Annotated in this window: 44 protein-coding genes, 1 pseudogene and 1 riboswitch (1 of these 46 running past the window's edge); of the genes and pseudogenes, 3 read left to right on the top strand and 42 right to left on the bottom strand. The window is 28.8% G+C overall.

Annotated elements, in window-relative coordinates:
* Positions 1–188: 188 nt before the first annotated feature.
* Positions 189–1,166: an AIR synthase family protein gene (locus CLPUN_RS10775; protein WP_077847285.1), complete on the bottom strand. Its 978-nt coding sequence runs from the start codon at positions 1,164–1,166 to the stop codon at positions 189–191.
* 96 nt (positions 1,167–1,262) lie between these two features.
* On the opposite strand from CLPUN_RS10775, the gene CLPUN_RS10780 reads away from it, so the two are divergent.
* Positions 1,263–2,981, top strand: a complete 1,719-nt coding sequence (locus CLPUN_RS10780) for a hypothetical protein (RefSeq protein ID WP_077847286.1) — start codon at positions 1,263–1,265, stop codon at positions 2,979–2,981.
* Positions 2,982–3,040: 59 nt separating this feature from the next.
* Here CLPUN_RS10780 and CLPUN_RS10785 read toward each other — a convergent pair whose 3' ends face one another.
* The 10 genes from CLPUN_RS10785 to CLPUN_RS10830 form a co-directional block, all read right to left on the bottom strand.
* Positions 3,041–4,537 (bottom strand): ABC transporter substrate-binding protein, encoded by a 1,497-nt coding sequence (locus CLPUN_RS10785; RefSeq protein ID WP_077847287.1) that lies wholly within the window; start codon positions 4,535–4,537, stop codon positions 3,041–3,043.
* 200 nt (positions 4,538–4,737) lie between these two features.
* Positions 4,738–5,010 carry a hypothetical protein gene (locus CLPUN_RS10790; RefSeq protein WP_077847288.1) on the bottom strand — a complete coding sequence of 91 codons (273 nt, stop codon included), beginning with the start codon at positions 5,008–5,010 and terminating at the stop codon, positions 4,738–4,740.
* A gap of 3 nt (positions 5,011–5,013) precedes the next feature.
* Positions 5,014–7,005, bottom strand: coding sequence for an NAD-dependent DNA ligase LigA (gene ligA / locus CLPUN_RS10795; protein ID WP_077847289.1), 1,992 nt, complete (start codon positions 7,003–7,005; stop codon positions 5,014–5,016).
* A gap of 145 nt (positions 7,006–7,150) precedes the next feature.
* A complete protein-coding gene (pcrA, locus tag CLPUN_RS10800; RefSeq protein WP_077847290.1) occupies positions 7,151–9,418 on the bottom strand; it encodes a DNA helicase PcrA in 2,268 nt (755 codons plus the stop codon).
* A gap of 456 nt (positions 9,419–9,874) precedes the next feature.
* Entirely contained in the window at positions 9,875–10,591 is a 717-nt protein-coding gene (locus CLPUN_RS10805) for a pseudouridine synthase (protein ID WP_077847291.1), read from the bottom strand.
* 104 nt (positions 10,592–10,695) lie between these two features.
* Positions 10,696–11,514, bottom strand: coding sequence for a lytic transglycosylase domain-containing protein (locus CLPUN_RS10810; RefSeq protein ID WP_077847292.1), 819 nt, complete (start codon positions 11,512–11,514; stop codon positions 10,696–10,698).
* A gap of 54 nt (positions 11,515–11,568) precedes the next feature.
* The gene (locus tag CLPUN_RS10815) at positions 11,569–13,959 is read right to left on the bottom strand and encodes a triple tyrosine motif-containing protein (protein WP_077847293.1); all 2,391 of its coding nucleotides are present in this window, start codon (positions 13,957–13,959) and stop codon (positions 11,569–11,571) included.
* Between the two features lie 465 nt (positions 13,960–14,424).
* Positions 14,425–14,856, bottom strand: coding sequence for a YaiI/YqxD family protein (locus CLPUN_RS10820; protein ID WP_077847294.1), 432 nt, complete (start codon positions 14,854–14,856; stop codon positions 14,425–14,427).
* A 7-nt stretch (positions 14,857–14,863) separates the two neighbouring features.
* Positions 14,864–16,213: a glucose-6-phosphate isomerase gene (locus CLPUN_RS10825; RefSeq protein ID WP_077847295.1), complete on the bottom strand. Its 1,350-nt coding sequence runs from the start codon at positions 16,211–16,213 to the stop codon at positions 14,864–14,866.
* Positions 16,214–16,428: 215 nt separating this feature from the next.
* Positions 16,429–16,722 carry a FliH/SctL family protein gene (locus CLPUN_RS10830; RefSeq protein WP_077847296.1) on the bottom strand — a complete coding sequence of 98 codons (294 nt, stop codon included), beginning with the start codon at positions 16,720–16,722 and terminating at the stop codon, positions 16,429–16,431.
* Between the two features lie 721 nt (positions 16,723–17,443).
* Between CLPUN_RS10830 and CLPUN_RS10835 the strand changes: the two genes are divergently transcribed.
* Positions 17,444–19,159 (top strand): methyl-accepting chemotaxis protein, encoded by a 1,716-nt coding sequence (locus tag CLPUN_RS10835; RefSeq protein WP_077847297.1) that lies wholly within the window; start codon positions 17,444–17,446, stop codon positions 19,157–19,159.
* A 519-nt stretch (positions 19,160–19,678) separates the two neighbouring features.
* Here CLPUN_RS10835 and CLPUN_RS10840 read toward each other — a convergent pair.
* The 26 genes from CLPUN_RS10840 to ulaG all read right to left on the bottom strand — a co-directional run bounded on the left by CLPUN_RS10840 (position 19,679) and on the right by ulaG (position 47,955).
* The gene (locus tag CLPUN_RS10840; protein WP_077847298.1) at positions 19,679–19,909 is read right to left on the bottom strand and encodes a hypothetical protein; all 231 of its coding nucleotides are present in this window, start codon (positions 19,907–19,909) and stop codon (positions 19,679–19,681) included.
* Between the two features lie 200 nt (positions 19,910–20,109).
* Positions 20,110–21,642 carry a glutamine-hydrolyzing GMP synthase gene (guaA, locus tag CLPUN_RS10845; protein WP_077847299.1) on the bottom strand — a complete coding sequence of 511 codons (1,533 nt, stop codon included), beginning with the start codon at positions 21,640–21,642 and terminating at the stop codon, positions 20,110–20,112.
* Positions 21,643–21,828: 186 nt separating this feature from the next.
* The gene (gene guaB, locus CLPUN_RS10850) at positions 21,829–23,286 is read right to left on the bottom strand and encodes an IMP dehydrogenase (protein WP_077847300.1); all 1,458 of its coding nucleotides are present in this window, start codon (positions 23,284–23,286) and stop codon (positions 21,829–21,831) included.
* Between the two features lie 149 nt (positions 23,287–23,435).
* Positions 23,436–23,533: riboswitch (purine riboswitch) on the bottom strand.
* Between the two features lie 149 nt (positions 23,534–23,682).
* Positions 23,683–24,147 carry a prepilin-type N-terminal cleavage/methylation domain-containing protein gene (locus CLPUN_RS10855; RefSeq protein ID WP_077847301.1) on the bottom strand — a complete coding sequence of 155 codons (465 nt, stop codon included), beginning with the start codon at positions 24,145–24,147 and terminating at the stop codon, positions 23,683–23,685.
* Between the two features lie 192 nt (positions 24,148–24,339).
* Positions 24,340–25,965: a chaperonin GroEL gene (gene groL / locus CLPUN_RS10860; protein ID WP_077847302.1), complete on the bottom strand. Its 1,626-nt coding sequence runs from the start codon at positions 25,963–25,965 to the stop codon at positions 24,340–24,342.
* Positions 25,966–26,059: 94 nt separating this feature from the next.
* Positions 26,060–26,344 (bottom strand): co-chaperone GroES, encoded by a 285-nt coding sequence (gene groES, locus CLPUN_RS10865; RefSeq protein WP_077847303.1) that lies wholly within the window; start codon positions 26,342–26,344, stop codon positions 26,060–26,062.
* A 365-nt stretch (positions 26,345–26,709) separates the two neighbouring features.
* The gene (locus tag CLPUN_RS10870; RefSeq protein ID WP_077847304.1) at positions 26,710–28,197 is read right to left on the bottom strand and encodes a 4Fe-4S dicluster domain-containing protein; all 1,488 of its coding nucleotides are present in this window, start codon (positions 28,195–28,197) and stop codon (positions 26,710–26,712) included.
* Positions 28,198–28,384: 187 nt separating this feature from the next.
* Positions 28,385–29,308 (bottom strand): DNA-3-methyladenine glycosylase family protein, encoded by a 924-nt coding sequence (locus CLPUN_RS10875; protein ID WP_077847305.1) that lies wholly within the window; start codon positions 29,306–29,308, stop codon positions 28,385–28,387.
* 684 nt (positions 29,309–29,992) lie between these two features.
* A complete protein-coding gene (locus tag CLPUN_RS10885) occupies positions 29,993–31,159 on the bottom strand; it encodes an NADPH-dependent butanol dehydrogenase (protein WP_077847306.1) in 1,167 nt (388 codons plus the stop codon).
* Positions 31,160–31,341: 182 nt separating this feature from the next.
* Positions 31,342–32,190 (bottom strand): 3-hydroxybutyryl-CoA dehydrogenase, encoded by an 849-nt coding sequence (locus CLPUN_RS10890; protein WP_077847307.1) that lies wholly within the window; start codon positions 32,188–32,190, stop codon positions 31,342–31,344.
* A 153-nt stretch (positions 32,191–32,343) separates the two neighbouring features.
* Positions 32,344–33,351 (bottom strand): electron transfer flavoprotein subunit alpha/FixB family protein, encoded by a 1,008-nt coding sequence (locus CLPUN_RS10895; protein ID WP_077847308.1) that lies wholly within the window; start codon positions 33,349–33,351, stop codon positions 32,344–32,346.
* Between the two features lie 22 nt (positions 33,352–33,373).
* The gene (locus CLPUN_RS10900; protein ID WP_077847309.1) at positions 33,374–34,153 is read right to left on the bottom strand and encodes an electron transfer flavoprotein subunit beta/FixA family protein; all 780 of its coding nucleotides are present in this window, start codon (positions 34,151–34,153) and stop codon (positions 33,374–33,376) included.
* Positions 34,154–34,166: 13 nt separating this feature from the next.
* Positions 34,167–35,306, bottom strand: coding sequence for an acyl-CoA dehydrogenase (locus CLPUN_RS10905; RefSeq protein ID WP_077847310.1), 1,140 nt, complete (start codon positions 35,304–35,306; stop codon positions 34,167–34,169).
* 104 nt (positions 35,307–35,410) lie between these two features.
* Positions 35,411–36,196 (bottom strand): short-chain-enoyl-CoA hydratase, encoded by a 786-nt coding sequence (locus CLPUN_RS10910; protein ID WP_077847311.1) that lies wholly within the window; start codon positions 36,194–36,196, stop codon positions 35,411–35,413.
* A gap of 335 nt (positions 36,197–36,531) precedes the next feature.
* On the bottom strand, positions 36,532–37,167 hold the full coding sequence (locus CLPUN_RS10915; RefSeq protein WP_077847312.1) for a redox-sensing transcriptional repressor Rex: 636 nt from the start codon (positions 37,165–37,167) through the stop codon (positions 36,532–36,534).
* A 355-nt stretch (positions 37,168–37,522) separates the two neighbouring features.
* A complete protein-coding gene (locus tag CLPUN_RS10920; RefSeq protein ID WP_077847313.1) occupies positions 37,523–38,104 on the bottom strand; it encodes a zinc dependent phospholipase C family protein in 582 nt (193 codons plus the stop codon).
* Positions 38,105–38,444: 340 nt separating this feature from the next.
* Positions 38,445–39,089 (bottom strand): fructose-6-phosphate aldolase, encoded by a 645-nt coding sequence (gene fsa, locus CLPUN_RS10925; RefSeq protein WP_077847314.1) that lies wholly within the window; start codon positions 39,087–39,089, stop codon positions 38,445–38,447.
* A gap of 111 nt (positions 39,090–39,200) precedes the next feature.
* A complete protein-coding gene (locus tag CLPUN_RS10930; RefSeq protein ID WP_077847315.1) occupies positions 39,201–40,127 on the bottom strand; it encodes a transketolase family protein in 927 nt (308 codons plus the stop codon).
* Between the two features lie 212 nt (positions 40,128–40,339).
* Complete coding sequence (locus CLPUN_RS10935; protein ID WP_077847316.1) at positions 40,340–41,158, bottom strand: transketolase; 819 nt, start codon at positions 41,156–41,158, stop codon at positions 40,340–40,342.
* 158 nt (positions 41,159–41,316) lie between these two features.
* Positions 41,317–42,162 (bottom strand): L-ribulose-5-phosphate 3-epimerase, encoded by an 846-nt coding sequence (locus CLPUN_RS10940; RefSeq protein ID WP_077847317.1) that lies wholly within the window; start codon positions 42,160–42,162, stop codon positions 41,317–41,319.
* 27 nt (positions 42,163–42,189) lie between these two features.
* Positions 42,190–42,879 carry an L-ribulose-5-phosphate 4-epimerase gene (araD, locus tag CLPUN_RS10945; protein ID WP_077847318.1) on the bottom strand — a complete coding sequence of 230 codons (690 nt, stop codon included), beginning with the start codon at positions 42,877–42,879 and terminating at the stop codon, positions 42,190–42,192.
* Positions 42,880–43,013: 134 nt separating this feature from the next.
* Complete coding sequence (locus tag CLPUN_RS10950) at positions 43,014–44,042, bottom strand: hypothetical protein (RefSeq protein WP_077847319.1); 1,029 nt, start codon at positions 44,040–44,042, stop codon at positions 43,014–43,016.
* Positions 44,043–44,219: 177 nt separating this feature from the next.
* Positions 44,220–44,513 carry a PTS sugar transporter subunit IIB gene (locus CLPUN_RS10955; RefSeq protein ID WP_077847320.1) on the bottom strand — a complete coding sequence of 98 codons (294 nt, stop codon included), beginning with the start codon at positions 44,511–44,513 and terminating at the stop codon, positions 44,220–44,222.
* A 201-nt stretch (positions 44,514–44,714) separates the two neighbouring features.
* Entirely contained in the window at positions 44,715–46,172 is a 1,458-nt protein-coding gene (locus tag CLPUN_RS10960; protein ID WP_077847321.1) for a PTS ascorbate transporter subunit IIC, read from the bottom strand.
* A 197-nt stretch (positions 46,173–46,369) separates the two neighbouring features.
* The gene (locus tag CLPUN_RS10965; protein ID WP_077847322.1) at positions 46,370–46,831 is read right to left on the bottom strand and encodes a PTS sugar transporter subunit IIA; all 462 of its coding nucleotides are present in this window, start codon (positions 46,829–46,831) and stop codon (positions 46,370–46,372) included.
* 59 nt (positions 46,832–46,890) lie between these two features.
* On the bottom strand, positions 46,891–47,955 hold the full coding sequence (gene ulaG / locus CLPUN_RS10970; protein ID WP_077847323.1) for an L-ascorbate 6-phosphate lactonase: 1,065 nt from the start codon (positions 47,953–47,955) through the stop codon (positions 46,891–46,893).
* Between the two features lie 383 nt (positions 47,956–48,338).
* Here ulaG and CLPUN_RS10975 point away from each other — a divergent pair, with 383 nt between their 5' ends.
* Positions 48,339–49,133: a DeoR/GlpR family DNA-binding transcription regulator gene (locus tag CLPUN_RS10975; RefSeq protein ID WP_077847324.1), complete on the top strand. Its 795-nt coding sequence runs from the start codon at positions 48,339–48,341 to the stop codon at positions 49,131–49,133.
* A 138-nt stretch (positions 49,134–49,271) separates the two neighbouring features.
* On the opposite strand, the pseudogene CLPUN_RS10980 reads toward CLPUN_RS10975, so the two are convergent.
* The 5 genes and pseudogenes from CLPUN_RS10980 to CLPUN_RS10995 form a co-directional block, all read right to left on the bottom strand.
* A pseudogene (locus CLPUN_RS10980) lies at positions 49,272–50,084 on the bottom strand (mannose-1-phosphate guanylyltransferase); the annotation flags it as partial.
* 327 nt (positions 50,085–50,411) lie between these two features.
* On the bottom strand, positions 50,412–51,968 hold the full coding sequence (locus CLPUN_RS10985) for a recombinase family protein (RefSeq protein WP_077847325.1): 1,557 nt from the start codon (positions 51,966–51,968) through the stop codon (positions 50,412–50,414).
* A complete protein-coding gene (locus tag CLPUN_RS28030) occupies positions 51,961–52,137 on the bottom strand; it encodes a hypothetical protein (RefSeq protein WP_198944317.1) in 177 nt (58 codons plus the stop codon). Before CLPUN_RS28030 ends, CLPUN_RS10985 begins: the two co-directional genes overlap by 8 nt.
* A 398-nt stretch (positions 52,138–52,535) precedes the next feature.
* Entirely contained in the window at positions 52,536–56,960 is a 4,425-nt protein-coding gene (locus tag CLPUN_RS10990) for a hypothetical protein (RefSeq protein WP_077847326.1), read from the bottom strand.
* A protein-coding gene (locus CLPUN_RS10995) for a cache domain-containing protein (RefSeq protein ID WP_077847327.1) crosses the window boundary here: on the bottom strand, positions 56,938–57,671 show its 3' portion. Its footprint extends 367 nt past the window's final position; 734 of the gene's 1,101 nt are visible here — the last part of the coding sequence; the start codon falls outside the window, past its right edge — the gene reads right to left on this strand; its stop codon occupies positions 56,938–56,940. Before CLPUN_RS10995 ends, CLPUN_RS10990 begins: the two co-directional genes overlap by 23 nt.

Genomic DNA, 57,671 nt, shown 5'->3' on the forward strand with positions numbered 1-57,671 from the left:
AATCTTTGGTGATATAATCATATTTAAGTCATTCCTTATGTGATGTATTTGGATTTTTAGCGAAATTATTATACCACAAAGGAATGGCTTATTTATTTTTTACAAATTTTGTTTACTCAACAACCTAGTATATTAAATAAACATATGTAGTTTATTTATCGAGCATATATATTATTTTAAGTACTATCTTATTTTATATTAAATAATTCATCTCTTTTAGGTGGTTTAACCTTAATTTCCTTATTATCCTCAACTAAGATTCCATCTTTTTCACATATTGTTCCTATTATGCTACCATCAATTCCTTTATAATTAAGTTTTTTAATTAATTCTTCTCCGTTTTTAGTAATAATAAGCATACTTCCAGATGATATAAGTCTAAGAGGATCTATTTGAAATTCCTCACAAACTTTTTTAGTTATATCAAATATAGGTATCTTATCTTTAAATATTTTAAACCCTTTATCTGATGCCATAGCAACCTCAAATAGGCCTCCTAAGAGTCCGCCTTCTGTTATGTCATGCATTGAATTAACACCAAATTCTCCGCCTATTTTTCCCTCTTCTAAAACACTTATTTTATCTATCAAGCTTTTACCAAAGTCTATTTCTTCTTTTGATAATACATTTTTAAGTCTTTCTTCATAATCATTTATCAAAATATGAGTACCTTCCAAACCCATGGCTTTCGTTACAATTATGTCATCACCTAATTGCGCTCCTGCCGTCTTTATAGATTTGCCTTTTTTATTTTTTCCTATTACAGTAACAGATATAACCATCCTATTCACTGCACTTGTGACTTCTGTATGTCCGCCTATTATTTCAACCCCAATTTTTGCTGCTTCTTCATCAATTTCATGCATAATTGTATTTATTTCTTCTATACTTGAAGATGTAGGTGCCAATATTGTAATTAAAATCCCTATAGGTTCTCCACCTGAGGATGCAATATCATTACAATTAACATGTACTGCTAGTTTTCCAACATTCTGATTTGCGCCTGTTATTGGATCTGTAGAAAATATTCCTTCACAATCTCCAAAATCAATTATAGAACAATCTTCTCCAACATCATTTCTAACTTTTACTTCATTTCTTTTTATAGTTTTATTATTTAATATAATATTTTTCAAATCATCAAAATCTAATTTTCCTTCCTTCATTTATAAAAAATCTCCTTTTATTTATATTTTATGCACTTTTCATTTATTAACTTCATATTAATGAATAAGATGAGAATTTTATGAGAGGTGTATATTTTGAGATATATAGGACCATTTTTTAGGATGAATAGCCTTTCCCAAAAAGAGATTAGTGGTCAACTTTTTCATTTAGCAAAAGAATCAATAAAAACTTTAGTATTAAGCTCTAAATGTGGTCTTCTGGCACAAGTTAGAGTACCAAAAAAATCTTCTATAAATGATATTAGCATATTAAATAATTTTTCTCCACTATTATGCTTATATAGGAAAGCATCACCTATGTTTATCCATAACAAAACCAGTCATGGATTTGATGAATCAAGCTTTAAAAAGGAAATAAACCCTTCTACAAATGCGCTTATGACTTTGTGTTTGCTTGAACTAGGCGAATATTATTCTCATTATGAGGAAGGAAACAGAAATGTATTATCTCTTGAAAAACCATTTAAATATCTTGCAAAAGAGCAATTACAATTTTATTCTGAAAATTTAAGAAATAATGAAGGTTTATTCATTGATAAAAAAAATATTTCTGATGGTAATTCTAAAGGCTTTTCTTTAATGGAAAAGGACAGCAACTTTAAATTTTCTGATCAAGCTTTTATGATGGCTGCTTATTTAATGTATTCATATTATAATAGCGATGATGAAATTAGTAATGATTATATTAATTTTTCATATGAGATTTTGGATATGTTAAGAGATTATAAATCAGCCTTATATGATTTATCCTTTGGAGAAATCACTCAAATATTTCTCGCACTAAATGTATTCTATAAATACTCTGATAACAAAGATGCAAAGAAACTCATTTTAGATTTAGGTGATTTTTTAATTACTAAGTTTCAAGAAAAAGATTACTATTTAGATTCAATTGATGATTGTTCACTATTTTATATTTGTTTAATGGAAGCTTATAAACATACAGAAATTATTTCTTTTAAAGAAATGGCTAAAGAAATAATAGAAAAATTAACTAACCTATATGATTCTGATAAAAATATGTTTATTAAATTAAATGATAAAAAAGAAAGTAAATATTCATGTCTAGAGATTAATTTTTATCTTCTTGCGTTAATTATCAGCTCTCTTGAAGAAGACAACAATATGGAATTAAAGCCTCTTATTTCTGGTATTTATAGAAAATTCTTTATAAATGGTGGTCTTTTAACTAGCTGGCCTGAAGCACCTACTTTAGATGAAGTTGAAAGGTATAAAAAATTAAGTTTGCGCTCTGATGATATGTTAGATGAAACCTATTTTAGAATGCCTATATGTCCTACTCCAAAAAGTACAGGATTAGCCCCTATATTTGTTAAAAGTTTGAATTATTCAAAGAAAAAAGATTCCTTAAGCATCAATAAAAATTCCTTCGATAGTAATAAAAATATGCTTAATTTCTTTTTAATTATTTACCTCCTTAAAGATGTAGTTAAAGACTTTATGGAATTTAGATCTTATTCTAATTTTGAAATTCCAATAAGCGTAAGAAACGTTGATTCAGAAATTGATAACACTACTTCTAACATTACTAACAATGATTCATCTACACAAAATTCTTCTGAAATTATTAATTCAACCATTGCTTTAAATTCTTCAATTATTAAAAATTCTAATTCCTTAGAAGAATCTGAAAAAAATAAAATTATACTTAAAAATCCTTCTAATAATCTTTTATCAAATAAAAATAATTTTCCTAAAATAAACTCTTCATTAAAAAATAAGAAATATAAAAAAAATAAAACTAAAAATCGTCATAATGCTAAAAAAGCTTAAATTTATAGATACCCAAAGAAAACTATACTTATGGGTATCTATAAAATTCTTTTTATTATTTATTTAAGTGTGGCAAAATCTACGTTCCCATTTCCATCTAATTTTAGTTCGGATATTTTATTAGAAATAGCTATATTTTCATTATAAAATACTAATGGAACAATATTGTAATTATCAAATAAACTTTCTTCTAAACTTGAATAATCATACTTTTTTTCATTAGTTTTTATCTTTTCTAAAATACTTTTCTGTCCCTCCGTCAAATATTCCTGAAAATTTGAATAGAAACTTTGTTTATTATTTATATTTGCCTCATTATTAATCAAAATCATATCATATCTATTTTTCAATTCTTCATCTTCAAATTCTTCTTTTACTAGGCTGTATTTTACAGTTATGTTTGTATTCTCTCTAAACCATTCCTGAATATTTCTACACAAAATTTTATTTTCATTATTATCCTTACACAATAAAGTCAACACTTCAGGCTTATTCCAACTTCCTTCCTTATTACTAAAAACTTTTCTAGCTTGTAATTTGGTTAAGTCTTTTTTATCTTCCCTAAAGAAACTTCCCTCAGCAAGATCAAATTCATTATTATTCAAATTTTTATAAGCTTCAATAGCTTTACATATATTGTTATAAATCTCTCTTCTACCTTGAATTGGAATAGAATTTTCCTTACTATTGATAAATAAATATGTTCCTTTCGACTCTGGAATTGTTATTAACTTTTTTCCTTCAGCCAGCTTATTAAGTTCACTTTCAGGTGGATTTATCACAAGATCTCTTTCTGAAACCTCGTATGATGCCATGGACACTTCAACACTATCATCATTTACTATATTAATATTAGATATATTTACATCATTGCTTATTACACTTCTTTTCAATGTAATCTTATTTTTATTAATAGAATTAATTTTATAATCTCCAGAATAAACTAAGGTATCGTAATTCTCCCTTATATTTCTCCACATTATTAAATATTTTCTTAATCTATATTGAGGTTTAGTTAATTCACTTAAAAAGTTATCTTCTTTTTTATTTAACCTGATAATAACAGAATTATCAGTTCCCTTTATAGCAACTCCATTTTCAAATACTACTTTTCCTTCTTTGAATTTCTTTGCTCCATAAACTTGCAGTAATGCTTGTATGTTTTGTTCATCTTCTTCTTTTAATAGTTCTTTAAAAAATACAACTATATCCTCAGTAGTTATTTTGCTGCCATCACTCCAAAAAATATCATCTCTAATTTTAAACTCATACTGAATACCCTCTGAGTCTTTTATAACTTCACTTGCTAAAGAAGGTATTATTTTATTATCTTGATCCTCTGAAACTAATCCTTTACTCACAGCACATATAATATCCTCATGACGCTTAGATAAATTAGTCACCTTTTCTAAATCTTCTGGAATTTGATCTATGCCATAACTTAATGTTTCATCTAAATTGTTACTAGTCATATTGTCACTTTCTTTATTTATAAATCCTAAGCAAAATACAATTATATATAATAGAATGATTACATAAAAAAAATATTTTTTCATAGCTTACACCCTTTACTTTCATTTATACATTGTATTATTGCCAAAACTATTTCTTCTAATCAAAAAGCTGACTCCAAATAAAATCATTTTGAAGTCAGCATATGAATTACATATTATTTTAACAAATAAGTGAGTATATTTATTTTATTTCTAAGCTAATAATTTCTCCAATTACTATCAAAGAATATTATAAACTACTATTATTTAACAAAATTCAACATAAAGAAAATCAAAGAGATTGCTATTACAAAACTAAGTGTAGCATATAATATTCTCTTTTTCCCAGTTTCATTAAGAAGAAATCTAACACCTAAAATTGTCATAGTAACACAAACTCCAAGTTGCATTGGCAAGTATGAATTAAAAATTTGACCAACATAATAAAATTGATATGTTGTTGTAAAAGTACAAATTATTAAAATGCTTGTTATAAAAGCTGCTATAAATCCAAGCAAATTCACTAACCTTTTCATACTTTACCTCCTTAATATTTCCTCAAATTCTTCCTCAGAAATAACTTTAACTCCTAATTCTTGCGCTTTAGTTAATTTTGAGCCAGCAGCTTCTCCTGCTATTACATAGTCTGTTTTCTTACTAACACTACCAGCAACTTTAGCACCTAAACCTTCTAGTTTATCTTTTATTTCAGTTCTAGAATAATTTTTAAGCGAGCCGGTTGCCACAACAGTTTTTCCTTCAAAATGGTTTTCCACAACTTCTTTTTCATTAAATTTAGGATTAACACCTAAATCTAATAATTCTTGTATTGTTTCCATTAATTTCTCTTCACTAAAAAATTCCATAACATCTTTTGCAACTATATCTCCAACATCTTGAACGCTTACTAATTCTTCAAAAGTGGCATTCTTCAATCCTTCTATAGATTTAAACCTATTAACTAAATCCTTCGCAGTCTTTACCCCTACATTAGGAATACCTAAAGCGTATATAAATGAATACAATTCACATTCTTTACTTTTTTCAATAGCATCCAAAAGATTTTGTGCTTTTTTAGGTCCGAATTTTTCTAAATCTATTAATTCTTCTTCTTTTAACTTATATAAATCAGAAATAGATTTGATATTAAGCTTTTCAAATAATTGTTCCGCTGTTTTTTCTGAAAAACCTTCTATATTCATCGCTTCCCTGCAAGCATAGTGAACTATACTTTTAACCAATTGCGGTTTACATGATAAAGTATTTTCGCAGAAATAATGTGCTCCATTTAAAATCAAATGGCTTCCACATGCAGGACATACGTCTGGTACTTTAATTTCCTCTGATTCCTCTAATGATTCTGGTACAATTCCCATTATCTCAGGAATAACATCATTACTTCTACGCACAAATACTTGTGCACCAATTCTAACGCCTTTTCTTGCAATATCATCCATGTTATTTAAAGTTGCTCTTTTAACTGTAACTCCTGCAAGTTCTACTGGCTCTAATATAGCTGTTGGTCCAACTCTTCCACTTCTTCCAACATTCCATTCAACATCTATAAGTTTAGTTATTGCTTCCTGTGCTTCAAATTTATATGCAATTGCCCATTTAGGAAATTTAACAGTGTATCCCATTAATTCTCTTATTCTAATATTATCAATTGCAATTACTAAACCATCTATATCATAATCTAAACCAAATCTAATATCTTCTATTTTTTCTATTTCTCTTTCAATTTCATCTATAGATGTACATACTTCAAGATAATTATCAACAGGGAGTCCTTGTTCTTTTATAAATTTCATCATTTCTAAATAAGTCTTAAACTGGGTTCCTTCTTTATACCCTACATCATAAAAAAATGCTGAAAGGTTTCTTTTCGCAGTTTCTTTCACATTAAGATTTCGGAGTGCTCCAGCTGCACCATTTCTTAAATTCTTCAATGGGGTTTCTGAAGTCTCATTATATTTCTTAAAAGCTTCTTGAGTCATTACAGCTTCTCCATGAACTTCTAACACATCCTGGTTAGTAATTTTAAGTGGAATTGATTTTATTGTTTTCACTTGTGCTGTTACATCTTCTCCAATACTTCCTGTTCCTCTAGTTGCTCCAATTTCAAGTATACCTTCATTATTATATGTCAAATTAATTGTCAGTCCATCGAATTTCTTTGTAAGTACATATCTTAAATCTGGTAAGTCTTCACCTTTATTTCTTGCCTCTTCAATAAACTTAATATTCCTATTATGCCAATCCTTAATCTCCTGTAAACTTTGAGCCTTATCTAAACTCCAAAGCCTTGCTTTATGGGTATACTTTGTAAATCCATCTAAAACTACATCTCCAACCCTTAGCGTGGGTGAATAAGGAAGTATATATCCAGTTTCTCTTTCTAGCTCTTGAAGTTCATAATATTTTTCATCATAATCCTTATCACTTACAGAAGGATTATCTAAAGAATAATATTCATATGAATATCTATTTAATTTTTCCACAAGTTCCTTTATTCTTTCAACTTTATCCACAACTACCTCCAAATTAATCAGTTGAAATCTAAAATGAAGATTTCTAAACTACTATATATTTTTAAACCAATGCTTTTTTATTTATTACCGTAAGATTTTCAAAATATTATAGTTACTTCTGATTTGCAAATCAGTATTAAATTTATTAGATCATTTTTAGTTTTGCAAATGATAATAACAATGATTTAATACCTTGCTTATCAAAAGCAACAGTTAGCTTTTTATCATTTCCTGAATCTTGAACCGCCACAATTGTTCCTACTCCAAACTTATCATGTACAACTTTTCTGCCAAGAGTAGCTTCACTGGCTGTTATAAATTCTGCTGCAGTTGCTGTCATAGAACTTTTTTCAATTATATTATTAATTCCACCATTATTCAGAGTATATGCTTTATTAGCAATAATGCTATTTCTTAAACTATGTGGATTAGTATAAGAATTACTCTGAATCACTCTATCTCTACTTTTAATATTTGCCTTTTCTACACCAACATATTCCTTAAGCTCTGACTTTATTTCGTTAATAAAATCAGATTGAGAATATGCTACAGTTTTACCAAATACTCTTCTAACCTCAGCTGAAGTCATAAATAGCGTTTCTTTTGCTCTGGTTATTCCAACGTAACACAATCTTCTTGACTCTTCCATCTCAGAATCTTTTTCAAAGGATGCCATCCCTGGGAAAATTCCATTTTCCATACCAACCATAAATACTATTGGGAACTCTAACCCCTTAGCACTATGAATTGTCATTAATACTATAGCATCATCCTCTTCTTCAATTTTATCAGTATCTTGAACTAAAGATACCTTTTCTAAATATGCAGATAAAGATTTATCCTCGCTATTTTTTTCAAAATCTACAGCGTCAGATACTAATTCTTTTAAATTCTCAATTCTACTCTTGTCTTCAATTTCATTAGACTCTTGTAATTGCTTAAGATATCCTGTGTCTTTCAATATAGATTCAATTAACACAGATACTGGTACAGTTTCACTTAATGTCATTAAGTTTTCTATTAAGGCAACAAAGGGCTCTATAGTTGACACATTTCTTGATGTTAATGTTGGTATACTTTTAACTTCTGATAGCGCATCCCACATATTCAATTCAAAATCAGCAGCAAAATCTTGCACTTTAGAGACTGTTGCATCTCCAATGCTTCTTTTAGGAACATTGATAATTCTTTTTATACTGATATCATCTTGCGGATTAACAAGCACTTTTAAATATGCTAACATATCTTTTATTTCTTTTCTATCATAGAACCTTGTACCACCTACTATTTTATATGGAATTCCTTTTCTTCTCAAACTTTCTTCAAAAATTCTTGATTGCGCATTTGTTCTATATAAAATAGCAAAATCATTATATTTCTTATCTTCTTTAGTTTTTATATCTAGAATTTGTTTTCCAACGAAATCTCCTTCATCACTATCCGCATATGCTCTGTATATCTTAATCTTGCTACCCGGTTCTTGCTCTGTTCTTAATACTTTACTTTTTCTATTTGCATTATTAACAATTACAACGTTAGCTGCATTTAATATGTTTCCTTTAGATCTATAATTTTGTTCTAATTTAATTACTTTTGCACTTGGATAATCTTTTTCAAAATCTAAAATATTGGTAATATCTGCACCTCTCCACTGGTAAATACATTGGTCGTCATCCCCTACAACACATATATTCTTATATTTAGCTGCCAATAATTTTACCAATTCATATTGAGCACCATTAGTATCCTGATACTCATCAACCATAATATACTTAAACTTATTTTGATAAAATTCTAATACTTCAGGATTACTCTTAAAAAGTTCAACTGTTTTAAAGATCAAATCGTCAAAATCTAATGCATTATTTTCTTTCAATCTTTTTTGATACATTTCATAAACATCTGCAATTTTTTTTTCTCTAAAGTTAGATTCATTTTCTAACATATAGCTTCTAGTTCCCTGCATTTTATCTTTAGCTTTTCCTATCTTCCCCATAATCTCCTGTTCAGTTATATCCTTGTCATTAATATTGAGAGTTTTCATACACTCCTTAACTAATATCTTTTGGTCTGAACTATCATATATAGTAAAGCTGCTTTTATAACCTATCTTATCTATTTCTCTTCTTAAAATCCTAACACAAGTTGAATGGAAAGTGGATATCCACATGTTATCAGCTCTTTCACCAATAAGTGCTTTAACTCTATCCTTCATTTCCTTTGCGGCCTTATTCGTAAATGTTATTGCCAATATACTATAAGGAGCAATTCCAAGTTCTTCAATCATATGAGCCATTCTATGAGTCAACACTCTTGTCTTGCCTGAACCTGCTCCAGCCAAAATCAGTACCTGCCCATCAATTGTAGTTGCTCCCTCATATTGTTCTTTATTAAGTAATGTTTTTAAATCCATTTACCTATTCCTCCTTTCCTAACCTTTAAATATTATACCATATGTAATAATATTTAAATAATTAAGGAATATAAATTTTGTATTATCAACATAATAGCAAAAACTGAATGAAAAAAATCACTAATTATAATTTATGATTTTTTTCATTCAGTTTATATAAATTTTATAATTTTATTATCTACATATGATTTTTTATTAGATTTCATTATGATATCGTATTCATTTCTGTAGTAAACTTTTTCATTTTTTTACACAAAAAAACGCAACCCTTGGGGCTAGGTTGCGCTTTAGCAATAAGCAATAAGCAATAAATAAAAAGGGGGCTATATATTCCTTTTATTTATCCTTGCAACAATATTATAGGGTATTATTATTAATAATGCAAGTCATTTAATAAAATTTATGAATATTTTTAGAATAAATGAATTATTTTATTGCAAAATAATTTAATATTCGTTAATAACTCTTTAAAAGGGCTAATTCTTCATCTGTTAATTCTCTATATTCGCCTTCTTGTAATTCTGGATCTAATACAAGACCTCCAAATTCTTCTCTTTTTAGATATATTACTTTTTTCCCAACAGCTTCAAACATTCTTTTTACTTGATGAAATTTTCCTTCTTGTATCGTAAGTCTAATTTCTGCTCCTTCATCACTGCTAGTTAATATTTCAAGTTTTGCTTCTAAACATTTATACCCGTCATCTAATGTAATTCCATTTTTAAAAGCTATTATATCTTTTTCATCAACCTTCTTATCAATTTGAGCATAATAAACTTTATCAACATGCCATTTAGGTGCTATCAATCTGTGATTAAGCTCACCATCATTAGTTAATAGTAATAGACCAACAGTATCCTTATCTAAACGTCCTATTGGAAATGGTTCAAATACTTGATGATCCAATTCTAACAAATCAATTACAGTTTCATCTTTATTATCTTGAGTTGCAGATATAACACCCTCTGGTTTATTCATCATTAAATATACATACTTACGATATAATATTTCTTCCCCATTAACTTTTATAACTGATTTTTCCGGATCAACACTCATTCCATTATCTTTTACTATAACTCCATCAACTTCTATAAGTCCTTTTTTAACAAAAGATTTCACATCTTTTCTACTTCCATATCCTAAATTAGAAATTATTTTATCCAATCTTTCCAACTTCATCACTCCAATCTTTTCTATTCTACAGCTAACTAATTTATTTTTTCCTATCTTGACTTATTTTATCATAGTATTGAAAAAAGTCTAGAATGCAAAGCATTCTAGACTCCACTACCATAATACCCCATTACTTTTGGGACATAATTTCGAGTTTCTTGTGGCATTTTATATAAATCAGCAGCTGATGAAACACCTCTTTTTTGCATAGTACCTGGACCACCATTATACGCCATGAGTGCTAATTCTGTATTTCCATCATATTGATCCAAATACTCCTTAAGCAGTTTAGTTCCACCATTAATATTTTGATCTACATCATACGCATCTGTAATTCCTAAATGGTTAAAATTTTCTGGCATAATTTGCATTAGTCCTGCCGCTCCAACACCAGATGTTGAATAAGGATCAAAATCAGATTCTTGCTTAATTATGGCTAATATTAAATTAGAATCTACTCCATAATTATTAGCTGCAGTGCTTACTGCACTATATATTTTTTTTATATCAACATCACTTCTATTAGCTAATATGGATCCTGAACTTTTACCAACGTTAGAATACCTATTGTTTAAAATTAACGGAATATCTTCTAACCTTTGTCCTGCTGCATATTTTTGTATTGCTCTAGCAGCAACACCCTTACTTGCAGCATTTAAATCTGCACTATTACTTGCCACATCAGTTTCAGACGCTTTATTATCATTATTGTTTGCTTCTTGTGCTTTCTTATTTATTTCCGTAACAGTATTTTTATTAGAATTTTTTTCTGTTAAATTTTTCATTACTAATTGAAATGCTAAGTTTGTTTCATCATTAGTACTACTATTTGAACTAGAGTCATTGGTTACTTGTCCATTTGATAACATATTCATCGCTAGTAGTTGTTCATTTGAAATTTGATTTAAGCTATCTATTGCCATCTTTAAATACCTTTCCTCCTAATTTTATCTAAAGTTATTATCGAACTATTTTTTTTAACCTTTAACGAAAAATACTATTTGATCATAATCTTCATAGCTAACTTTTTTATAATAACTCTTTGTTAATGCTAAAATTTTATATTTTCCTGAAGCAAACGGTATAAAGCTATAGTGATGCTTTCTACTATATTCTTGTACCTTCTTCCATTCATTATTCTCCATTAAATAAAATTCATAGCAAACATCCTTTCCTCCCCTACTTATAGCTTCAAAGGTAAATTCTTCATTTATATTGCCTTCTAATTTATTAGTTATTATTTTAGTTTCTATTACTGGTGAGGCTTCACTTATATTAATATTTATTTGCTTCTTCGAATCATATTCATCCTTGCATTTTATATTTTTTACATATACATCTATTGTATATTTACCTGCAATTTTAGGAATAAATCTTAATTTTTTATTTTTCGAAAAGTCAGTTTCTTCTACAAGATGTCCATTAATTTTAGTTTCATATTTAACTAAAACACTCTGTGTATTTTGGATAATACATTCAAATTCTATAGTATCTCCAATCAAATAAGTTTCTTTATAAGGTAATATAATATAATCTATTTCTCCTGGTAAATATTCCATAGCTTTTAAATATACAGTTGCATTGGTATCATAAGGTTTATCGGAATATCTATCCCTAACCATTATTTCTATTTGGTATTCTCCAACATCCTTCGGAATATAACTAATCCAATTAGATTTTTTATATTCTATTTTTTCTAAATTCCTATTATTCTTCTTAATTATAAATGCATATTCAAGCCTTGTGCCACCTTCTCCTTTAACCATTATGTTAACCGACTCTCCAATTATAATTTTCTTTTCTTTATCAATTACAATATCCAAAATCTTTACTGGTCTGCTTCCCTTTTTTTCAATTGTAAATGCAATTTTTTTAGTAGCTTCATATTCTCCAATGTAGTTAATATCTTTAACATATAATATAATTTCATATTCCCCTGCATCCATGGGATTCCATATAAATTGATCTTCACTTATAAAACCCGTGTCCACTTCAATAGGACCATTAACCTTATATCTATATAATAAACTATTTCCACCTTCTACTTCTGAAGTAAATTTCAACTCTGTTTCAGTTGTTTGAGGAGAATTTAAACTAGCTACAAAACTATTAATTTTAATATTCTTATAAGGCTTTACATTATACATTAAAACAGCCCTATCATCATATTCTTTGTTAGAAAATATATTCTTTACAAGGCACAGAATTCTATAGCTTCCTGCTTCCATTTCTTTGTAATATACATGATTTTGGGTAGAGTAATCCTGTATGCAAATAGATTTTCCATCCTTGTAAATTTTATAAAACTTGTATAATAGTATGATCTGATCTTTTTCTTGTTGCTCCTGTCTAATATTAGTTTCCACTTCAAATTCAAGCTTTTGACCAACAATTAATGATTTGCTCAAACATTTAAAGTTTGTTATTTCTATTTTTCTAATATTTTTCACCATTACTTTTATAGTTCTATAATCCTCAAAACTTTCAGTAGATTCCATTTTTTTGCACTGAATCAAAAATTCTTTTTCTCCTGCTTGAGTTGCTGTATATTTTAAAATATTACTTGCATCATAATCTCTAACTATATCCCAATCTTGATAACTTTTAATATAAAATCTATATAAACATCCATTTTCATTCTTAGGTAGTACTTCTATAAAACACTGTTCTCCAACTACAACTTCTGTTTTATCAATTATTATATCCTTTATGAGACTTCTTTCTATTTCAAGACCATCTTCTGATTCTTTTTGAGGTAATATATTATCATTTTCACCTAATACTACTCCATCAAGAAATTTAACTTTCTTCCCCTCAACCTCTCCATTACCAACCAAAGTTTCTTCTTCCTCCTTTGACAGTTCTTTTACTTCAAGAAATAAAACATTATCTTCTAAATTAGTTATTGCGTTTTTAAAATCTATTTTACATTCATTATAATCCTCTTTTTTCATTTTCACTAAAGTTTTCTCCTCACAACCAACTATCTCACTAAAATCTACTTTTAATTCTCCTTGATTTACAGCTTTTTCAATAGACACTTCTTCATGCATAGTATTTATTACATTTCCATCAACTATAGAATAATCCTCTTTCGCTAAATAATCTAAAGGTTTTTTTCCGAACTTTTCCCTAGCTTGTACCATGACCATATACTCTCCTTCTATTTTAGGTTTCCATGCACACTCATTCTTTCCTGAAAATTCTTGTATAGTATTCCAGACTCCACCTCTGCCTACGATAAATTTATATTCTAAATTTCCAACTTGACTATCTATTTTACTTGAAATATTTATTTCTGTTCCAATATTTTGTGGTGTTGGCTTATCAAAAACAATCTCAACATATTTTAACTGAAGCTCTTCCATGTAATTCATTCCCCTTTCTCTACTATACTCAAACCTGCTCTTAATATTATATTATACATTTATACCATAATTTGTAAATAACTTCAGTTAAATTTTTATTTTAATTATATCATACTTTTTTTTATAAACTCATACTTAAAATCTATGTTGACACTAATATTAGAACTTTTATTCTATCGTAAATTTTGATATATGTTCTAAAAAATTTTGTTCATTAAGATTTAATTTCTATATTAGAGTGATTGGATAAGACAACCAAATAAATTATGAACTTTCTTAATTAGAACTTATATATGCTAAAATATTAATATGCAATTTTTTCTTTTCTGGTAATTAATTTGTGTTATATCCATATTTATGTATTAAAAATATATAAATTTCTACTTATTATATAAAATTACTCCTCCATCTCTTAATATACAACAAAAAAGAAGCTTCTAATATGATTAAGCTTCTAAATAAAAATCAACTCATAATGAGTTTTATTAAATTTTTTTCTAATCGAAAATTATCTTCTTCAGTTCTTTTTTTAGGATTTGAAGTTTTCCCTCCACCTCTTCTAATTTTTTGCGAGAGATGTCTTTCTTCTAATAATCTATCAATATTTTCTTCATCATAAATAAACCCTTTAGGATTTATAACCTTTGCTTTTTTTGACAAACATATTGCAGCTACACCATAATCTTGAGATACAATTATATCTCCTTCTTTAGTTTCATTCATCACATACATATCTACACTTTGGAAACCACTATCGACAATTTTCACTTGTGAATAATCACTTTTAATAAAATGATGAATATCACAATAAATTGTCACTGGCACTTTATGAGTCTTTGCTAATTTTTCAATAATAGAGATGCCCGGACAGGCATCTCCATCAATTATAATCTTCATATTTAAATTAAAGTCTCTTTTCAAGTTCTGCTTTGATTTCTTCGTAGCCTGGTTTCCCTAAAAGAGCAAACATGTTCTTCTTATATGCTTCAACTCCTGGTTGATCAAATGGATTTACACCTAAAAGATATCCGCTTATTCCACAAGCTTTTTCAAAGAAGTAAACCATATATCCAAAATAATATGGTGAAAGTTCTGGTACATTTAATACCATGTTAGGAACTCCTCCATCATTATGAGCTAATAAAGTTCCTTGGAATGCTTTCTTATTAACAAAGTCAACAGTTTTTCCAGCTAAGAAGTTTAATCCATCCATATCATTTTCAGCTGCTTCTATATTGATTTCATATTTTGCTTTTTCTACATTTATAACTGTTTCAAAAAGTACTCTTCTTCCTTCTTGAACATATTGTCCCATAGAGTGAAGATCAGTTGAGAAATCAACTGCTGCTGGGAATAATCCCTTGTTATCTTTTCCTTCTGATTCTCCATATAATTGCTTCCACCATTCATTGAAGTAGTGAAGTGATGGTTCATAGTTTACTAATACTTCAATTGTTTTACCCTTATTGTATAATGCATTTCTAACTGCTGCATATTGATAAGCTTGATTTTCTTTAAGTGATGGGTTTGAATAAACTTCTCTTGCATCAGCAGCACCCTTCATCATTTCATCTATATCAATTCCTGCTGCAGCTATTGGTAATAATCCAACTGCTGTAAGTACTGAGAATCTTCCTCCGATATCATCTGGAACTACAAAACTTTCATATCCTTCTGCATCAGCTAATGTCTTTAAAGCACCTTTAGCTTTATCAGTTGTTGCATAAATTCTTTTTCTAGCTTCTTCTACTCCATATTTTTTTTCTACATAAGTTCTTAAAATTCTAAATGCTATTGCAGGTTCTGTAGTAGTACCTGATTTTGAAATTATATTTAAACTTACATCTTTTCCTTCAATTGCTTGTAAAAGTTCAGTCATATATGTAGAACTGATATTATTACCTACATAAAATATTTTAGGAGCCTTTCTCTTGTCACTGTCTAATGCATTATGAAAATTATTTGTTAACATTTCAATTGCTGCTCTAGCACCAAGATATGATCCACCAATTCCGATAACTATTAAAACATCTGAATCTGATTTGATTTTTTCTGCTGATTTTTTTATTCTCGCAAATTCATCTTTATCGTAATTCACTGGTAGGTCAATCCAACCTAAAAAGTCATTTCCTGCCCCTGTTCCATTGTGTAATTTATCATGAGCACTTTTAACCATATCCTCCATATAGTCGATTTCAGTTATAGCTAAATAAGGTGCAACTTTTGATAAATCTAATGATATCCCTTTATTCATTTTCTATTCTACCTCCATATACAATAAGAATATTTTTTCTTTTTTTATTATATCACAATTTATATAAATCTTGACTTATGTTTGTATTTTTTATTATTTGCTACAAAATAAATGATTATTCTTTGTTTTTTCTAATTGTTAATTTAAAATGAGGACTATATTTCTATAATCCTCATTTTTTTAATTATTTTATTTTTTACATACATTCTATTAATTTAACAGCATCTGAATCTACGGCGTTTACAACAACATCTTTTTCTCTTAATAAGTTCTAAAATTTCTTGTTTTGCCTTCTCACGTCCGTCTCTTACACCATCACAATATCCTTCACGATATCCTTTTTCGTAACCTTCCTCATATCCTTTACAATAACCTTTCTTATAACCTTCATTAAAAGCCTCTTCTAAAGCTTCAGCAAGGCAGTCACGTTCCCTATTCCTACTATTATAATTACCTTCGCGCTCTTCTTCGCACTCAAAATAATCTTTTCTATCTTTTTTGTTATCCATGTTCTTCTCTCCTTTGTAAAAAATGTTTTTTATAAAGTATTATGGATTTCAGTAATTGCCTAGTATTATATTATGCTGATTCGTTGTATTTGTTATTGATTAGACTAAAAATATAAGTAATTTAAGTTATACTTTTTTATTTTTATATAAAATTTTAAATTGCACATTTCTGTTCTTTACTTTATTTTAAATCAACTGAAATCTTAGTTTTATCTTATATTAGTTGATAGTAATTATTAATTTTATCTAATATTTACATTGAAATTATATAATAAAAAGAACTTAACAAAGCTTATATCAAGTTCTCTTAATCTATTTTATTCTCTTATTCATTTTATATAAAACAGCTACAATTAGAAATATATTTAGCTTTACAAAACTAGTCATTATAAATATTTTGTCTTATTTTATTATAATACATATCACAACATATGTAAATATTGTATAAAAAATAGGAAAATAACTCTATTTTCTGAATAAAAAGTCATATATATATGGCAATTATATATGAAAAATGTATTTTTTTAGCGTAAAAAATACATTAATAGATATTTTAATAAGACAAAATATTTATAATGTTCCAATAAGTAATAATTATGTTTCTGTTTAAAAAATATGATATTGCAAGTTTAAATTAAATATTTGCACAAATTTCATATTTAACTTTGTAAAGAAAGGAGTATAAATAATCTGTTAGTAAAAAAAAATAAGGGGTGTATTTATGATCTGGTTTAAAAATTTAAAAATAGCACAAAAACTAATATCAGCTTTTATCATAGTTGCAATATTAATAGGGATTGTTGGATTCATCGGAATACATAATATGAATAAAATTAATACTAATGCTATTACTATGCATGACTATAATTTAGCTTCTATAAATAATTTAACTTCTATAAAACAAAATCTTACTGACGTTCGTGCTAATTTATTAAAACTTGTCTATCAACAAAACAAAGACGGAGAAAACAACAGTATAGAAAAAGAAATTAATGAGTTAGTTAATGAAACCAATGCATTAATCGATACATATGAAAAATCATTACTTTCAAAATCAGAAGAAACGACTTTTTCTAAACTTAAAGAAGATGTTAAATTATATAGTTCTGGATCTACTACAATAATAAAATTTGCTAATGAAAATAATTATGATGAAGCCGAAACTAATCTTCTAAAACTTACTGAAACTAGAAAAAGTATAGCTACAAACACTAGCCAATTAATAGAAAATAATATTCATCAAGCTGATGATTCCTATAAAGCAAATAACTCAACTTATAAAAGCTCGTCATATATTACTACTTTAATAATAATTTTAGGTTTTATTATTGCCATTACACTAGGTTTATTAATATCACTTATGATTTCAAGACAAGTAAAAAAGGTTTTATTATTTGCTGAAGCTCTTGGAAATAACGATTTAACTAAATCAATAGATGTTGATTCAAATGATGAATTAGGCAATCTTTCAAGAGCATTAAATAGTGCAAAATCAAATATACAAAATTTAGTAATTGAAATAATGAACAGTGCTAGTGATATAAGTGCTACAAGCGAAGAACTTTCTGCTACTACTGAAGAAATTTCATCTCAAATGGAAGTAGTAAATGAATCCACAGAACAAATCGCTAAAGGAGTTCAAGATTTAAGTGCTACTACTGAAGAAGTAACTGCTTCAACAGAAGAAATAAGTGCTACTACAAATATACTTGCTAAAAATGCAAGTGATGCAACAGTATCTGTAAATGAAATAAAGAAACGTGCTATTGATATAAAATCTAAAGCATCTGAAAATATCGAAACTAGCAATTTAATTTATAATGAAAATCGTTCAAATATTTTAAAGGCTATCGAAGATTCGAAAATTGTAGAAGACGTTAAAATGATGGCTGATTCCATTGGAGATATAGCAACACAAACTAATCTGCTTGCATTAAATGCAGCTATAGAAGCTGCAAGAGCTGGAGAACATGGTAAAGGTTTTGCAGTAGTTGCTGATGAAGTTAAAAAGCTTGCAGAACAGTCATCTGAAGCAGTTATTAATATTCAAAATATGGTATCACAAGTTCAAATTGCGGTTGGAAGCCTTTCTAAAAGCGGACAAGATGTACTTGAATTCATGTCTAATAATATAAAACCTAATTATGAACTTCTCATGAATACAGGTGTTCAATATGAAAAAGATGCTGAATTTATTAATAATCTTATGAAAGAGTTTGCATCATCATCAAAGCAAATGGATGAAGTGGTTATGCAAGTAAGTAGTGCTATACAAAATGTATCTGCTATAGCTCAAGAATCCGCAACAGGTAGCGAAGAAATATTGGGTAGTGTTAATCAAATAACTTGCGCTATCACTGATGTTGCAAAATCATCACAAAGTCAAGCTGAACTTTCACAGAAGCTTAATGAAATGGTACAAAAATTTACGATATAGCTCAAATTTCTAAATTCTTAGCTGCAAGAAAATAAACTGGTTTAAGAGTATCGTTTCTATGTAAATTTCCTGAAGTCATCCTTACGTCTATTCGTACTCAATTATTATGGCTTAAAACGTAACTTGTACATACGTTTTTAAGCCATTTAATACAATATAAATAAGTCTAAGTAATTCAATTTTATATAAAATTGAGTTAAAGTGGATTCATGGAGTCAAAACATTTTTAAGATAATGGGTTTTCATTTCCAAATCCTCAATCTTGAGAATTTCACATAATACATAGCGTGGTGATGGTATATCTGGGATTCTAGTTATAAGTCCTTCATATTCATAATTGCATTTGTTGAAAAAACACCTCTCTACTAAGTCTTATATACTTAATAATGTTTTTTCCACATTAATCCTCTTCCTTCGTTTATTATTATAAATAATCCGTAATTTAACTGAAAAAGACGTAGCATTTTGCAATTTGAAGAGCAATTATCACATATACTAACTTTTTAAATTATAATTTTTTTAATCCACTATTTTATTTGTAACAACTTTCGATACTTTATAGCCTTTTGCTTGTGCCTCTGATAATGACATAGTAGTATAATTCTTCATTTCATGAGCATTAGAACTTTTATGATATATCCTCTTATCAGATACATAAACCATTTGACTTTGATCATTTATAACATTACTATTATTAGAATTATTATTTATGTTTGTATTTGTTGTAGTACTTAGTTGCCCACGCTTCATCACTATTTAAGCAATATCCTTCAATTGTTGTATTATGCACTATATGGACACCTTTATCCACAACATCAATTTGATGTAGCAAATAATATAAATGACCGCATTAAAAATTCAGAAAAAATAAAACGGGGTTAAATGTAGGTCAAAGCACTACATTTAACCCCTAAATATAAATATTCAAGCCAATTATTTAGAGTAAAATACTATTCCCACTCAATAGTAGCTGGTGGTTTACTTGTTATGTCATAAACAATTCTATTTACTCCCTTAACTTCATTAACAATTCTTCTGCTCACTAAATCTAATAATTCATAAGGGATTCTTGCCCATTCTGAAGTCATTGCATCACTTGAAGTTACTGCTCTTAATGCTATTGTATGACAGTATGTTCTTTCATCTCCCATAACGCCAACTGATTGTATGTTAGGTAAGCATGCAAAGTATTGCCATATAGTTTCATCAAGATTAGCATTTGCAATTTCTTCTCTAAATATTGCATCAGCTTCTCTTACTATTTCAAGTTTTTCTTCAGTGATTTCACCTAATACTCTGATAGCAAGACCTGGTCCCGGGAAGGGTTGTCTCCACACTAATTTATGAGGAATTCCAAGTTCTTCTCCAACAGCTCTAACTTCATCTTTAAACAGTTCTCTTAATGGCTCAATAAGTTCAAAATGCATATCTTCTGGAAGCCCACCAACATTATGGTGTGATTTTATTGTAGCTGAAGTTTTAGTTCCACTTTCTACGATATCTGGATAAATTGTTCCTTGAACTAAGTAATCAATTTGTCCAACCTTCTTAGCTTCTTCTTCAAAAACTCTTATAAATTCTTCACCAATGATTTTTCTCTTAGTTTCAGGATCTGATACACCTGCAAGTTTTCCAAGGAATCTATCCGCAACATTAACTCTCTTAATGTTCATATCAAATTCTTTCTTGAATACTCTTTCAACAGTATCTCCTTCATCTTTTCTAAGTAAACCATGATCAACAAATATACAAGTTAAGTTATGACCAATAGCTTTATGTACAATCATAGCTGCAACTGACGAATCAACTCCACCTGATAAAGCACACAATACTTTTTTATCTCCAACTAATTCTTTTATTTCCTTTATCTTTTCTTCTGCAAAAGAACCCATAGTCCAAGTATTGGCTAAACCACAAATCTCATGTATGAAGTTTTGCAACATTTTTTGACCAAATTGAGTATGTTCTACTTCTGCATGGAATTGAACTCCATAAAGTTTTTGTTCTTCATTCTCCATAGCTGCAACTGGGCAAACTTCTGTATGTGCTATTATCTTAAAACCTTTTGGTGCTTCAGATATATAATCAGTATGACTCATCCATGCAATTCCTTCAGCATCAATTCCTTCAAATAATTTAGAAGTATTGTCTAAAGTCACATTTGTTTTACCGTATTCTCTTACTGGTGCTGTTGAAACTTTTCCACCTAGTAAATGTGCCATTAATTGATCTCCGTAACATATTCCAAGAACAGGCACTCCTAAATTGAATATTTCTTTATCTACAGTTGGAGTATCTTCTCCATAAACACTGTTTGGTCCACCAGTAAATATTATTCCTTTAGGGTTTTTAGCTTTTATTTTTTCTATAGTATAATCATATGGAATAATCTCACAATATACACCACATTCTCTTACTCTTCTTGCTATTAATTGATTATATTGCCCACCAAAATCAACAACTAAAACTAAATCTCTTTTCATGTTTTCCTCCTAAATCGTTCTTATATTATCTATTATCAACTAAATAAAACTTTTTATCAATAAATTCAGACATTTTTCAATTGAAAATTTATGAATAATTAAAGTTTAACTAATTACTTTAAATAAATTAATTAATGCACAGTTCAAATTATTAGAAATCTTATGACTTTGAACTGTGCATTTTTACTATTGTCCTACACTATAGTTAGGTGCTTCCTTTGTAATATTAATATCATGTGGATGACTTTCTCTTTGTCCTGAAGCTGTTTGAACTACAAAATTAGCTGTTTCATATAATGTATCAAAATCTTTTGATCCTAAATATCCAAGTCCTGATTTAATCCCTCCCATTAATTGGAATATAGTATCTGAAACAAATCCTTTATATGCTACTCTTCCTTCAACACCTTCTGGAACTAATTTTTTATTCCCCTCTTGGAAGTATCTATCCTTAGATCCACATTCCATGGCAGCTAATGAACCCATACCCCTGTAAACTTTGTAACTTCTTCCTTGGTATATTTCCATTTCTCCTGGAGCCTCATCACATCCCGCAAATAATGATCCCATCATTGCAACAGATGCTCCAGCTGATAATGCTTTTACTATATCTCCTGAATATTTAAGTCCTCCATCTGCAATTACAGGAATTCCATATTTTCTACCAACTTCTGCACAATCCATAACAGCCGTTAATTGAGGAACTCCAACTCCTGCCACTACTCTAGTAGTACAAATTGAGCCTGGACCAATTCCAACTTTAACACAATCTGCTCCAGCTTTTATTAAATCTTCTGTAGCTTCAGCTGTAGCAATATTTCCAGCTATAACTTGTAATTCCGGAAATGCTTTCTTTATTTGTGTAACTGCCTCTAAAACACCTTTTGAATGTCCATGTGCTGTATCTAACGTAATAACATCTACTTGAGCCTTAACTAAGGCTTCAACTCTTTCCATCATGTTTCCAGTAACTCCTACTGCTGCCCCACATAATAATCTACCTTTATCATCCTTAGCTGCATTTGGGAACTTTCTTACTTTTTCAATATCTTTCATTGTAATTAAGCCTTTTAGATATCCATCCTTATCAACTAAAGGTAATTTTTCAACTTTATGCTTCTTTAAGATTTCTTTAGCTTCTTCAACTGTCGTATTTTCTGATGAAGTTATTAAATTATCCTTTGTCATTACTTCTGAAATTTTTCTTTGGAAGTTTGTTTCGAAAATTATATCTCTGTTTGTAATTATTCCTATTAACTTTCCTTCTTTGGTTGTAATAGGCACTCCTGATATTCTATATTGTGCCATTAAATTTTCTGCATCTTGAATAAGATGATCTTGTGATAAAAATATAGGATCTGTAATAACTCCATTTTCTTGTCTCTTAACCCTATCAACTTCTTTTGATTGTTCTTCAATAGTCATATTTTTATGTATAATTCCGATTCCGCCTTCTCTTGCCATAGCAATAGCCATCTTCGACTCAGTTACAGTATCCATCCCAGCACTCATTAAAGGAATATTTAACTTTATTTTTTTAGTTAATTGTGTATGTGTACTAACTTCCCTTGGTAATATCTCCGATTTATTAGGTACTAGTAACACATCATCAAAAGTGTACGCTGTCTTAATTATTTTTGCCATTATAAGTCCTCCTCGGTTTTTTTGAATTATTTATTTCATTTTTCATTCATTATGATTTTAAAGTTGCATATTTCACACTATTTTTATGTACAAAAAAAGCACATTAACCTTCTAAGTGACGTTAATATGCTAATAAAAATATAAATTTAGCGTATACTAATATCACTCATAGTCGGAAATTTACGGCTTCCGGTAGATACTCCTTGCCATATTCAAGGTATATACAAGTTTTTAAATGTGCTATGTTTTGAATTAAAACTATTATAATGTATGTATAATCTAAAGTCAATAAATTTGAATTTAAAATTGCAAATTGAATTTTATATTATGATTTCAATTTGATTTACTTTCATCATTTTCTATTGCATAGTTTTATCCCTACTTTATTTCATCTAATCATTTCTTATTATCTATAGTTATTGTTGATGGATTTAAAATATCTGTATCTTTTAAAAAATCAAATTCTGCACCATTTATTATTTCATAACAATTTTTTATACTTGTGCTTTTAATATTCAAATTATCTAATTTAACTCCATCTAAATATTTGCCCACACCTTTATTACTTATCGCATCAGTTACAATCATATTTTCATTCAAAGAAGATTCATGCTTCAGATCATAAGATTCAACTGCCATTATAACTTTTCTTGATTGATCAACCACCTTGACTTTTTTAGCTTCTTTTATATATCCATTTACATTAGGTAAAATTACAGCAGCTAGAATTCCTATGATTGCTATTACTGCTATTATCTCAATCAAAGTAAAGCCTCTTTTTCTGTTATTCAAAGTACTTTTACTACAAATAGTTCTAATTCTGATAATTTTACTTTCGATTTTAATACTGAAATAACGCATAACTTATCATCTCCTTCACATCTTTTTATTATCTAAATTATTCCTATCTTATGATTTCTTATACATATTTAACAGATATAATTTATGATAAATTTCAAGAAAAAATGAAAAACAAAAAAGAAAGCACTTATAACAAATGCTTTCCCTAATATCAAATTAATTATTAACAAATATTTTTTAAACTTATTTATCTTAGTACATTCCGTCCATTCCCATTCCTGGAGCACCTGGCATTGCTGGTTCCTTTGCTGGAATATCAGCTACTGCTGCTTCTGTTGTTAAGAATGTTGAAGCTACTGATGCTGCATTTTGAAGAGCTGATCTAGTAACCTTAGTTGGGTCAACTATTCCACCTTTTATCATATTGATATATTCTCCATGTAATGCGTCATATCCAACACCCGGTTCACTATTTTTGACTTTTTCAATTATTACTGAGCCTTCAACCCCTGCATTAGCAGCTATTTGTCTTACTGGTTCTTCTAATGCTTTAACAATTATGTTTATTCCAACTTGGGTATCTGTAACATCTGAAGTTAATTTTGCAACTTCATTAATTACATTAACATAAGCTGTTCCACCACCAGCTACTATTCCTTCTTCAACTGCTGCTTTTGTTGCATTTAAAGCATCTTCAATTCTAAGTTTCTTTTCCTTAAGTTCAGTTTCAGTTGCTGCACCAACTTTGATTACTGCAACACCACCAGCTAATTTTGCTAATCTTTCTTGTAATTTTTCTTTGTCAAATTCCGAAGTTGTTTCTTCAATTTGAGCTTTGATTTGATTAATTCTTTCTTTTATTCCAGTAGAATTACCTTTACCATTAACTATAACGGTATTTTCTTTATTTACTTTAACGCTGTCAGCTGTACCTAACATATCAAGAGTAACTTCTTTTAAGTCTCTTCCTAATTCTTCTGCTATAACAGTTCCGCCAGTTAATGTTGCAATATCTTGTAACATTTCTTTTCTTCTATCTCCAAAACCTGGTGCTTTTACAGCTACACAAGTAAATGTTCCTCTTAATTTATTAACTACTAATGTAGCCATTGCTTCGCCTTCAATATCTTCTGCAATGATTAATAACTTCTTACCTGATTGAACTATTTGTTCAAGTATTGGTAAAATTTCTTGAATATTTGTAATCTTCTTATCTGTTATTAATATATATGGATTATCTAAATTAGCTTCCATTTTTTCAGTATCTGTAGCCATGTAAGGTGATACATATCCTCTATCAAATTGCATTCCTTCAACTACATCTAATTCAGTTCCCATTGATTTTGATTCTTCTATAGTAATAACGCCTTCATTTCCTACCTTTTCCATAGCATCTGCAATTAATTGACCAACTTCTTCATCAGACGCTGAAATTGCAGCAACTCTAGCGATATCTTCTTTTCCATCTATTTGCTTAGAAATCTTTTGGATCTCTTCAACAGCTTTATCTACTGCCATTTTAATACCAGTTCTTATTAAAATAGGATTAGTTCCAGCTGTAACATTCTTTAATCCTTCTCTAATTATTGCTTGAGCAAGTAATGTTGCTGTTGTAGTTCCATCTCCAGCTACATCATTAGTCTTTGTTGCAACTTCTTTAACTAATTGAGCTCCCATATTTTCATATGGATCTTCTAATTCTATCTCTCTTGCAATTGAAACTCCATCATTTGTTATTAATGGTGATCCAAATTTTTTATCTAATACTACGTTTCTTCCTTTAGGTCCCAAAGTAACCTTAACTGTATCTGCTAATTTATCCACACCTATTTGCATAGATCTTCTTGCATCTTCTCCAAATTTTAACATCTTAGCCATTTATATAACACTCTCCTTCTTATACATTCTTAATTATTTTTCTAATTTTTATTCTACATTTAATAATAATATTTCATTATATAAATTAAATTTATTATTCAACTATAGCTAATATATCTTCTTGTTTTAAAATAGTATATTCTTCACCATCTACTTTTACTTCTGTGCCAGCATATTTAGAGTATAAAACCTTATCTCCAATTTTAACTTCCATAGCTATTCTATTGCCATCTACAATAGCTCCAGGTCCTACTGCTACCACTTCCGCTTCTTGTGGTCTTTCCTTTGCAGTACCAGTTAAGACTATTCCACTTTTAGTCTTTTCTTCTGCCTCTAATTTTTTAATTACTACTCTTTCACCAAGTGGTTTAATGTTCATGAAAAACCCTCCTTAAAATATATATATAGTTTTTTTGTGTTTAATTCTTCTGTTAGCACTCATTAATGTCGAGTGCTAACATAAATATAATATCCTTTATAACCATTTAATTCAAACATTACTTCTAATATTATATCCCTTTATTCAGCGAATATTACTATTTATATTAAATTATATTCGATTTGCTTAAATTTTCTTCATTTTATGCGATATTACATATATTTTTTATTCACTTCCTGTGAGATGGCTTTATATTTAGCATACGTAAAGACTTATATAAAAAATTTTATAAAAAACTTCAATCAAGCAAATTAATGTTGATTGAAGTTTTTTATTTCTAGCTTTAAAAATTATATTTTTTAATATTATCTTTCTAGATTTATACCGTGGTATTCTTCTAATACCTTATTAGATAAAACACTCTTAATTGTTGATTGTTGATTTATTTTTGTAAATGGTGCTTTAGCCTTCATTACAGATACAATTTTAGCAGCACCATTGATGCAGCCACCTTCACACATCATACCTTCAATAAAATTTCCATCTAATTTACCGGCTTTAGCCATAATCATAGTTTTCTTAATTTCTGCTCCACCAGAAACTTTAACTGGCTTAAAGTCTATATTAACACCTTTTTCTTGAACATAGTTTTCTATAGCAGCAGTTAATCCTCCACCCAAAGCAAAGTTTCTACCAAATATTGAAGCTTGATTAACTACAATATCTTCACAAGCTGCCGGATCTACTTCAAATGCATCAAATAAAGCTAATAATTCTTCAAATGTTAATGCATAATCAACAGAATCTTTTATTGAATCTATTAGTATCTCGTTTTTCTTAGCAGTACAAGGCCCTATAAACACTACCTTTGCATTCTTATCCTTTGCTTTTATATATCTACCTGTCGCCACCATTGGTGAAACAGTTCCTGAAATTTTATCTGCTTGATCTGGCATCATTTTTTCAATATAACTTAAGAATCCTGGGCAGCATGAATTAGTCATGTAGCTATTTCCATTTTCCATTCTTTCCACAAATTCATTACTTTCATGCACAGTAACAGCATCTGCTCCGCAAGCTACTTCTACCATATCTTTAAAACCTAATGCTTTAATTGCATTTTTAACTTGTCCATAAGTTATCTTTGGCCCAAATTCTCCAGTTATAGCTGGTGCAACTATAGCATAAATATTTTCTCTGTCTGTTAATCTATTAACAACCTTAACCAACGAACTTTTATCTTCTATAGCTCCAAACGGACATGCTGACATACAAGCTCCACAATTTACGCACTTATCTTCTGTAATTTCAGCACTTAAATCTTCTGAATTATAACTTAACGCTCCTGTTGGACATGATCTTTTGCAAGGTCTCATATCTTCTGCAATAGCATTATAAGGACACGCTCTATTACACATTCCACATTCTTTACATTTATCCGGATCAATATAAGCTCTTCCTGCAACATATGTGATAGCACCAAAATTACATACACTTTGACATTTATGAGCTATACAGTTTCTACAAGCATCAGTAACTTGGAATTTCTTTGTTGAGCATCTATCACATGCTGCTTTTATAACATATAGTATTTGTTTTTCTTCATCTATATCAATTAATTCTTGTGAATCCTTGCCATTAGCCATGTATCCTGCTGCAAGTTTTGCTCTTTCTAAGACTACTTCTCTTTCGTGTTCAACAGTATCTCTATAATTTGCAACTTCTCCCTTAATCATAGCATAAGGAATTTTTTCTAATTCTTCTTTACTAATCTTATTCTCCTTTGCTAGTACCACAACTCTAGTAAGAACCTCATGTTTTAACCTTAAAAGTTGATTATCCAATTGAAACATTATACACACTCTCCCATGAATAAATTTTATCTTAATTTTTCTCACGAGATAATTATAGCATATTATTGTTAAAAATATAACAAATATTATGTAGTTCTAATTTTCTGAATTTTCCCAAATTAAATTCTGTTTTACAATTCGATAATTCAACTATTCTCACATATGATTAATAACTCTAAATAAATTATTAATCGATTTTTATTTTATTTTCACGCGCATAATAGAAAAGATATTGCTGTGCAAATCCGGCTAAATTCCCCAATTTATTTCTTGCAAAAATTCTAATTTTATTTAATGACGAATCTTCTGCTCCATAAAAATGAATCATTGCACGTTTAACCCATACATCTACTGGAAATGCTGAAGTCTTTTCCATTGAAAATAACATGATACAGTCTGCAACTTTTGCTCCAACACCTTTAAACTCCTGTAATGCATTATGGCAGTCGTCATCACTTAAATTTTTTATGTAATCTAAATTGTATTTTAAGGATAAATTATCTTCACACATCTTTGAATTTTCCTTTGTAGAATTATATACATTCTTTATTGTATCTATTATATATTTACTTCTAAAAGATGCTCCTGTTTCTTGTATCTCTTCTAATGTAGCATCTTTTATTTCTAATATATTGGGAAAAGTATAATATGTATTACCTTTGTATTGGACTTCTTTCCCCCATTTTTCTGAAATTTTGTTTACAGTCTTTTTTATTGATGGAATGTTATTTCTTGCTGAAATAATAAAGCTTATTAACATTTCAAATGGATCTTGATTTAAAACTCGAACTCCATATCCAAATTCAATACTTTCTCTAAGCAAACTATCCTTTGATAGTTCCGTTTTTATTTTTGAATAATCTCTATCTAAATCAAGATATTTTAACCATATATTTCTTACCTCTTCTTCTGTAGAATTATATATTAATACATTATTGCCATTTTCCTTAAGTTCTATAATTTTTCCAAACGCAATTACAATGAAATCACCATCTGAAATTTCTTCGAACCTAAAAATTTGACCACATTCAAATATATGCTTTAATTTTAAATTTTTAACTTCTTCTATTATTACATAGTCATCATGAGACTTTATAGATTTATAATCCATTTTCCACTTCCCCTTTAACATAAATATAGAACTAGACTTTCATATGAAAATATATTTTTATATTAACCATTTTATATTTAAGTTGCAATAATAAACTGTATATGTTCATTTACTATGCAATATTTTAATACAACAAATTAGTCATATTTTAATAGTTAATACAAAAAACATTTTTTCTTTAATGATAATCTCTTCTAAAATATCTGTGCCTGTTTCTATTATTAGTGTGCACTTTTTTACATTTACATATTCCCTTTTTAAATCAACACATTTAATATACCCAAATTTTTTAACTTAGTAATAAATTATTTTGTTATTTCTTTCACTTTGAAGCTTTTATACTATCTTACTTCAGTAAACATTATTCTAATTACTCCAATAAAATCTGTTATTACTCCACTGAAATCACCAATTACCATCCACCACTAAAGCCTGATTTAATCTTTAATGTTTCTTTTGATAAATTTAAATCGTATTCTTCTGTGCAATATTTTTTAGCTGTTTCTTTTAATATGAAAGTTTCACCTATTAAAAATAATTATCTTTTAATATATTATATCACTTAACTATAAATCATCAATAATTAGTTTGATAATTTCTAATCTAACAAAAAGCTTTCTAAACTTAATAAAAGGTTTCAGAATTATTCCTCTGAAACCTTTTATCTTATATTTGTATTAGGGATTAAAAATCGACTTTATTTCCATAATATATACATTCAAATAGCTTTTTCATTTCATCTTTGCTTAATTGTCTTGGATTTGATCCTGTACAGGCGTCTGCAATTGATCTTTCTGAAATCATATCGACTTTTAAATTAAATTCTGTTTCATCAATGCCATATTCTTTTAAAGTATTTGGAATTGACATTTTCTTATTAAGTTCTTTTATTGAACTTGTTAATGAATCAACTAATTCATCATCTGTTGTTCCACTTAATCCAAGTCTCTTAGCTATCTTCACATATCTATCTAATGCAGTTTTCTTATTAAAATCAATTATATATGGTAGATATATAGCGTTTGCACATCCATGAGGTATATGGAATACTGCACCTGTCTTATGAGCCATACTATGAGTTATTCCAAGTAATGCATTTGAAAATGCCATACCTGCTAAACATTGAGAATAATGCATTTGTTCTCTAGCATCATTATCTCCTTCATAAGATTTAATTAAAAACTCATAAATCATTTCAATAGATTGTAATGCTAATGGATCTGTGAATGGTGAATGTAATGTTGCTACATAAGCTTCAATTGCATGAGTTAAAGCATCCATACCTGTATGAGCTGTTAATGTAGGTGGCATTGTTTCAGCCAATTCTGAGTCTACTATAGCTATATCTGGAGTTATATTAAAATCAGCTAAAGGATATTTTATTTCTGTCTTATAATCTGTAATTACAGAAAATGCTGTTACCTCTGTAGCTGTACCACTTGTTGATGGAATTGCTATAAATTTAGCCTTCTGTCTAAGTTCCGGTAAACCAAAAGGAACTACAGCTTTTTCAAATGTAAATTCTGGATATTCGTAGAATATCCACATTGCTTTTGCTGCATCTATTGGTGATCCTCCACCCATAGAAATGATCCAATCAGGGTTAAATTCTCTCATTAATTCAGCACCTTTAAATACTGTTTCAACTGATGGATCTGGTTCTACACCTTCGATTAATTTAACTTCTATACTAGCTTCTTTTAGATATTCTAAGGCTTTATCAACAAAACCAAATTTTTTCATTGAGCCCCCACCAAGTACTAACACTGCTTTTTTTCCTTTAAGCATCTTTAACTGCTCTAGTGATCCTTTTCCATAATAAATGTCTCTTGGTAATGTAAATCTCATCATAATTTTAATAACCCTCCTTAAAATTTTTACTCTTCTCATAGAAATATGGGTATTTATTCTTATCATTCCTATATTAGATATATTTCTATATTAATCCTTAAACTCCTTTATAATTTTAAATAATTTCAATAAAAAAAATTCTCAAAAGCAAATTTCTTTTGAGAATTTTTTAAATCTATATATTATTTAGAATAATCATAGAATCCTTTTCCAGTCTTTCTTCCAAGCCATCCAGCTCTAACATATTTTCTTAATATGCTGCTAGCTCTATACTTATTGTCTCCTGTTTCAGTGAATAAAACATCCATAATAGCTAAACATACGTCTAATCCAATAAGATCCCCTAAAGCTAAAGGTCCCATTGGGTGATTAGCACCATATTTCATAGCTGTATCAATATCTTCTACTGACGCAATTCCTTCTTGTAATATGAATGAAGCTTCATTGATCATTGGGATTAAAATTCTGTTTACAACAAATCCTGGAGCTTCTGCAACTTCTACTGGTTCTTTTCCTATTTCAACTGATAATTCCTTAACAGCATCAAAAGTTTCTTGAGAAGTGGCTATTCCTTTTATAATTTCAACAAGTTTCATTACTGGAGCTGGATTAAAGAAATGCATTCCTATAACCTTATCTGCTCTCTTTGTTGCTGAAGCAACTTCAGTAATTGATAAAGATGAAGTGTTTGAAGCTAAAATTGTTTCAGCTTTACAAATTCCATCTAATTCAGCAAAGATTTCTTTCTTGATTTTCATGTTTTCGATTGCAGCTTCAACTACTAAATCACAATCAGCAGCTAAGTTCATATCAGTTGTTCCTGAAATTCTTGAAAGTATAGATTCTTTATCTTCTTCAGTCATTTTTCCTTTAGCAACTTGCTTTTCTAATCCCTTAGTGATTCCAGCTATTCCTCTATCAACAAATTCTTCTTTAATATCTCTAACGATTACTTCACAACCTTTTTGAGCGAATGCTTGAACAATACCAGCACCCATAGTTCCTGCTCCAAGTACAAAAATCTTTTTCATGGATAAATCCTCCTCAAATTTTTTATTATAGATATCCTTAGTTAAAATAACTTATTACTTTAACTAAGGATTAATTATTCATTATAATTAATTATCTACATGTTATATTATTAACTTTTCAAAATAACAATATGACAAATTAATTTATTTTAATTATTCAGCGCTCTTTATTTCTTTAACTTGAGCTATTAATTCTGGCACCACCTTAGCAAGATCTCCAACTATTGCATAATCTGCAATCTTCATGATTGGAGCTGAATCATCCTTATTAACAGCAATTATTAAGTCTGAATCTTGCATACCAGCAACGTGTTGAATAGCTCCTGAAATACCACAAGCTATATAAATTTGAGGTCTTACAGTTTTACCAGTTTGACCTACTTGATATGCTCCATCAATCCATCCTTTTTCAACAGCAGCTCTTGAACCTGCTACTTTTCCTTCTAAAGCAGCTGCTAATTCTTCAAGAAGTTTGAAGTTTTCTTTACTTCCAACCCCTCTACCACCAGAAACGATAAAATCTGCTTCTGCTATATCTACAATATCTTTTTTAGCTTTAATAGTTTCTAAAACTTTAGTTCTAACATCACTATCAGCTAATTTAACTTCAACTTTTTCAATTTTGCAATTTGCTGCATCAGTAGTAATTTTTGCAAATACCCCTGGTCTTACTGTAGCCATTTGTGGTCTATGATCTGGACAAGCGATTGTAGCCATTAAGTTACCACCAAATGCTGGTCTTGTAGCTAAAAGAGCTCCATTTTCAACTTCAACATCAATAGATGTACAGTCAGCTGTTAGTCCTGTTGATAATCTAGCAGCTATTCTTGGACCTAAATCTCTTCCTATAAACGTAGCTCCCACGAATAATATCCCTGGCTTTCTTTCATTTGATAAGTCACAAATAACTTTAGTATAAGCATCAGTTGTATAATGTTCTAAATTCTTATCATCAGCAACCAAAACTTCATCTGCACCATGTTCAGCTAATGTCTTTGCTAATCCTTCTATGTTATGTCCTAATAATAAAGCTGTTAACTTTACTCCTAATTCATCAGCAATTCTTCTACCTTCTCCAAGTAGTTCTAAAGATACTTTTTGTAATTCGCCTTCTCTTTGTTCAGCAAAGACCCAAACGCCTTTGTAATCTGCTATATTCATAATAAATTACCCTCCTATTATCTTAGATGTAGTGTTTTTCTTTTAATTTTCCAACAACATAATATGCTGCATTTTTAGGTGATTCTCTAACAATTTCTCCTGCGCCCTTAACTTCCTTAGTCATTGACTTCTTAACCTTTGTAGGTGAACCTTTAAGACCTAATTCAGCTACATCTACATCTATATCAGCTGCACTCATAACTTTGATTTCATCATCAGAAGTTGCGAAAATATGCGCAACATTCATATATCTTGTTTCATTTAATTCTTCAATTGCAGTTAATAGACATGGAGTTTTAACTTCCACTACTTGGTGTCCATCTTCTAATGCTCTATTTACTATTAATGAATTTCCTTCAACTTTAACATTTTGAACATATGTTACTTGAGGAATATTTAAATGTTCAGCTATTTCTGGACCAACTTGTGCAGTATCTCCATCAATTGCTTGTCTTCCTGCAAATACTAAATCATAATCTAATTTTGCAATAACTCCAGCTAATGCTTTTGAAGTAGCTAAAGTATCAGCTCCTCCCATTGCTCTATCTGTTAAAAGAATAGCTTCATCAGCACCCATACATAATGCTTCTCTTAAAACTGCTTTAGCCATTGGAAGTCCCATTGTAATAACTGTAACTTTTCCTCCAACAGTTTCTTTTAATTGTAATGCACCTTCTAATGCATGTTTATCCTCTGGGTTCATTATAGATGGAACACCATCTCTAATTAATGTACCAGTTTTAGGATCTATCTTTACAGCTGTAGTATCTGGAACTTGTTTTACACAAACTACTATATTCATTACAAAAGTCCTCCTATCTTAAAATGCTTCCTGCGATAACCATTTTTTGAACTTCTGAAGTTCCTTCATAGATTTCGCATATCTTAGCATCTCTCATCATTCTTTCTACTGGATATTCTTTAGTGTATCCATATCCACCAAAGATTTGAACTGCTTTAGTTGTAACTTCCATTGCAACATCTGCAGCAAATAATTTAGCTCTTGCAGCATCAACTGAATATGGTTCACCAGCTTGCTTTTTACACGCTGCTTTGTATACCAAGTATTTAGCTGCTTCAATTTTAACATCCATTTCAGCAATATACCATTGTAATCCTTGGAATGCTGATAATGGTTTTCCAAATTGTTTTCTTTCTTTCATATAGTTAACAGCTTCTTCAAAAGCTCCTTCTGCAATACCTAAAGCTTGAGCTGCTATACCAATTCTTCCTCCATCAAGAGTCTTCATTGCTATTCCAAATCCCTTACCTTCTACACTTAACAAGTTTTCCTTTGGAATTATGCAGTTTTCCATAACTAATTCAGTAGTTGAAGATGCTCTGATACCCATCTTATTTTCTAATTTTCCTATTGAGAATCCTGGGAAAGATTTTTCTACGATAAATGCAGAAATTCCTTTAGTTCCTTTGCTCTTATCTGTCATAGCAAATATTATGAAAGTTTCAGCAACTCCACCATTTGTTATGAATATTTTTGAACCATTTAAGATATAGTTGTCTCCATCTAATACAGCAGTTGTTTGTTGTCCTGCAGCATCTGTACCAGCACCTGGTTCAGTTAAACCGAAAGCACCAATTTTCTTCCCACTACAAAGATCTGGTAAATACTTTTGTCTTTGTGCTGGAGTACCATTTTCATTAATTACTGATGCACATAATGATGTATGAGCTGAAAGTATAACTCCTGTAGTACCACAAACTTTTGATAATTCTTCTACAGCTATTATGTATGAAAGAACATCTCCACCTGCTCCACCAAATTCTTTAGCAAATGGTATACCCATCACTCCTAGTTTAGCCATTTTTTCAACATTTTCCATAGGGAATCTTTCTGTTTCATCAATTTCAGCAGCGATTGGCTTAACTTCATTTACTGCGAATTCTCTGATCATTTGTTGTACTAATTGTTGTTCTCTAGTTAATTGGAAATTCATTAAATTACCCTCCTTGTTACTTAAACCTATTTGATAACAAACTATATTTAAATCTCTAATAGATTTTTAACTTAATCTTAAAATATTATTTATCATTTTAACAATTATTTATTTTGAAAATTCTTTTCTGTTCTTCTTTCTAAGAACGCAGTCATTCCTTCTGTTTGATCTTCTGTAGCAAAACACTTACCGAAATCTTCTGCTTCTATTAATATAGCTGCATCAATATCTACTTGCATTCCTCTATCAATAGCATCTTTACAATATGCAACTGCCTTTGGAGCATTATCTGCAATCTTACTCGCCATAGCTTTTGCTTCATCCATTAAGCTTTCTAATTCAACTACTTTATTTACTAAACCTATTCTATAAGCTTCTTCTACATTTATTATGTCACAAGTATATATTAATTCCTTAGCTTTCCCTGGTCCTACAATTCTAGCTAATCTTTGGGTTCCACCAAATCCTGGAGTTATTCCCAGACCTACTTCTGGTTGACCAAATTTTGCTTTTACTGAAGCTATTCTTATGTCACATGACATAGCAAGTTCACATCCACCACCAAGAGCAAATCCTGATACAGCCGCGATAACTGGCTTATCCAATTTTTCTAATCTTCTAAAAACATTGTTTCCTAAGATTCCAAATTCTTTACCTTGTTCTTCATTAAGGTCTTTCATTTCAGCAATATCTGCTCCAGCAACAAAAGATTTTTCTCCTGCACCAGTTAATATAACTGCATACACATTACTGTCTTTTTCTAAATCTTCTAAAACAGTATCTAAATCTTTTAATGTTTCTGAATTTAATGCATTTAGTGCCTTTGGTCTGTTGATTGTAACAATAGCTAAATGCCCTTCCTTTTCAAGAATCACATTTTTTAATTCCATGTTAAGGTCCTCCTTCAAACTTGCTTATTTATTTTTTTAATTTTCTTACTATTTTTAATATTTTTAATTCATTTGTTAATATTATAACAAATGAATCTAAAAAAACATTGAGGTCGAAAAACCCCTAGTTAAAATTATAATACGTACTTAATTTATTTGCAATAAAATATTATGCCTTATTGCAAGTTTTTTACTTAAATAATCCTTATTTTCTTAAAAAGGAATTTAGAAACACAGTTTTGTTTGTTAAAAAAATAATAAACTTGCCAACTAAAATTAACTTAATAGGCTAGTTTATCATTTTACAACAAAAACTAATATTTAAATTTTATTTTTTAATTATCACTTTCATTTAACAAGTAAATTAAAGTCATTAAACTTTCACTTAAATGTACATTTTCCACCTTAACATAATCTGGAACCACCAAATCTACAGGTGCAAAATTCCAAATTGCTCTTACTCCACCTTTTATTAATTCATCAGCAACACTTTGAGCATTTTTTGTAGGTACACAAATTATTCCTATATCAATTTTGTGTTCATTTAAAATAGGTGCCATATCATCTATATCCATAATTTCAACATTTCTAATTTTCATTCCGATTAATTTAGGATTTGCATCAAATATAGTTGTTATTTTAACTCCAAAATTCTCAAATCTTGAATAATTAGAAACGGCTTGCCCTATATTTCCAGCCCCAACTAGTGCTGCTTCATACCCTCTGTTGAGACCTAATATAGAACCAATTTGACTATATAATTCCTTGACATTATATCCATATCCTTGTTGTCCAAAGTCTCCAAAACAATTTAAATCTTGGCGAATTTGAGATGCTGTAAACCCTATTTTTTCCCCTAATTCCTTTGATGAAATTCTATCTATATCATTTCTCATAAGTTCTTCAAGATATCTATAATATTTAGGCAATCTTTTAATAACCGCCATAGATATATTTCTATTTTTTTCCATATATAATTCTCCCACTTCTATAATTTTAATTTCTATATTAAGTTTACTTATGTAATAATATCATAAAACATCCTAACTATAATTTATTCTATTTTTAACGTTACATATATTAATTATAATAAGTCATTTATATTTATATTCATTAATTACATACTATGATTTATAATTTTACCATATTTCTATATTTTTATGTCAAGGTTAATAAAATTATTTTATTAAAAAATAATAAATTTCACATTTTTTTATTCAATAGACTTTATAAAGGATTTATAATATAAAATTCTAACCTTTCCTAATCATAAAAAAATACCTCAAAATAATTTTTTACTATTTTGAGGTACTTTACTATAATCAATTAAATTGCTTTACTTGATTTACTGTCATTTAAGAATACATTATCTAAAATCATATTTAATACACTATCACAAACATAGTATGAAAATGTTAAGTCAATATGATAATCTAATGATCCATCATATTGTTTTTGTAATTGTACTATAAAAGCTTTTACATTGCTTGGTTCTATATCAGTATTTATAATACCAGTCAACTCAAATTCTTTAGCTAATTTAGCTAATTTTTTTTCGTACATCATATGATGTTTTACAGCACTTGTGCTTTTAAATTCCCATCTATAATAATGAGGTGCACAGAAAAAATCACATAAAAAATGACATACTACTCCAAGTTCTTCACTAAATTTTCCAATAGTCATATTATAATAAACATCTTCCAATGTTAATGAAGATAAATATATAATTTTTTCAACTATCATATCTATGCTTTCATTAAAATAATGCTTTTTGAATTTATATTTAGGCGTACAGTCTGGTTTCACATTCCCCCATATAAATCTTTTATCATTAATCAAGTAAATACTCTTTGTATTCGCATATTTTATAATATTTTCGCCCATAACTTTGTGAGTATTAATCATCAAAGTTTAATCACATCCTTATATTTTAGTTATTTTAAATCATAATAATTTTTCTAATGACTAAAATTTATTTTATACTCTTATAATAATACTCGAAGTACAAATTTACAATACTCTATTATATAATTTAAAGAAATATTATCTGTATAAATCCCCAAAAATATGAAGTCTCATATTTTATTAACCTAAACTTAGTATAACAATACTTTTTAATCTTCTTCTAAATTATGTGTTTTCATTTTTTTGCTACTAATATGTAATAAAAAAATGTTTATAACTGATATTTTAATCCTTCACAAACATCTTTTCATCTCTCTAGATATATAGTAAAATATTTTACCTATTTATTCATACCTTCATAATCGTTTAAAAACTTTTCAATTCCTGCATCTGTAAGTGGATGTTTTATCATCTGTACTATCACATTGTAAGGTATTGTAGCTATATTAGAACCTGCCTTAGCACAATCTAATACATGAATTGGATTTCTAACACTTGCTGAAATAATTTCTGCGTCTATCCCGTGAATTTCAAATATTTCCGCAATATCTTGAATTAATGTAATACCTGTACTTCCAATATCATCTAATCTACCTAAGAATGGGCTTACATAACTAGCACCAGCTCTTGCTGCAAGTAATGCTTGAAGCGCTGAAAAAATTAAAGTTACATTTGTTTTTATTCCTTCTTTATTAAGAATGCTTATAGCTTTTAGCCCTTCTTCGCACATTGGAATTTTAACTACCATATTTTTATGCATTTTAGCTATTGCACGAGCTTCAGCAACCATTTCTTCACTTTCCATTGAAATTACTTCTCCACTAATAGGTCCATCAACTATACTAGTTATTTCCTTTATTACTTCTGTGAAATCTCTGCCTTCTTTTGCAATAAGTGATGGATTAGTTGTTACTCCACAGATAACCCCTAAAGCATTAGCTTTTTTTATTTCTTCTATATTAGCTGTATCTACAAATATTTTCATTATTATCACTCCTATTTTTAATGGATTTATATTGTTTTTAATTACGCTTACTTAAATTAAAATGTCCGCTTCTTATTTATAATCTTCATTCTTTTTGATTAATCTTGAGTATTATTTTAATATTGCTTTTACTTCTTCAATAATAGCTTCACTTGTTAATTTATATTTTTGCATAAGCTCATCTGGTGTTCCTGATTCCCCAAAAGTATCTTTTATTCCAACCATTTTTACGTGAGTTGGATATTCTGCACATACAACTTCTGATACAATAGCTCCAAGTCCACCTATAATTGAATGTTCTTCTGCTGTAACTATTGCTTTTGTTTCTTTTGCAGCCTTTATAATTAATTCTCTATCTATTGGCTTTATAGTTGAAATATTTATAACTCTTGCACTAATGCCTTGGATTTCTAATTCTTTTGAAGCTTGAATAGCTTTTTGAACCATCATTCCTGTTGCAATAATAGCTACATCATTCCCCTCTCTTACTTGAACACCTTTACCAATTTCAAATTTGTAATTTTCATTAAATATATCTTCTGTATTGCATCTTCCAAATCTCAAGTAAACAGGCCCTTCAAATTCCGCTGCCGCTTTAGTTGCTGCTATTGCTTCTCTATGATCTGCTGGCACTATCACAGTCATATTAGGAAGCGAATTCATAAGTGCAATATCTTCAATTGATTGATGTGAACCACCATCTTCTCCAACTGTTATTCCAGCATGAGTTGCTGCTATTTTTACATTCATCTTTGGATAGCAAATTGAATTTCTTATTATCTCAAAGGATCTCCCTGTTGCAAACACAGCAAAAGTACTTGCAAAAGGTATATTCCCTACATTTGCAAATCCTGCTGCCATTCCCATTAAATTCTGCTCTGCAATTCCTGCATTAAAAAATCTATCTTTAAATTCCGATTTGAATCCATTTGTCTTAGTTGACTTTGAAAGATCGGCATCTAACACAACAACTTTTTCATTTTCACGTCCAAGTTCAACTAAAGCCATACCGTATGATTCTCTTGTAGCCTTACCCATTCCTTTAATCCTCCTAGCTTTTATTATGTTCTATGATAATAGAATTTGGTTCTATAAGTAGAGAACCCAAAAAGTGATGCTCCAAATTTAATATTTGGTTAGCAGAACTTTCTCTTTAGAGCTTTTATATTTGGCTCCTCGAACTTTCACACCATGCATCTATGATTTCTTACTATTCGAGCACTCAGCGAACGAATGCAAGTCGTGTTTACTTATTTCCCCATAATATCTTTTATTGCTTTTTCCTTTTCTTCTCTATTAGGTGCTTGACCATGCCATTCTGCTTTGTTTTCCATAAAGCTTACCCCACTTCCTTTTACCGTTTTAGCAATTATTACAGTTGGTTTTCCTTTAGCTTTACCAGCATTTAAAAATGCTTCATTAATTTTGTCATAATCATTTCCATCATCACAACATACAACATTCCATCCAAAGCTTTCAAACTTTTTATCTAATGGTGAAATACTCATCACTTCTTCATTAGCACCATCAATTTGAAGTCCATTATTATCAATAATAGCAACTAAATTATCTAATTTATAATGAGCTGCTGCCATTGAAGCTTCCCATACTAAGCCTTCTTGAAGCTCTCCATCTCCTAATAGTACATATACTTTTGAATTATTTTTTTGATTTCTAAGGCCTAAAGCCATACCTACTGCATTTGATATTCCTTGTCCAAGTGAACCTGTTGAAACATCAACACCTAATATATGTTTAGAATCTGGATGTCCTTGAAGAAGAGCTCCTATCTTTCTAAGTTTTTTTAATTCTTCCTTAGGAAAATATTCTTTTTGTGCAAGTACAGCATAAAGTGCTGGAGCTGCATGTCCTTTACTTAAAACAAATCTATCTCTCTTAGGATCCTTTGGAGCTTCAACACTTACATTCATTTTTTCATAATATAAATAAGTTATTATATCGGCACAAGATAATGAACCACCTGGATGTCCTGATTTTGCTTCATAAATCATTTCAATAATATTTTTCTTAATTTCCTTTGATATAGAAATCAGTTCTTCTTTATTCATATTTCACCAACCTATCTATTTTGTTCATACTTATAACCCTAAATGAGTAAATTTATTACATTATAATTTTAAAATTTATATGATAAATGTTAAAATTTTCACTTATTTAGATGCTGTATTTCATTTTTTTTATAATTTATAAATCAATATTTCATATTCTATCCTATAGCCTTTTTGAATTTTTCATCCATAAAGACTTTTGTATTTTTAATTACATCTTTCCAATCATCATTTCCAATATACCAAAATTCTGCTGTAAATTTTCTAACACCAAGTTCCCACGATTTTTTAATTATCTCTTCAAAATTTACATGTCCTGTTCCAAAAGTAATTTCTCTAAACTTTCCAGGAACAGTTTCTTTTAAATGCACTGCTGAAATGTGCCCTCTTCCTGTTTCAAAATCTTCTATAGGATTTATGCCATAATCTAAAGATGCATTAGTTACATTACCGCAGTCTGGGTAAATTTGAAGATATGGTGAATTAACTAAATTTACAAATTCCATTGCTTTTTCAACTGTATTCATAAATTCGGTTTCCATAGTTTCAAATGCAAGAATTACACCTTTATTAGCTGCCATTTCTACAGATTCTTTTAAGTTTTCTTCAAAATATCTTCTAGTTTGGTCATTTCCTTCTTCATAATAAACATCATATCCTGCTAATTGTATTATTCTAACTCCTATGTCAGAGGCTAAATCAATAGCTTTTTTCATAATTTCCATACCTTTATTTCTTGTAGTCTCATCTGTACTTCCCAACGGATATTTTCTATGCCCACTTAAGCACATTGTTCTTATTTCAGTTCCGCATTTGAACATTAATTCTACGAGCTTCCTTCTTTCTTCTTCAGTCATATCTAATCTAGCCAATTTTTCATCTGTTTCATCTATGCTTATTTCTAAAGTATCAAATCCGCATTCTTTAGCACAATTTAACTTTTCTTCCCAAGATAAAAAATTAGGCATAGATTTTTCATATAATCCTAACGTATATCCCTTCATAAAATCACCAACTTTCTAAAGATAAATTTATTGTCCGTAATATGCATTTGGTCCATGCTTTCTCATAAAATGCTTTTCAATTAATTCCTTTGGCATAGTTTCAATATTATGATTTGCTAAAACTTCTGTATTCCAAGCCATCATTGCAACTTCTTCTAAAACAACTGCATTGTGAACTGCTTCCACAGCATCTTTTCCCCATGTAAATGGTCCATGATTTTTAACTAAAACTGCTGGCACATGTATTGGATTTGCGTTCTTAAATGTCTCAACAATAACTTCACCTGTATTATACTCATATTGTCCCTTTATTTCCTTTGGTGTCATATCTCTTGTACAAGGAATTTCATTATAGAAATAATCTGCTTGAGTTGTACCATATGATTTTATACATTTTCCTGCTTGAGCAAATATAGTTGCCCATCTTGAATGAGTATGTACAACTCCTCCAATTTCACTAAATTCATTATATAACTTTACATGTGTAGGTGTATCTGATGATGGTTTATATTTTCCTTCAACAACATTACCTTCTAAATTAACTACCACCATATCTTCTGGTCCCATTTTTTCATAATCGACACCTGATGGTTTAATTACTATTAATCCTGTTTTTCTGTCTATTGCAGAAACATTCCCCCATGTAAAAGTTATTAATTTATATTTGGGTAAAAGCATATTTGCCTCATAAACTTCTTTTTTTAATTCTTCTAGCATCTAACATTCTCCATTTCAAACTATTATGATTGTTTTAATCTGGTTTGAATTTATATTCAAACAATATCTTTCTCTAATTTTTAAGTATTAAATTTGATAAGTCTCATAATTATCCTGGTACAAAAACATATATACTACTCATTTATCACTGTATATACTGCTGCCTCATTCTTTGTATGGTTAGCTGAAACAATTAAATCACAATCTTTTAAATTTATAACTGTTACATTAGCTGGGCCAGCACCCTTTTCAATAATTGTTTCTTGGCACTTTCCATCAACCCATTGAATATAAAATAATTCGGCATCTACACGTCTCACTCCACCAACAAAGCTTGGCACACCACGAAGTGTTGTTCCAACTAAAGTATGTGCAAAATCAATCTCATATGGATAAACATAAATTTCAGTATACTTTCCATCAATAAACTTATAGATTTTCATTGAATTTCCATGGAATGGTTCAATAGTCATAAGTTCATCTTGACCATCACCATCTAAATCACACCAAGCGACTTCACTAATATTACCTTCCATTAAGTGATTAACTTGCCATTCTCCATCTTTACTTGGAATAACTTCAAATATTCCTTGATCACAGCCAAAAGTGCCGCGTGGTTTACCATCAACCATATGACGAATATATCCATGATTTTTATATAACCCTTTTTTAAGAACTTTAAGATCTAAACCATCAGTTGGTATTTCTGATAATTTACCATAATAGATAGTTCCTGAATGACTCCAGTCATCTTTGGAAACTTTAAGATCAGCTATAGTAGCTGCAATAACATAGATTTCTCCATCAACATCCCATACATCAAAACGATGTAAATAAGGTAATTTGATAACTGTTTCAATAACCCATTCTCCGTCCACTAAATGGCCCCAAACTAAACGTGCACCACTTGGACTTTCTTTTAAATAGAAATCTCTAACAGCTAAAAATTCATTTTTACGATTTGGAATAGGAATTATTGACATACATCCTCCACCATTATTCCAAACTGTATGACGATGAGTAAAATCCTTACCACTATATGCGTAACAAGGATATCCCTTTTCTTCAGATGCTACTAGCAAATTTAGTTCACCGTCTATTTCTATTGAACCTGCTGAATATGCTCGGTACATTTCATCTAAGTGCTTTTTTATAATTTTCATATTCCATTCACCTCAACTTGCATTAGCCTATTTTTAATTTTTATGTTTCTGATATTCTTTGATTTAGATGAAATTTACTTATTAAATTTCATCTAAATCTTAGAATACTAAATATTCATTTTATAAAATTCTCTATATCAATTTCAATTTATGGTTATTTATAATTTTTAATAGAAGTTATTTCTTATTTACTATTTGTTCTATAACTTTTTCTTCCATTTCTTGCTCTGATAATATATTTTTTAACCCTATAATTATAGTTCCTGATTCTTCTGCTCTTTTAAAATTTGATTTTAATACTTCTGAGCAAAATACTACATCAAAGCTTGACGCTTGGCTTTTAGCTTCTCCAACACTATTATGTTGAATTGTTACGTCTATACCTAACTTTTTAAAAACTTTTCCTATTTTCATCTTTATTATTTGGCTTGATCCCATACCACTTCCGCAAGCTGCTATTACTTTTAACATTTTTACGCACACCCTTTTCAATTTATTTTTTATTTAATTCCACTTAATTTTATTTTTATATCTTATTTACAGTTTGAGTCTTTTTAGAAATTTGTCAATCATATTTCATATAAATTGTAATATTAAATCGAATACTTGTAGTTAAGTAGCTATTTCAATAAAACTAACTAGTTGTTAATTTTCATAAATCATTTTTATCTGTTATGCCTTTTCCATCTCTTTAAGATATTCATCGTAATCTTCTGCTACTTTGAAATATCCCTTTTTATTTTTTAAGTATTGAATTTGTGGTATTACAAGTAATGCTATAACTGCAATACCAAACCCTACATATTGGAAGTTTTTCATTAACACTCCAATTACTGGCCATACTGTGTCAAAATCAAAGTTTCCATGCCATCCTCCAAATTGTGATAATCCAAAGTAATAAGCTGCGAATGCTCCACCTAGCACTTGAATAACACCTGATGCGAAAGGAATTATACAAGCTGCTTTTAAACCACCTTTTCTATTTGCAAATACTGCAAAAGTTGCGTTATCAAAGAATACTGGTACGAAACCTGTGATTATTAATACTGGACTTTGGAATACTACTAAACCTATAATTGATATAAATTGTCCTAATGCTCCAAATAAGAATCCAATTGTTACTGCATTAGCATGACCGAATCCATAAGTTGCTGCACAGTCAACAGCTGGCATTGATCCTGGTAAAATTTTATTTGAAATACCTTGGAATGATTCTGTAAGTTCTCCAACGAACATTTTAACACCAAGTTGTAATATGCTTAAGTAAACTGCAAAGTTTAATGATTTTTCCATGATATAGAATAAAAAGTTTCTATTTGCTGCAAATCCTGTCTTATCTATTTGATGTAATAAGTCCGGTCCTAATATTCCCATGATTGCTCCAAAGAATAACATCATTAGTATACCAGTTGCAACTACGTTATCATTGAATATTTGTAAAAATCCTGGTAATTGAAGATGTTCTATTGATTTTTCTTTATTACCAATTTTTCCTGAAATTTTATCTGTAAGCCAAATTCCAAACATTTGTTGATGACCAACTGCAAATCCTCCACCTTCAGTTAATTCTTGAGTTGCTTCAACTGTAAGATTTGCTGATACTGCCCAATAAGTTCCCAGTAATAAACCAAGCATAATTACTACTTGCGTATCAACTAAATTAGGGAAACAGAATAATACCATCCATAAAGCTGTTGAAGATTGTTGCACCATTATATGACCTGTAATAAATACTGTTCTAATCTTTGTTTGCTTTCTAAACAATACTAATAATATATTGAAAATAAATGCTATTAGTAATACTATCATCATAAGAGAAAATGATCTACCAACATTTTCAATAGCTGATTGTGCTGCTGTTTGACCAAAATAAGGATCAATAACTGCAGCGGTTAAATTGAAACGATCTTTTAATCCTGCTAGTATTGGACGGAAGTTACCTACAAGTCCTCCAGCTGCTACATTTAAAATCAAATAACCAACTGTTGCTTTTATAAAGCCTGCTATTGCCTCATATATTGGACGTTTTAATAATAAATAACCTATAAGTACTATAAAACCTATAAAGAATGCTGGATTTGTCAAGATATTTATTTGAAAGAAATTCCATATACTTAATAATATATTCATTTTACTTCCCCCTATAGTTTTAATTTTTATTTTCTTTTGCTTATATTTGTTGCAATAATTATTTTACAATAAAAACATACTAGCATTAGCATATGGAAGTAACTTTAGTGTATAAACTTAATTGCAGCATATATAATAATTTCTTTACATAAGTTTTTCTACAAAAATAATATCAAGTAAACTTACGTTATATATTTTTAAACACATTTTGCTTTTAACATTTCAACAATTTCTTCTAAATCTTCTTTACATTCAGCATCAAGTAATTTATTTACTACTGCATCATCTTCGATTAATCCAACCATGTTCGATAAGTTTTGCAAATGCACCTCATTATCCGTTGAAGCTAATACAAAAAATAATCTTGCATCTTGTTCTGGATCATTGCTAAAATGAACTGGATTTTTAGTTCTCATAAAACACATTGCTGTTTCATTAACTCCTACAACACCTTCTTGAGCATGTGGTATGCAAATATTAGGTGCTATAACTATATATGCTCCATACTTGTTAACATTTGATATTATCGCTTCTACATAAGTACTTTCTATTGCTCCATCATCTATTAAAGGTTTACAAGAAGCCTCTATTGCTTCCTCCCAAGTATCGAAACCTTCATGAAATGAATATCTTTTTTTATCAATTAATCCTTGTAACATTATGCTCTCCTCCATATTTTATTTTATAGAGGGTTAAGTTTTAACCCTCATTAATTTTATTATAACATTGACTTAAATGGTAGATCTGGTTCTATTGCAAATGCATCATGGAAGCCTCTATCGTGGTGATATTCCATTTTATCCTTATCGTTTGGATAAATAAATTTACCGCCTACTTCCCAAATAAATGGTTTAAATTTATATTGTAATCTATATTTTCTCATATTCCATAAAGTTATAATTTCTTGAGTATCAGCCATAAAGTTTGTCCAAATATCATGATGGAACGGAATAATAACTTCAGTATTTAAACATTCAGCCATTCTTAACATATCAATAGATGTCATTTTATCTGTCATACCTCTTGGATTTTCACCAAATGATCCTAATGCAACATCGATTTTATGGTCATTACCATGTTTTGCATAATAATTAGAATAATGTGAATCACCACTATGATACAAGTTTCCGCCTGGAGTTTTGAAAAGATAATTTACAGCTAATTTATCCATATCTCTTGGCATTTTATCTTTTAATGTTGTACCTTTTGGTGCCGTAACAAGCTCAGTACGGTCAAAAGAATCAAGTGCAACAATTTCTGTATCTTTAATTTTTACCACATCACCAGGTTTTACAACTATACATTGTTCTTTTGGAACTCCCCAGCCTAACCAAAGATCTATACAAGCTTGTGGTCCAATAAATTTAACATCTTTAGAACAATTTTGAATTACTGCTGCAGCCACATTAGCATCAATATGATCACTATGATCGTGTGTAGCTAAAATTGCATCTACTTCTTTAATTTTAAAAGGATCAATAACACAAACTGAGTTTCTTAAGTTTGGTTGCATTGCTACACAGCCAATCATTCTTTGATGTTGATGTTGTGATGCCATTAATGGATTCGCTTTTGTTTTCTTTCCTGAATTAACCCACAAATCAACACATATATTTGCATTACCTTCAGATTTAACCCATATACCTGTACATCCTAACCACCACATTGCAAATGTACCTGGTTTCACTTCTTCTTGTTCTATTTCTTCGTTAAGCCATGTTCCCCATTCTGGAAATGTGTTTAATATCCAAGACTCTCTTGTGATTTCGTTTACTTTTGACATTCTAATCTCTCCTTAAATATTATAATTTGTTTTCTATATTTTCTATATTTTTTGATTTTTTATACATTTCATATTTTTCTTGTTTGATTTTAGAATTATAAACGTTTTGTATTTTTGAACTTTCTATTTTATAATTTGTGAATGTTTTGTTTGTTTCTGTCTTTATATTACATCAAACATTCATATAATTCAAGTATTTTTTTTGAACTTTTTATTATTTTTATTTTTCGAATGTTTTTATTGAACTTTTTGAATGTTTGTTTTATAATTAGTATAAATAAATAATATAAATAGTTCTTTAAATGTTAAATTATTTTCTTTATAATTTAAATAAATGATTTTAACGTCTTAAAATTACATTTATATCAAAAAGGGGGACAAATATGAAAAAAGCTCAAGGCATAGTCGCTAAAAGAAGAGATAAAATTTTAGATTATATAAGTAAAAATGAATCAATTAATACTAATGAACTAGCAGAGAAACTTAATATCTCCCCACTTACCTTAAGACGGGACTTGCAATCTTTAGATGACGAAGGATTAATAATCAGATACTACGGCGGCGCAAAATTAGCAACTGATATAGATTTTGATGTTAAAAATGATTCTGAAGAAAATGCTGTTGATTCAATATATAATAAGAAAAAACACATAATTGCAAAATATGCAGCTGATTTAATAAATGATGGTGATACAATTTTTATAAACTCTAGTTCAACCGCTCTTTTAATATTGGACTATTTGGAGAATAAACGTGTATACGTTGTTACTAATAATGGTAAAGCTCTTCAATCACCTATTGGTTCTAATGTTGAATTAGTATTAACTGGCGGGCAGGTTTATGAAAGGAAGCAATCTTTAATAGGAGAATTTGCTACTTATATACTATCTAAAATAACTGCAGATAAATGTTTCTTAGGAGTTAGTGGAATAGCTTGTGATTCAGGAATCAGCACTTCAGTTTTGCAAGAAACCCTTATTAATCATGAAATGCTAAATCGGTGCAATGGTCATGTTTATGTATTAGCTGATAGTTCCAAGGTTGGTAGACATCATAATTTTTCTAGTGGTGATATAGATGAAATTTCTCATCTTATTACCGATTCTGATATTAGTGAAGCTGATATTAATGAGTTTAAAGATAAAGGTGTTACTGTAATACCTTTAGAGTATAAATAGCCACTTTGTATATTTGTATTTATTAATTTTCTCGAATAAATATTTTAATTCATAAAGCTTGTGCATAAATCTTATTAACTCTCTGATAGCAAATAAGCTGTTACAAAATAATCAAAATATTTTGTAACAGCTTATTTTTTATAAAAATTTATTATATCGATTTTGCTCATTAAGTTTATTCAGTAAATGTTTTATTTCTTGATCTTTATTTTTATCCATAACAAGTATAACATCACCTGCATCAACTACAACTAAATCTTTTATTCCAAATCCTATTATTAAGTTCTTATCTCCAAATATAGAACAATTCTCACATTCATCAATATAGACATTTTGGGAAATATTATTATTCTTATCATTATAAAGCAGTCTGCTTAATGCGCCGAAACTCCCCATATCATCCCAGTTGAAATCACATTTTATAACATATGCCTTTCTTGTTTTTTGCATAACGCCAAAATCTATAGATATTCCATCGATAAGCTCATATTGTTCCTCTATAACCGCTTCTTCATTTTCTTCCCCTAGACTTTTATATATTTCTATCAATGGTCTATGCAATTTAGGCAGATACTTCTCTATTTCTCTTAAAATAACATCTGCTCTAAATACGAACATTCCAGAATTCCATAAGTAAGTCCCCTTTAATATAAAGTCTTTGGCAACCTCTGAGTTAGGTTTTTCAGTAAATCTAGCTATCTTGTAAGTTGGTATATTCCCAGTAGTTCTCTCACCCATTTCTATATATCCATATCCAGTTTCTGGCCTATTAGCTTCTATTCCAAGTGTAACAATACACCTTCTCTTATTTGCTATCTCAATCGCCTGAGATAACGTATCTATATAATTCTTCTCACCTTGAATATAGTGATCTGATGGTAATACAACCATAACTGCATTAGCATCTTGTTTTAAGAGCTTTACTGCAGACAAACCTATGCATGTAGCAGTTGGTACATAGGTAATATTGGTCTTTTTATTATAAAATCCATTCAACTTCTTTTTTTCAATAACAATTATTAATAATTTTTTCATATGATTTACATCATATGAAGAAGATAATTTCCTACTGATACTATACCTTCTAATTTACTTTCACCTATTAATGCTTTTAATTCCTCTTCTGAAAACCAAGTATTTCCGAATTTTCCAATTAAAAATACCTCTATATGATATTAACTTGAAATTTGCGTTTCAAAATTATTCTATGTTATTGCCCATTTAAAGATAAATGAGTATAATAATTTACACTGCATATAGTAAACAATCTTGATATTTTTAATATCTATTAAATTTATAATAGATATCAACACTCTTGTCCTTAGTTTTTGAATCTTCATTAACTATAATCTTATCTATAATTGTTTCCACAAAATTTCTTTCTATTTCTTCTAAGTTGAAAAATTTATTAAGTTCTTCTTTATATATTCTTTCGATATAAGTATTATGTTGTGAATTATTCACCATATTTTCTAGTTGCTCTTTTCTCTTAATTAACTTTTTCTGTTTTTCTTGTATGACATTAAGAAAATTTGTAAAATTTCTCTCTGAAATTAAGTCATTTAATTTATCTTCATACATTTTACTGAATTTCGCATCTAACTTTTCTAATTCATTCTCTATTTCATTTAATTCCTTTGTATTATTTTGTTCAATCTTTATATTTTCTACCCTATTGTAATATTTCTCTTTATTAATATTTTTATTTATCATTTCTCTTATATCTTGCTGTATTCGTAAAATTAAGTCTTTTTCTTTTATGCTATGGCAAGTACATCTTTTTGCCCCACTTTGAGATAATGTACACTTATATCCTTCAAATTTTTTTCTATAAGATAGACTTCCTCCACATGTTCCACACCCTAGCACCGAACTGAAAGGATGTATAACTTCTCCTTTATACCTATATCCACTTGATCTTTTTTCTAGTAATTCTTGAACTCTATTAAATGTTTCTTTATCTATTATTCCTTCAAATTCTCCAGACCAAACCCAATCTTTCTTTGAAGTTTTTTTAATTTCTTTCATTTTATAACTAACTTTTTGATATTTTTGTTGCACCAAGAATCCGCCATACTTATGATTTTGCAAGATTGAAAATATTGTATTGTTTGTCCAAATTCCAAATTTAGAAAGAGCATAATTTTTTAGTCTTGAAGATGGAGTGGATATACCTTTTTTATTTAAATATGTTGCTATTTTACCAGCTCCCCATCCTTTTAAATATAAAGAAAAAATTTCTTTAACTGTTTCTGTAGTTTCTCCACCTTCTGGAACTAGCAAAATGTTTTTTTGTTCACCATTATAAATTTTTTCAAACTTATATCCATACGGAGGTTTTGATGCTATAGATGATCCTCTTTCCATTCTTTCTTTTAATGCACTTTTGATTTTTCTACTTGTATCTCTAATATACATTTCATTTATCATATTTTTAAAAGGCACAATATCATCATCTTGTCTTTTTTCAGTATCCACATTGTCCAAATATGCCACAAATCGGATATTATTTAGTTTAAAATATTTTTCAATGTAGGCTCCTGCTTCCAAATAATCCCTTGAGAATCTAGATAAGTCTCTTGTTAAAACCATGTTTATTCTTTTACTTTCTATATCTTCTTTCATTTTTTTAAAAGCACCTCTGTTAAAACTAGAACCCGAAATACCGTTATCTTCATAAGTATCTATAAGATTATAAACATTATTCTTGTCTTCTTTAGCCATATCTCTTATCCATTTTTTTAAATTTCCAATCTGTGCAGCAACAGATTCACTTTGTTCACTCTTTTCTGTACTTACTCTAGCATAAATACCTATATTCCATACTTTATTCATTTACATCCACCTCTTTTTGTGTGGATAAATAGTATTTATTACTTTTGTTATTGTGTGTATTCTTAATATTTTCTGTTACATTTTTTATTTTATCTTCAATCAAGTTATCAAATAATTTTTTGAAATCTTCTGTGCCATAAAACACATTGTATTTTATTTCCTTTTTCAAAAAAGATCTCCTCCTAAATATCCTTATTAACATTTTAATAAAAATTTCTATTTTTATTACTTAAATTGGAAAACTTATACTGGTTATAAAATTCAATTTTGTCTTATGAGCATATGATAACTTGTTTTTTAGGCTTTATAAAAATTTTTTTCATTTCTATCAGATGAAAATTTAATTTTTAAATTTATTTTTTAAGTGCTTTAGGAATCTTCTACACCATTGCTAAAAATAACTTATAATATCACTTTTATACATAAAAAATCCCCCAGCATACTGATTACTTATATCATTTTATATGCTATAGGGGGAGGTAATTTTGTTAACCATTCATATTTTTAACTTTGTCGTTAATTATTCATATTATCTAAAGTATGAGTGATATAATCTCAATCAATTGCCTATTTTTTGCATTTTTTAAAAATAATATAACTCAGTGCAAATCCTATTATAATAAAAGCAAAACTGAAATAATACAATTTTCTAAGCACTATTTCTATAGTTCCTTGTCCTGTTTGGTCCGTTATGATACCTGTAGTTACTCCATTTAGTTTTAAATTTCCCCTATCTTTGAAATCCCCTAATAAAATCTGCCATAATGGATTAGACGATTCAGTATAATTTAATAGAATTCTATCATTATTAGGATTATTTATTTTAAAATTTCTCTTCATACTATCAATGCGCTCATACTCAACTTCATGATTTTCTAAATTACTCTTAAAAAAGGCATTAATATCATTTCCTTCAAAATAAATCATATTATCAAATGTAATAAGATCTTTATATTTAACTATACTATAATTCTTCATTTCAATGAATCCTTGTGCAGCTTTATTCCCAAGACAAAGAATGTGGAATTGCATATATTTTGCTTCTGTTGGAACTTGAATAACTTGTTGATAATTGTTCCATTGATTTTTTTCGCTCTCATCTACATCATTTATATAGGTCACATCTATTAGTTTATAGTTTTCATCAAGAAATTCTAATTTCATATGTCTTTTTCTTATGTTTTCAGAAATAGCATCAAAATTAACTAAATATTCTTCATCTGGTACTACTGATATTTTCTTTGAAGCATAATTATACCAGTTGCTAGAGCTAGTTTTATCAAAATCAAAGTGCAATGTGTTTCCATCTATTCGATCTCTCATCATGTCATTACTTATAATACTATTATCACCGTTACTTTCATCATAGACATCTTCAATGTTATTGGGTACTTTAATCTCATTAGGATCAAATTTGTGAATATCAGAAATTGTACTTGTAGAAGGCACATTACTATCAAATAAAATTCTGATTTTATATTTTCCTTGCTTAAGAAAAATATTATGAATTGTAAAATTATTATAATGATTAATAATATTATCTATATATTTGATAGTTTGTGGAAATGTATCACTTAATGGTATTTTATCTATAACAATATCCTTTTCATCACCATTTGAAACTAAATCTGTTGTAAGTATTTCTTTATTAATTACTATATTATTTTGTTCATCTAAAATCATAACCTTCAGTTTTCCATTATTTTTACCATCACCATTGATATTTAATGAAAATGAATAATCACTGTTCTTTACAATATCAATATTTCTTTCTAATACACCACTTTGTGAACTTATTCCTTTTCCCATGCTTAGCTTAGGATATGCCCTTTCACTTTGAACATTTCCTGAATAATTAAAGTCATTTTCCGCTTCTAATACAGCAAAAATATTACTTCTGTTTATTGCTGAGTTTATCGGAAAAGAAAGTTTATCAAAATCCTCATCAGGAATACAAGCAAATAAATTTACAGCATTAAAACCTTCTTTATTCTCTACAGAAATTTCATTATCTCCAGAATGAAATTTATATTCTCCAAGATCAATCCATTTAAATTGTGTAATAGAGTTATCTTTAGTATTTATTTTTACTGCTTCATCATTGATTTTAACCTCAAGATCTCCACCTTTAGCAGAAACTAATGTTCTCATATACACTTTTGCTTTTTGATCTGTCTTAACATTTTTTGTCATTGTAAAAATATTAGGTTTTTTATACTCGCCTAAATCATATATATTTATATCATGAATCCACCAATAGTTTTTTTGCTCTGGCTTTTGATAACTCAAAAGTTCTATACGCATATATGCGCTTCCACTAGGCGATACATAATCTCCTTTAAAGTTGACTGAGTCAAAGTTCACGTCTTCATGAGATGACACTACATAATTTATACCCAAATCATTCATTTGCTTATCAAAAAACCTAACTTTTACATGCATTTTATTAGTTCCCCTACCAGAAATCACTATATTGAACTTGTATGGATTATTTTCCTTTGCATCAATCAATCCTGCTTTAGCAACCTGCCAAATATTTTGTGGTTCACCTTTCATAATTTCTCCATATAAGACTGGAACTGAATTATTATCTGTTTGAGGATTAGCTAAAACGCTAAATATTTTAGGATTATCAGGCACAAAGAACTTCTCTGTTCTTAACATAGAATCAAAATCAGCAATAAGTTTTCCCTTAATAGTATCAATTTTATTTGCTGGCACATCTAATCTACTAGTCGCGTAAGTAAGTGCTACTCCAGCATTACAATCAAAGTCAAAAGGATAATTTTTTAAACCTTGAGAAGACAAATACCATTTCCAATCATTGTTACTAACTAAAGTTTTACTCCATTTTAAAAAAGCATCGCCATCATTAATAACATTAAAAGGATATATATAATTTTCTTTTTGAAGATTAGAAAGTAACAAATCATTGTAGTCATTTACCTCTATATAATCTTCTTTATTTAAATCTTTAATATAACTTTTATCTTCAAGCGAAGAAAAAATCACTCCATAATCTTTAAAATTAAAATTTGGAATATTACTATAGCTTTCAAGCCTACTGTATCCATAAGGGGTAATTATTTTTTTAGGCACATTATATAAGTAAGGTAAATTATCTTCGATATTATATAGACTAAAAATTCCATTCTCATATGTTTTTTTTAATCCAGTCTGATTTTTTAATATTTCAAGATTAAATTTCTGCCTTGCTTCTTGTCCATTATATTCATTGTGGTATGCAAGTTCATTCACCCCAAAAGCTGATACAAGTTTACCCACATTTTTACTAGTCCCATTATCTAGCATAGCCTGAATAAAATTCATATAATAATTAATGCTTAAACTATTGCCCTCATGTTGAAAAATCGTATTTTTTTGTGAAGAATAAATTTGAATATCACCCGTAGCCTTTTCTACTCCACTAACATCATTATTCTTATTCCAATATGGCGTAGCAACTCCATTATAGTTTTGTATCATATTATCTGCAGTTGGTATATAAAGTACTTTACTATCAAACTTATCTTTTTCTTTTAAGTGATTTTGTACATCTAAATAGTCTTTAGGTATTGTAATAGGACTATAAAAACCATTAATAAAATGATTATAGAAAGGCATTAAATAAAAACAGAAAGCTGTAATAACTATTAAGATAGATGCTATCTTTATAGCATACTCATATCGTTTATATTGAAACTTCAACATAAAGTTTTGAATACCAAATGTTAAAAGTACACTAAACCCAACAGCCATTAATCCTATAAATTTATTAGGATCTCTAAACATCGATCCAATAATAGGCGTTTTTGAGACAATAAAAATGAAGGTTTCAGAAAAAAAATCAAGGCTAACTCCAGTAGAAGCTATTAAGAAAATTACTGTACACAAAGCAAAAAATGCTATTATATTATATTTATATCCCTTACAAATCATTGCATAAAGCACAAAAATAATTATTATTGCTCCACCTAGGTAAAAAGAACTCGGTAAATTAGATATGTCAAACATTGGCCACCAGTAAGAGATAAAATAAATAACATTTTTAATTGAACTATTTCTGCTAAACAACGAAAGAGTATCAACAACATTAATATTGTGCTGTGAAGCTTGAGCTTTAAGTAAAATGCTTCCTAAGTATGCTGATAGCCAATAGGCACTAAAGCATCCAAAAATTGATGCAAATAAAATTATTTTCTTTATATTGTTTATTAAAATGCTTATTATTCTTTTTTTATGCTGAAATCCAGTTTTAATAATAGTTTTTCCCACAATTAAAACTCCAATAATAAACATAAAAATTATGTCATAAAAAAAATAATGGATAGCACCTGCACTTATTGTAAAAAAAATACTCAAAAAAAATATATCCACTACATTTCTTTTATACAAGTTCTTAGAATAAATATAATAACCTGGTATAAGTTGTTCTTGAAACTTTGGATCAAATGCATTAAAGAAAAACATTAGAACTAATGGAATCAAACTATATCCACAAAGTAAATATATATGTTGTATTCTTATTACTACCCATGGATTAATGGCATAAAAAATTGCTCCTGTTATTAGTGCAAACACCTTAAAAAAATCAAACTTTTTTAAAAAATAAATACTTACAATTCTTTTTGAAAATAAATACATTGATATTGCTGATGTTAATATTAGAACTGTTATGAAGCTTTTTAAAAAAAAGGGTCCACTATAATTAAACATTTTAGATAAAAGGTATAGTGGATAAATAAATGCTAATCTTGGTACATTCAAAAGCGTAGAAGTGCTCCACCTTTCATTCCAAGCTCCAAATATTTCATTCATGTATCTTTCAGATGTGAAGCCAAAAGCCATATCACTAAAAACAATTTGCCCTTGTTTATATATAGGCGCTAACATACACAGAATAATTAAAACCATAATTATTATTGAAAAAATATCATATCTATATATATATATATTATCTCTAACTTTCTTATATATTTTTAATTTCCTCATTAATTTTATCCTCTTTATCTTTAATCTCAGTGTATTCTCCTAATAATTTGGTTTTCATTTCCTTCAATTCATCTAATCTGTCAACAGAATTATTTATTAATTCTATAGTTTCTTCAACATTTGGTAGAATCAAACTAAAAATCTTATGAAATTTAGGTGATAAATTTTTAAAAATATTATTCTTAATATAATTTTCTAAGTATTGTATAAGTTTTATGGCAACTACCACAGCAAATACTAGGCATAACACAAAGAAAATAAATATATATATGATTGAATTATTAATTGGACTATAAATTTGACTTTCATTTTTAGATGCAATAATATATAAAGAATTGTCTTCTAAGTCAATAAAGCTATAAGATACTCTAGTTTCATCTGATACTTCAGTGTCTGTATCACCACTTAGCATTTTTTTTGTATATTTATCAATTTTAGTACTATTCACTTTATTTTCAAGGGTCGATGCAACAACTGTAAAATCCCCATTGTAAATATCAACATCAATACCAGTGTTGCTACTTAACAAATCATAAAAAAACATTTCATTTAATTCAAATACAGAAAATCCAATTACTTCACCATTCTTTATAATCTTGTAGAAAATAAATTGATACCCTTTTTCATCTTTAACATAAAAATCTGTTATAAAATATTGTTTGGAGAATTTTGTTTGTTTTATTATTTGACTCAAATCATTGTTAAATTTAT

The sequence above is a fragment of the Clostridium puniceum genome (genome assembly GCF_002006345.1).
Lineage (GTDB): Bacteria > Bacillota > Clostridia > Clostridiales > Clostridiaceae > Clostridium > Clostridium puniceum.

Excerpts from the sequence above, each read along its gene's own strand:
- ulaG (WP_077847323.1), bottom strand. The coding sequence starts at position 47,955 with ATGTCAAAAGTAAACGAAATCACAAGAGAGTCTTGGATATTAAACACA.
- CLPUN_RS10910 (WP_077847311.1), bottom strand. The coding sequence starts at position 36,196 with ATGGAATTAAAAAATGTGATTCTTGAAAAGGAAGGGCATTTAGCTATT.
- CLPUN_RS10870 (WP_077847304.1), bottom strand. The coding sequence starts at position 28,197 with ATGTTTCAATTGGATAATCAACTTTTAAGGTTAAAACATGAGGTTCTT.
- CLPUN_RS10885 (WP_077847306.1), bottom strand. The coding sequence starts at position 31,159 with ATGATGAGATTTACATTACCAAGAGACATTTATTATGGAAAAGGATCA.
- guaA (WP_077847299.1), bottom strand. The coding sequence starts at position 21,642 with ATGAAAAGAGATTTAGTTTTAGTTGTTGATTTTGGTGGGCAATATAAT.
- groL (WP_077847302.1), bottom strand. The coding sequence starts at position 25,965 with ATGGCTAAGATGTTAAAATTTGGAGAAGATGCAAGAAGATCTATGCAA.
- CLPUN_RS10975 (WP_077847324.1), top strand. The coding sequence starts at position 48,339 with ATGAAAAAAGCTCAAGGCATAGTCGCTAAAAGAAGAGATAAAATTTTA.
- CLPUN_RS10900 (WP_077847309.1), bottom strand. The coding sequence starts at position 34,153 with ATGAATATAGTAGTTTGTGTAAAACAAGTTCCAGATACTACAGCTGTA.
- CLPUN_RS10785 (WP_077847287.1), bottom strand. The coding sequence starts at position 4,537 with ATGAAAAAATATTTTTTTTATGTAATCATTCTATTATATATAATTGTA.
- CLPUN_RS10875 (WP_077847305.1), bottom strand. The coding sequence starts at position 29,308 with ATGGATTATAAATCTATAAAGTCTCATGATGACTATGTAATAATAGAA.
- CLPUN_RS10940 (WP_077847317.1), bottom strand. The coding sequence starts at position 42,162 with ATGAAGGGATATACGTTAGGATTATATGAAAAATCTATGCCTAATTTT.
- CLPUN_RS10810 (WP_077847292.1), bottom strand. The coding sequence starts at position 11,514 with ATGGCAATAGATAGCTTAAATCAAATTTCAAATGAACAACTACTAGCG.
- CLPUN_RS10950 (WP_077847319.1), bottom strand. The coding sequence starts at position 44,042 with ATGAAAATTATAAAAAAGCACTTAGATGAAATGTACCGAGCATATTCA.
- CLPUN_RS10930 (WP_077847315.1), bottom strand. The coding sequence starts at position 40,127 with ATGGGTAAGGCTACAAGAGAATCATACGGTATGGCTTTAGTTGAACTT.
- CLPUN_RS10830 (WP_077847296.1), bottom strand. The coding sequence starts at position 16,722 with ATGGATAACAAAAAAGATAGAAAAGATTATTTTGAGTGCGAAGAAGAG.
- CLPUN_RS10895 (WP_077847308.1), bottom strand. The coding sequence starts at position 33,351 with ATGAATATAGCAGATTACAAAGGCGTTTGGGTCTTTGCTGAACAAAGA.
- CLPUN_RS10825 (WP_077847295.1), bottom strand. The coding sequence starts at position 16,213 with ATGAATAAAGGGATATCATTAGATTTATCAAAAGTTGCACCTTATTTA.
- CLPUN_RS10915 (WP_077847312.1), bottom strand. The coding sequence starts at position 37,167 with ATGGAAAAAAATAGAAATATATCTATGGCGGTTATTAAAAGATTGCCT.
- pcrA (WP_077847290.1), bottom strand. The coding sequence starts at position 9,418 with ATGGATTTAAAAACATTACTTAATAAAGAACAATATGAGGGAGCAACT.
- CLPUN_RS10960 (WP_077847321.1), bottom strand. The coding sequence starts at position 46,172 with ATGAATATATTATTAAGTATATGGAATTTCTTTCAAATAAATATCTTG.
- CLPUN_RS10815 (WP_077847293.1), bottom strand. The coding sequence starts at position 13,959 with ATGGAAGAGCTTCAGTTAAAATATGTTGAGATTGTTTTTGATAAGCCA.
- CLPUN_RS10905 (WP_077847310.1), bottom strand. The coding sequence starts at position 35,306 with ATGAATTTCCAATTAACTAGAGAACAACAATTAGTACAACAAATGATC.
- CLPUN_RS10840 (WP_077847298.1), bottom strand. The coding sequence starts at position 19,909 with ATGAAGCGTGGGCAACTAAGTACTACAACAAATACAAACATAAATAAT.
- CLPUN_RS10855 (WP_077847301.1), bottom strand. The coding sequence starts at position 24,147 with ATGCGTTATTTCAGTATTAAAATCGAAAGTAAAATTATCAGAATTAGA.
- CLPUN_RS10775 (WP_077847285.1), bottom strand. The coding sequence starts at position 1,166 with ATGAAGGAAGGAAAATTAGATTTTGATGATTTGAAAAATATTATATTA.
- CLPUN_RS10835 (WP_077847297.1), top strand. The coding sequence starts at position 17,444 with ATGATCTGGTTTAAAAATTTAAAAATAGCACAAAAACTAATATCAGCT.
- CLPUN_RS10890 (WP_077847307.1), bottom strand. The coding sequence starts at position 32,190 with ATGAAAAAGATTTTTGTACTTGGAGCAGGAACTATGGGTGCTGGTATT.
- CLPUN_RS10990 (WP_077847326.1), bottom strand. The coding sequence starts at position 56,960 with ATGAGGAAATTAAAAATATATAAGAAAGTTAGAGATAATATATATATA.
- fsa (WP_077847314.1), bottom strand. The coding sequence starts at position 39,089 with ATGAAAATATTTGTAGATACAGCTAATATAGAAGAAATAAAAAAAGCT.
- groES (WP_077847303.1), bottom strand. The coding sequence starts at position 26,344 with ATGAACATTAAACCACTTGGTGAAAGAGTAGTAATTAAAAAATTAGAG.
- CLPUN_RS10955 (WP_077847320.1), bottom strand. The coding sequence starts at position 44,513 with ATGTTAAAAGTAATAGCAGCTTGCGGAAGTGGTATGGGATCAAGCCAA.
- CLPUN_RS10920 (WP_077847313.1), bottom strand. The coding sequence starts at position 38,104 with ATGATTAATACTCACAAAGTTATGGGCGAAAATATTATAAAATATGCG.
- CLPUN_RS10790 (WP_077847288.1), bottom strand. The coding sequence starts at position 5,010 with ATGAAAAGGTTAGTGAATTTGCTTGGATTTATAGCAGCTTTTATAACA.
- guaB (WP_077847300.1), bottom strand. The coding sequence starts at position 23,286 with ATGGCAAAAATAATTAAGACAGCGTACACTTTTGATGATGTGTTACTA.
- CLPUN_RS10820 (WP_077847294.1), bottom strand. The coding sequence starts at position 14,856 with ATGAAGATTATAATTGATGGAGATGCCTGTCCGGGCATCTCTATTATT.
- CLPUN_RS10935 (WP_077847316.1), bottom strand. The coding sequence starts at position 41,158 with ATGAATAAAGAAGAACTGATTTCTATATCAAAGGAAATTAAGAAAAAT.
- CLPUN_RS10985 (WP_077847325.1), bottom strand. The coding sequence starts at position 51,968 with ATGAATAAAGTATGGAATATAGGTATTTATGCTAGAGTAAGTACAGAA.
- CLPUN_RS10965 (WP_077847322.1), bottom strand. The coding sequence starts at position 46,831 with ATGTTACAAGGATTAATTGATAAAAAAAGATATTCATTTCATGAAGGT.
- araD (WP_077847318.1), bottom strand. The coding sequence starts at position 42,879 with ATGCTAGAAGAATTAAAAAAAGAAGTTTATGAGGCAAATATGCTTTTA.